The sequence below is a fragment of the Geobacillus sp. CCR genome, from assembly GCF_052906625.1.
Genome location: NZ_JBREBQ010000010.1, coordinates 1 through 56,511 on the forward strand (window position 1 = coordinate 1; position 56,511 = coordinate 56,511).

55 protein-coding genes, 2 pseudogenes and 1 riboswitch (1 of these 58 only partly in view) are annotated in these 56,511 nt (G+C 52.9%); of the genes and pseudogenes, 28 read left to right on the forward strand and 29 right to left on the reverse strand.

All coding sequences use genetic code 11. The features are described 5' to 3' along the window. Positions 1-146: 146 nt before the first annotated feature. The 9 genes from ACVBDQ_RS06915 to ACVBDQ_RS06955 form a co-directional block, all read right to left on the reverse strand. Positions 147-1,304, reverse strand: a complete 1,158-nt coding sequence (locus ACVBDQ_RS06915; RefSeq protein WP_307895519.1) for an MFS transporter — start codon at positions 1,302-1,304, stop codon at positions 147-149. Then, a complete protein-coding gene (locus ACVBDQ_RS06920; protein ID WP_042381034.1) occupies positions 1,304-1,732 on the reverse strand; it encodes a MerR family transcriptional regulator in 429 nt (142 codons plus the stop codon). Before ACVBDQ_RS06920 ends, ACVBDQ_RS06915 begins: the two co-directional genes overlap by 1 nt. 207 nt (positions 1,733-1,939) lie before the next feature. Next, positions 1,940-2,422: a (2Fe-2S)-binding protein gene (locus ACVBDQ_RS06925; protein WP_042381036.1), complete on the reverse strand. Its 483-nt coding sequence runs from the start codon at positions 2,420-2,422 to the stop codon at positions 1,940-1,942. A gap of 21 nt (positions 2,423-2,443) precedes the next feature. Then, a complete protein-coding gene (locus tag ACVBDQ_RS06930) occupies positions 2,444-3,286 on the reverse strand; it encodes an FAD binding domain-containing protein (RefSeq protein ID WP_021321353.1) in 843 nt (280 codons plus the stop codon). After that, positions 3,273-5,600 carry a xanthine dehydrogenase family protein molybdopterin-binding subunit gene (locus ACVBDQ_RS06935; RefSeq protein ID WP_042381038.1) on the reverse strand — a complete coding sequence of 776 codons (2,328 nt, stop codon included), beginning with the start codon at positions 5,598-5,600 and terminating at the stop codon, positions 3,273-3,275. Before ACVBDQ_RS06935 ends, ACVBDQ_RS06930 begins: the two co-directional genes overlap by 14 nt. Further along, complete coding sequence (gene pucB / locus ACVBDQ_RS06940) at positions 5,587-6,225, reverse strand: xanthine dehydrogenase accessory protein PucB (RefSeq protein WP_446663120.1); 639 nt, start codon at positions 6,223-6,225, stop codon at positions 5,587-5,589. The genes ACVBDQ_RS06935 and pucB overlap by 14 nt, the downstream gene beginning before the upstream one ends. Further along, positions 6,222-7,250, reverse strand: a complete 1,029-nt coding sequence (locus ACVBDQ_RS06945; protein ID WP_011229885.1) for an XdhC family protein — start codon at positions 7,248-7,250, stop codon at positions 6,222-6,224. The genes pucB and ACVBDQ_RS06945 overlap by 4 nt, the downstream gene beginning before the upstream one ends. A gap of 209 nt (positions 7,251-7,459) precedes the next feature. Beyond that, positions 7,460-7,639, reverse strand: a complete 180-nt coding sequence (locus ACVBDQ_RS06950; RefSeq protein WP_011229886.1) for a hypothetical protein — start codon at positions 7,637-7,639, stop codon at positions 7,460-7,462. A 15-nt stretch (positions 7,640-7,654) separates the two neighbouring features. Continuing rightward, entirely contained in the window at positions 7,655-8,500 is an 846-nt protein-coding gene (locus tag ACVBDQ_RS06955; RefSeq protein WP_011229887.1) for an SPFH domain-containing protein, read from the reverse strand. A gap of 272 nt (positions 8,501-8,772) precedes the next feature. Between ACVBDQ_RS06955 and hutP the strand changes: the two genes are divergently transcribed. The 5 genes and pseudogenes from hutP to ACVBDQ_RS06980 all read left to right on the forward strand — a co-directional run bounded on the left by hutP (position 8,773) and on the right by ACVBDQ_RS06980 (position 15,455). Further along, complete coding sequence (hutP, locus tag ACVBDQ_RS06960; protein WP_011229888.1) at positions 8,773-9,219, forward strand: hut operon transcriptional regulator HutP; 447 nt, start codon at positions 8,773-8,775, stop codon at positions 9,217-9,219. Between the two features lie 119 nt (positions 9,220-9,338). Continuing rightward, entirely contained in the window at positions 9,339-10,853 is a 1,515-nt protein-coding gene (gene hutH, locus ACVBDQ_RS06965) for a histidine ammonia-lyase (RefSeq protein WP_011229889.1), read from the forward strand. 343 nt (positions 10,854-11,196) lie between these two features. Continuing rightward, entirely contained in the window at positions 11,197-11,925 is a 729-nt protein-coding gene (locus ACVBDQ_RS06970) for a TerC family protein (protein ID WP_174435186.1), read from the forward strand. Between the two features lie 23 nt (positions 11,926-11,948). Next, positions 11,949-12,881: a D-2-hydroxyacid dehydrogenase gene (locus tag ACVBDQ_RS06975; RefSeq protein WP_041467798.1), complete on the forward strand. Its 933-nt coding sequence runs from the start codon at positions 11,949-11,951 to the stop codon at positions 12,879-12,881. Positions 12,882-14,411: 1,530 nt separating this feature from the next. Continuing rightward, positions 14,412-15,455 (forward strand): annotated as a pseudogene (locus ACVBDQ_RS06980) (amidase domain-containing protein). 269 nt (positions 15,456-15,724) lie between these two features. Here the strand turns inward: ACVBDQ_RS06980 and ACVBDQ_RS06985 are convergent. The 5 genes and pseudogenes from ACVBDQ_RS06985 to ACVBDQ_RS07005 form a co-directional block, all read right to left on the reverse strand. Next, positions 15,725-16,130, reverse strand: a pseudogene (locus ACVBDQ_RS06985) (DDE-type integrase/transposase/recombinase); the annotation flags it as partial. 132 nt (positions 16,131-16,262) lie between these two features. Next, a complete protein-coding gene (locus ACVBDQ_RS06990) occupies positions 16,263-16,985 on the reverse strand; it encodes a LutC/YkgG family protein (protein WP_011229897.1) in 723 nt (240 codons plus the stop codon). Next, complete coding sequence (locus tag ACVBDQ_RS06995) at positions 16,982-18,412, reverse strand: LutB/LldF family L-lactate oxidation iron-sulfur protein (RefSeq protein WP_011229898.1); 1,431 nt, start codon at positions 18,410-18,412, stop codon at positions 16,982-16,984. Before ACVBDQ_RS06995 ends, ACVBDQ_RS06990 begins: the two co-directional genes overlap by 4 nt. Positions 18,413-18,427: 15 nt before the next feature. Beyond that, complete coding sequence (locus ACVBDQ_RS07000) at positions 18,428-19,147, reverse strand: (Fe-S)-binding protein (protein WP_011229899.1); 720 nt, start codon at positions 19,145-19,147, stop codon at positions 18,428-18,430. Between the two features lie 116 nt (positions 19,148-19,263). Continuing rightward, positions 19,264-19,989, reverse strand: a complete 726-nt coding sequence (locus ACVBDQ_RS07005; protein WP_011229900.1) for a FadR/GntR family transcriptional regulator — start codon at positions 19,987-19,989, stop codon at positions 19,264-19,266. A 461-nt stretch (positions 19,990-20,450) separates the two neighbouring features. Here ACVBDQ_RS07005 and ACVBDQ_RS07010 point away from each other — a divergent pair, with 461 nt between their 5' ends. Continuing rightward, positions 20,451-22,124: an L-lactate permease gene (locus ACVBDQ_RS07010; RefSeq protein ID WP_011229902.1), complete on the forward strand. Its 1,674-nt coding sequence runs from the start codon at positions 20,451-20,453 to the stop codon at positions 22,122-22,124. A gap of 294 nt (positions 22,125-22,418) precedes the next feature. On the opposite strand, the gene mreBH is transcribed toward ACVBDQ_RS07010, so the two are convergent. Both mreBH and ACVBDQ_RS07020 read right to left on the reverse strand, forming a co-directional pair. Then, positions 22,419-23,426 carry a rod-share determining protein MreBH gene (mreBH, locus tag ACVBDQ_RS07015; RefSeq protein WP_011229903.1) on the reverse strand — a complete coding sequence of 336 codons (1,008 nt, stop codon included), beginning with the start codon at positions 23,424-23,426 and terminating at the stop codon, positions 22,419-22,421. 308 nt (positions 23,427-23,734) lie between these two features. Continuing rightward, entirely contained in the window at positions 23,735-24,187 is a 453-nt protein-coding gene (locus ACVBDQ_RS07020; protein ID WP_011229904.1) for a C40 family peptidase, read from the reverse strand. A 344-nt stretch (positions 24,188-24,531) separates the two neighbouring features. Here ACVBDQ_RS07020 and ACVBDQ_RS07025 point away from each other — a divergent pair, with 344 nt between their 5' ends. The 6 genes from ACVBDQ_RS07025 to ACVBDQ_RS07050 all read left to right on the forward strand — a co-directional run bounded on the left by ACVBDQ_RS07025 (position 24,532) and on the right by ACVBDQ_RS07050 (position 31,074). Continuing rightward, a complete protein-coding gene (locus ACVBDQ_RS07025; RefSeq protein WP_110107431.1) occupies positions 24,532-26,988 on the forward strand; it encodes a putative bifunctional diguanylate cyclase/phosphodiesterase in 2,457 nt (818 codons plus the stop codon). 1 nt (position 26,989) lies between these two features. Beyond that, positions 26,990-27,361, forward strand: a complete 372-nt coding sequence (locus ACVBDQ_RS07030; protein WP_013522951.1) for a DnaJ family domain-containing protein — start codon at positions 26,990-26,992, stop codon at positions 27,359-27,361. A 176-nt stretch (positions 27,362-27,537) separates the two neighbouring features. Then, positions 27,538-28,107: a hypothetical protein gene (locus tag ACVBDQ_RS07035; RefSeq protein WP_025039075.1), complete on the forward strand. Its 570-nt coding sequence runs from the start codon at positions 27,538-27,540 to the stop codon at positions 28,105-28,107. A 228-nt stretch (positions 28,108-28,335) separates the two neighbouring features. Beyond that, a complete protein-coding gene (locus ACVBDQ_RS07040; RefSeq protein ID WP_446663121.1) occupies positions 28,336-28,977 on the forward strand; it encodes a precorrin-2 dehydrogenase/sirohydrochlorin ferrochelatase family protein in 642 nt (213 codons plus the stop codon). 246 nt (positions 28,978-29,223) lie between these two features. Continuing rightward, entirely contained in the window at positions 29,224-30,279 is a 1,056-nt protein-coding gene (locus tag ACVBDQ_RS07045; protein WP_011229909.1) for an RNA-guided endonuclease TnpB family protein, read from the forward strand. A 147-nt stretch (positions 30,280-30,426) separates the two neighbouring features. Beyond that, positions 30,427-31,074 carry a PhzF family phenazine biosynthesis protein gene (locus ACVBDQ_RS07050; protein ID WP_069304004.1) on the forward strand — a complete coding sequence of 216 codons (648 nt, stop codon included), beginning with the start codon at positions 30,427-30,429 and terminating at the stop codon, positions 31,072-31,074. A 182-nt stretch (positions 31,075-31,256) separates the two neighbouring features. On the opposite strand, the gene bshB2 is transcribed toward ACVBDQ_RS07050, so the two are convergent. After that, the gene (bshB2, locus tag ACVBDQ_RS07055; RefSeq protein ID WP_011229911.1) at positions 31,257-31,910 is read right to left on the reverse strand and encodes a bacillithiol biosynthesis deacetylase BshB2; all 654 of its coding nucleotides are present in this window, start codon (positions 31,908-31,910) and stop codon (positions 31,257-31,259) included. 13 nt (positions 31,911-31,923) lie between these two features. Further along, a complete protein-coding gene (locus ACVBDQ_RS07060) occupies positions 31,924-32,271 on the reverse strand; it encodes a YojF family protein (RefSeq protein ID WP_011229912.1) in 348 nt (115 codons plus the stop codon). A 165-nt stretch (positions 32,272-32,436) separates the two neighbouring features. Between ACVBDQ_RS07060 and ACVBDQ_RS07065 the strand changes: the two genes are divergently transcribed. Continuing rightward, positions 32,437-33,204: an arginase family protein gene (locus ACVBDQ_RS07065; RefSeq protein WP_011229913.1), complete on the forward strand. Its 768-nt coding sequence runs from the start codon at positions 32,437-32,439 to the stop codon at positions 33,202-33,204. A gap of 162 nt (positions 33,205-33,366) precedes the next feature. Here the strand turns inward: ACVBDQ_RS07065 and ACVBDQ_RS07070 are convergent, their stop codons facing one another. The 7 genes from ACVBDQ_RS07070 to ACVBDQ_RS07100 all read right to left on the reverse strand — a co-directional run bounded on the left by ACVBDQ_RS07070 (position 33,367) and on the right by ACVBDQ_RS07100 (position 38,771). Further along, positions 33,367-33,651, reverse strand: a complete 285-nt coding sequence (locus tag ACVBDQ_RS07070) for an acylphosphatase (protein WP_011229915.1) — start codon at positions 33,649-33,651, stop codon at positions 33,367-33,369. Positions 33,652-33,739: 88 nt separating this feature from the next. Next, a complete protein-coding gene (locus ACVBDQ_RS07075; RefSeq protein ID WP_013146355.1) occupies positions 33,740-34,486 on the reverse strand; it encodes a sirohydrochlorin chelatase in 747 nt (248 codons plus the stop codon). Between the two features lie 10 nt (positions 34,487-34,496). Next, positions 34,497-35,273, reverse strand: coding sequence for a uroporphyrinogen-III C-methyltransferase (gene cobA / locus ACVBDQ_RS07080; RefSeq protein ID WP_011229917.1), 777 nt, complete (start codon positions 35,271-35,273; stop codon positions 34,497-34,499). A 148-nt stretch (positions 35,274-35,421) separates the two neighbouring features. Next, positions 35,422-36,033, reverse strand: a complete 612-nt coding sequence (gene cysC / locus ACVBDQ_RS07085; RefSeq protein WP_011229918.1) for an adenylyl-sulfate kinase — start codon at positions 36,031-36,033, stop codon at positions 35,422-35,424. Between the two features lie 12 nt (positions 36,034-36,045). After that, on the reverse strand, positions 36,046-37,206 hold the full coding sequence (gene sat, locus ACVBDQ_RS07090; protein ID WP_011229919.1) for a sulfate adenylyltransferase: 1,161 nt from the start codon (positions 37,204-37,206) through the stop codon (positions 36,046-36,048). A gap of 273 nt (positions 37,207-37,479) precedes the next feature. Beyond that, entirely contained in the window at positions 37,480-38,187 is a 708-nt protein-coding gene (locus ACVBDQ_RS07095) for a phosphoadenylyl-sulfate reductase (protein ID WP_011229920.1), read from the reverse strand. Positions 38,188-38,312: 125 nt separating this feature from the next. Continuing rightward, positions 38,313-38,417, reverse strand: a riboswitch (SAM riboswitch). Between the two features lie 129 nt (positions 38,418-38,546). Continuing rightward, entirely contained in the window at positions 38,547-38,771 is a 225-nt protein-coding gene (locus ACVBDQ_RS07100; protein ID WP_011229922.1) for a DUF1128 domain-containing protein, read from the reverse strand. Between the two features lie 349 nt (positions 38,772-39,120). On the opposite strand from ACVBDQ_RS07100, the gene ACVBDQ_RS07105 reads away from it, so the two are divergent. After that, a complete protein-coding gene (locus tag ACVBDQ_RS07105) occupies positions 39,121-39,609 on the forward strand; it encodes a low molecular weight protein-tyrosine-phosphatase (protein WP_013146347.1) in 489 nt (162 codons plus the stop codon). 51 nt (positions 39,610-39,660) lie between these two features. Continuing rightward, positions 39,661-40,494, forward strand: coding sequence for a YihY/virulence factor BrkB family protein (locus ACVBDQ_RS07110; protein WP_011229924.1), 834 nt, complete (start codon positions 39,661-39,663; stop codon positions 40,492-40,494). A 345-nt stretch (positions 40,495-40,839) separates the two neighbouring features. On the opposite strand, the gene ACVBDQ_RS07115 is transcribed toward ACVBDQ_RS07110, so the two are convergent. Both ACVBDQ_RS07115 and ACVBDQ_RS07120 read right to left on the reverse strand, forming a co-directional pair. Beyond that, on the reverse strand, positions 40,840-40,986 hold the full coding sequence (locus ACVBDQ_RS07115; protein ID WP_011229925.1) for a BH0509 family protein: 147 nt from the start codon (positions 40,984-40,986) through the stop codon (positions 40,840-40,842). A 124-nt stretch (positions 40,987-41,110) separates the two neighbouring features. Beyond that, positions 41,111-42,244 (reverse strand): MFS transporter, encoded by a 1,134-nt coding sequence (locus tag ACVBDQ_RS07120; RefSeq protein ID WP_011229926.1) that lies wholly within the window; start codon positions 42,242-42,244, stop codon positions 41,111-41,113. Positions 42,245-42,390: 146 nt separating this feature from the next. On the opposite strand from ACVBDQ_RS07120, the gene cax reads away from it, so the two are divergent. Then, positions 42,391-43,443: a calcium/proton exchanger gene (gene cax, locus ACVBDQ_RS07125; RefSeq protein WP_011229927.1), complete on the forward strand. Its 1,053-nt coding sequence runs from the start codon at positions 42,391-42,393 to the stop codon at positions 43,441-43,443. Between the two features lie 151 nt (positions 43,444-43,594). After that, a complete protein-coding gene (locus ACVBDQ_RS07130) occupies positions 43,595-44,383 on the forward strand; it encodes a YfkD famly protein (RefSeq protein WP_011229928.1) in 789 nt (262 codons plus the stop codon). 29 nt (positions 44,384-44,412) lie between these two features. Here the strand turns inward: ACVBDQ_RS07130 and yfkAB are convergent, their stop codons facing one another. Beyond that, positions 44,413-45,537 carry a radical SAM/CxCxxxxC motif protein YfkAB gene (gene yfkAB / locus ACVBDQ_RS07135; RefSeq protein WP_011229929.1) on the reverse strand — a complete coding sequence of 375 codons (1,125 nt, stop codon included), beginning with the start codon at positions 45,535-45,537 and terminating at the stop codon, positions 44,413-44,415. Positions 45,538-45,766: 229 nt separating this feature from the next. On the opposite strand from yfkAB, the gene ACVBDQ_RS07140 reads away from it, so the two are divergent. The 10 genes from ACVBDQ_RS07140 (at position 45,767) to ACVBDQ_RS07185 (ending at position 54,838) form a co-directional block, all read left to right on the forward strand. Beyond that, the gene (locus ACVBDQ_RS07140) at positions 45,767-47,314 is read left to right on the forward strand and encodes a fumarate hydratase (RefSeq protein ID WP_011229930.1); all 1,548 of its coding nucleotides are present in this window, start codon (positions 45,767-45,769) and stop codon (positions 47,312-47,314) included. A 182-nt stretch (positions 47,315-47,496) separates the two neighbouring features. Then, positions 47,497-48,288: a delta-lactam-biosynthetic de-N-acetylase gene (gene pdaA / locus ACVBDQ_RS07145; RefSeq protein ID WP_047757539.1), complete on the forward strand. Its 792-nt coding sequence runs from the start codon at positions 47,497-47,499 to the stop codon at positions 48,286-48,288. Positions 48,289-48,466: 178 nt separating this feature from the next. Then, the gene (locus tag ACVBDQ_RS07150; protein ID WP_014194896.1) at positions 48,467-49,333 is read left to right on the forward strand and encodes a DNA-3-methyladenine glycosylase family protein; all 867 of its coding nucleotides are present in this window, start codon (positions 48,467-48,469) and stop codon (positions 49,331-49,333) included. Then, entirely contained in the window at positions 49,330-50,733 is a 1,404-nt protein-coding gene (rlmD, locus tag ACVBDQ_RS07155) for a 23S rRNA (uracil(1939)-C(5))-methyltransferase RlmD (protein WP_020279474.1), read from the forward strand. Before ACVBDQ_RS07150 ends, rlmD begins: the two co-directional genes overlap by 4 nt. Positions 50,734-50,895: 162 nt before the next feature. Beyond that, positions 50,896-51,084, forward strand: a complete 189-nt coding sequence (locus ACVBDQ_RS07160) for a hypothetical protein (RefSeq protein ID WP_352512494.1) — start codon at positions 50,896-50,898, stop codon at positions 51,082-51,084. 291 nt (positions 51,085-51,375) lie between these two features. After that, positions 51,376-51,735 (forward strand): lmo0954 family membrane protein, encoded by a 360-nt coding sequence (locus ACVBDQ_RS07165; RefSeq protein WP_011229934.1) that lies wholly within the window; start codon positions 51,376-51,378, stop codon positions 51,733-51,735. Between the two features lie 27 nt (positions 51,736-51,762). Continuing rightward, positions 51,763-52,386, forward strand: a complete 624-nt coding sequence (locus ACVBDQ_RS07170) for a PspA/IM30 family protein (RefSeq protein WP_011229935.1) — start codon at positions 51,763-51,765, stop codon at positions 52,384-52,386. Positions 52,387-52,450: 64 nt separating this feature from the next. Further along, positions 52,451-53,182, forward strand: a complete 732-nt coding sequence (gene liaF, locus ACVBDQ_RS07175) for a cell wall-active antibiotics response protein LiaF (RefSeq protein ID WP_020279776.1) — start codon at positions 52,451-52,453, stop codon at positions 53,180-53,182. Then, positions 53,179-54,213, forward strand: a complete 1,035-nt coding sequence (locus ACVBDQ_RS07180; protein WP_047757541.1) for a sensor histidine kinase — start codon at positions 53,179-53,181, stop codon at positions 54,211-54,213. The genes liaF and ACVBDQ_RS07180 overlap by 4 nt, the downstream gene beginning before the upstream one ends. Further along, positions 54,206-54,838 (forward strand): response regulator transcription factor, encoded by a 633-nt coding sequence (locus ACVBDQ_RS07185; RefSeq protein WP_013146334.1) that lies wholly within the window; start codon positions 54,206-54,208, stop codon positions 54,836-54,838. Before ACVBDQ_RS07180 ends, ACVBDQ_RS07185 begins: the two co-directional genes overlap by 8 nt. 192 nt (positions 54,839-55,030) lie before the next feature. On the opposite strand, the gene ACVBDQ_RS07190 is transcribed toward ACVBDQ_RS07185, so the two are convergent. Further along, complete coding sequence (locus ACVBDQ_RS07190; RefSeq protein ID WP_020279779.1) at positions 55,031-55,531, reverse strand: hypothetical protein; 501 nt, start codon at positions 55,529-55,531, stop codon at positions 55,031-55,033. Between the two features lie 193 nt (positions 55,532-55,724). Between ACVBDQ_RS07190 and ACVBDQ_RS07195 the strand changes: the two genes are divergently transcribed. After that, on the forward strand, positions 55,725-56,511 hold the 5' portion of the coding sequence (locus ACVBDQ_RS07195; RefSeq protein ID WP_446663122.1) for a protein adenylyltransferase SelO. Its footprint extends 671 nt past the window's final position; the window shows 787 of its 1,458 coding nt (coding positions 1-787); the start codon lies at positions 55,725-55,727; its stop codon lies off the right edge, out of view.

Genomic DNA, 56,511 nt, shown 5'->3' on the forward strand with positions numbered 1-56,511 from the left:
CCAAGGGCTGAAGAGTCTTTATCAACGATATGAATCTCTGCGTCAGACTTAATGGAACCGCCGTATACCGAACGGTACGTACGGTGGTGTGAGAGGACGAGGGTTAGTCACCCTCTCCTACTCGATTTTGTCCGCAACGGTTGCTTTTATACAGTTTTCGTTGCCGATGGCTCCCGTTTGCGCCAGGCAAGGAAAAGGAATGCAACAAGCGACAGCGCCATGGCGATCATAAACGGCGCCTTTGCGGAAACGGCATGACCGATGACGCCAGATAGCACTGGAGCGATGGCCGACCCCATCCAGCGAACGAAGTTGTACATGCCGGAAGTGACGCCGCGTTCATACGGCGATGTTTCCATCACATAGCCTGTAAACAAGGCGTTGTTTAAGCCGGATACAAGGCCCGACAAAATGATAAGGACGATCATGAACCATGTTTGTTCAGCGACCGCTAAAAGCAGCAATAAAACGGCAAACAGCAATAAGCTGTAAGGCAATATTTGTTTCGATTCGTATTTTGCTTCAAGCCGGTGGGCCAACGCTGCCGATCCGTAGGCGAGGCAAAGCCCCCAGCCGAAAAAGACAAGACCGATTTGAATCGCCGATAACTTCATGACCAGAGGCGAATAGGCCAAAACAACGAAAAAGCCGTAATAATAAAGCATCCCGCCGATCGCCCCTTTTAAAAACGGCGGAAAGGCGAGCAGATGACGCATTTCCTGCCATCCGACTGCTTTTTTCGGTTTTCCTTTGTTTGGATCATACACAAAAAATGCGACAAGCAAAAAGGCGATAAAAATGAGTACGCTTGTGCCGATAAACGGGTAGCGCCATGAATGTTGGCCCAGCAGTCCACCGATGAGCGGACCGCCGGCCATGCCGAGGCCGATCGCCGCCTCATACAAGCCGACAGCGGTGCTTGCCTGCGGTGTCAAAGCGATTAACAGTGTCATAGCCGTTGCAAAAAAGGTGGCATTGCCAAGCCCCCAACCGGCGCGGAAGATCGACAGTTGTGGAATGTCGGCGGCGAAACCGCACAATAATGAGAAAATCGTGACAAGGCCAAGTCCGATCACCATCATTTGTTTATCACCAACGCGGCTGACGACAAGGCCAACGGGAATCATCATGACCGCCATCGTAAAAATATAGGCGGTAAACAACATTTCCACTTGCCAGTGGGTCGCGCCGATGCTTTCGGCGATGACCGGCAAAATCGGATCGACGACCCCGATGCCCATAAACGCCAAAAAGGCGGCGGCAACGGTAATCCAGCGCGCCCGTGTTTGTTTTCTTTCCTCCACTATTCCTCTCTCCTCTCTTTTAGGATGGCGTCTATTCGCTCCGCCATTTGGTTCAGTTCTTGTTTAAGTGCTGTCATCTTCTTCATTTTGTCATCAAGCATGGCGATTTGTTGGTGCAGACCGGCGGCCATTTGTTCGAGTTCACGCCGCTGCTCGCTGCTGGCGGCGGCTTGGCGATATTCCGCTCGATGCGTCTCAATTTTTTCTTTCAACGTTAAAAAGTGATGCAGCTCCTGCAGCGAAAAACCGAGCACTTCACGGGCAGCGATAATGTTTTTCAGTTGTTCAATGTCGTCCGCTGTATACAGGCGCGTTCCTTTTTCGCTCCGCGCTGGCGGTTTGATCAGCCCAATTTCTTCATAATAGCGGATCGTCCGTTTCGTTAAACCGGTCGCTTTGGCGACGTCGTCAATTTTGAATCGCTCCATCAAGGCCCCTCGCTTTACTGTGATCGTGATACATCGTTTCTCATACAATTATAACATTAACGTTAACGTTATATTTTGTCAATGCTCCATTGTCATAAAGAGGAAAAAAGAGATCAATGCCATGCTTTTTGAGATGCAACGAAAGTATACGGCTAAAAGGAAAGAGGATATCCCCGCTCTCCTTGGTAGGGATATCCTCTGATCCGGTTATGAAGATTTTTCCGTTTCGTTCCTCCTTAGCACTTCTTTGACTGCTGCTTCAATTTCTTGATAGCTTGTGCAGCGGCAAATATTGGACTCCAGCCATTCTTGAATCGTCGCTTGATCCGCGCCCGGATGCCGCTCGATGAGTGCGTGGGCGTTCATAATGAATCCAGGAGTGCAATAGCCGCACTGAAAGGCGAAGTGGCGGACGAAGGCGTGCTGAATGGGGGCATCATCAAGCCCTTCGATCGTGGTGATTTCTTTGCCGACTGTCTCAATCGCGAGCATCATGCACGATTTGATTGGCGTGCCGTCGACTAAGACGGTGCAGGCGCCGCAGTCGCCGTTCAAACAGCCTGGCTTGGCCCCGGTCAGCCCCAGCCCATCGCGCAAAACAAACAGCAGCGTTTCGGCTTGGCGAGTGACGATCGATCTTCGTTCTCCATTAACGTGCAGCACAAGCTCCCGCTTTGTCGTTTCCTCCATGTCCGCATGCTCACCTCCTGTTTAGACGGTTTCTCCGTCTCCGAGCTCACGAAGCATATCTTCAAGCAGCTGGGCGGCCACGAACAGCCGGTAGTCTGCTGAGCCTTCAATATCGTGCAAAATCGGGCGCGGGAAGGCGTCAACCGCTGCTTGGATTCGTTCACCAACTGGGCGGTTCCGGTCGTTGAGGTGCGCCTCAACGTCAGCCGAGCGAAACGGAAACGGGCAGATGCCGCTTAGGGCAACGCGAACCGTCCCGTCTTTTTTCAGCGCTGCAATCGTCACAAGCGGGTAACCGACTTCCCCTTGCTTGCGGCGCTTGCGGTGGAAATGGGGCAGGGTGGCGGTGGCACGGTCAACCTTGAACTGGACGACAAATTCACCGCGGCCAAGCTGCAGCTGTTGATGAAACAAGTCAAGGAAGCGGCATTGCCTGATGCCGTATGGTCCGGCGATGATGACATCCGCCTCGGCGACGAATAGCGGCAGTGCGGTCTCACGGTAAAAAATTTGTCCGCAGATGTTGCCGCCGAGCGTAATTTGGTTGCGCGCTGTCCGGTCGGCGACTTCTCGCGCCGCTTTTGTCAATAACGGGAACGGATTTGCTTCTTCGAGCTCGCCGAGGGAGAGCGCCGCTCCGAGCACGAGAGAACCATTGTCGACATCAAGCGACCGACATTCAGGGATCGATTTTATGTCAATGACGGCCGCGGTGCGGACAAGGTTCAACCGAGACAACGTGATGATTTCCGTGCCGCCGCTGTAGTAGAGCGGTCGTTTTCCATCCCGCTCGAGCGCCGCAAACAGCGCTGTCGCTTCGGCGATCGACTGCGGCCGGTAGTAGGCAAAGTCAAACGGAACCATAGGAGTCCCCTTTCTGTGTCCGCCAAATGAGTTCAGGCACAAGCGGCAGTTCATTGAGCGGCACGCCGGCAGCGAGAGACAAGGCGTTTGCCAAGGCGGCGGGCATGCCGATCAAGCCATGTTCGCCGATGCCGCGAGCGCCGTATGGGGCATCGATTTGCGGCGTTTCGACAAACTCAACGATGTACTCTGGATGTTCGCCGAAGCGAATCGGCCGGTATGTGCGCAACTGTGGGTTTAACACGCGCTGTTCGTTGTCAAAAAGAAACCCTTCGCGGCTGGCAAAGCTTAGCCCCATGCTCATCGCCCCCATCGCTTGGCCAAGCGCTGCCTTTGGGTTGAGCACTTTGCCGGCATCAATGACCGCATACGCTTTGACAATGCGATACGTGTAGTCGCGGCGGTTGAACTCAATTTCCACTCCCTCGGCGCATACGCCCCATTCCGGTCCCGGTTTGCCGGCGCCGGTCTCCGGGTCAAGCGGGGTCAAGTGGCGCAAAATGTAGTGGCCGCGCCCGATCACTTGCCCGCCGATGGCGTTGCCGTTCGGAAACTTGTAGCCATAGGCGATGTCTTTGATCGGAAGAAAGATGGCCGGGTCATCGCGCAAAAAGACGCGCCCGAATCCGACTTCCAAATCGTCCGGCGAGGCCCGCAAGACGCAGGCGGCGATGTCTTTTAACTGACGGATGGCGTCGTCGGCAGCGGCAAGCGCCGCACGTCCGGCCATAAACGTCCCGCGGCTGGCGACTGTTTTCCAATGTTCCGGCGTCGTTTGCGTATCAATATCCATTTTGACATGGACACAATCGACGTCCATCTTCAGCCGTTCAGCAACGATTTGCGCGAGCACCGTTTTCGTTCCGGTTCCGATTTCGACGACGCCGGAGATGACGTTGACGCTGCCGTCGGAGTTGAACGTTAAGATGACGCCCGAGCTAGCATCTGTGTCGATCGTCGATGTTTTCCAGCCGCTGCTGATTCCCTTTGCTCTTACCGTATAAGCGTCCACTTCGACGCGCTGCCACTCGTCCCAGCGCATCAGCTCGCGCAACCGGTCGAGGCAGGCTGATATGTTGCCGACGTTGCTTTTTGTGAGCCGCACTTGCGTCGGGGTCGTATGCCCCGGGCGGATGGCATTTTTGCGCCGCACCTCCCATGGGTCAAGTTGAAGCGTTCGTGCCAATTCATCGATGGCCCGCTCGACGGCAAATGCCTGTTCGCAATGGCCAAAACTGCGAAACGGCGTCGCGTACGGGCGATTCGTATAGACGCACAATGAATCACAAAAGACGTTTTCGACATGGTACGGGCCGGTGCAATCGACGGCTGCGGCGCGGCTGACATCGATCGCCTTGTCGGAATAAGCCCCGCCGTCAAATAGAAACAAGATTTCCATGGCCTTGAGCAAGCCCTCTTTTGTCGCGCCGATTTTGACGGTTGCCTCCAAACCGATATGGACGGGCGAAGTGACCATGTCATGCTCGCGGCTGTTCCAGACGCTCACTTTTCGGCCGCCGACCGCTTTGGAGGCAAGGTAGGCAAGCAACTCAAGCTGGACGGGCGCTTTTCCTCCGTAGGCGCCGCCGACAAGCGGCGTATGGACGATGACTTTGCCGGTTTCTTCGCCAAAATACGTATGAAGCAACTTCTTGATCATAAACGGTGACTGTGAGGAGGCGGAAATATGGATCGTGCCGTCCGGCCAAATTTCTGCCGTGGCGCAGCGTGTTTCCATCGCGATATGATCGGAAGGGGCGAACGATACGCTTGTTTCGACGATGACGTCGCTTTCAGCAAACCCTTGTTCAATGTTGCCTTTTCGGATTTTCGTCCGGTGGGCGACGTTTGTCCCTGGCTCAGGATGAGTCGTTTTGTTTTTTTCATAGCGGTCGAGATGTTCATGCAATAATGGAGCGCCTTCTTTCAACGCCTCGCGCGGCGAGCCGACGGCTGGAAGCGGTTCGTAAACGACGCGGACGAGGCGGGCCGCTTGTTCGGCTTGCGCGAGCGTATCGGCTACGACGACGGCGACGACTTCGCCATAGTAGCGCACTTTGTCGACGGCGATCGGCGGACGATCGCGCATGTCTTCACCGGTGAGCGGAAGCCCTTCGCCGGTCAGGACGGCACGGACGCCGGGGGCGGCGAGCGCTTGGCGTTTTTCGACGGCGACGATGCGCGCATGGGCGTATGGACTAGTGACGAGTACAGCATGCAACATGCCTGGTTCTTTAAAATCGTTCGTATACTTCGCTCGACCGGTCACCTTATCCCACGCTTCTTTGCGGATGATGCTTTTACCGACAGCCACGGGGGCGTCCCTCCTTTTCTTCTCGATCCATGACGGCACGCTTATAATCGTCTATCGTGTCAATGTCGATGCCGATCGTCTCATCGCCTTCATACAAGAGACCGCGCCAACGCGGATGGTGAAACAGTGTGCGCCCCCCGGCATCGCCCCTTAGAGCAAGCAAGGCAGGGAACGTTTGTTTCCCAAAAATGACTGGGGGCATCGGCGTGCCGAAGCGGGTGAAGGCGACGTAATCAGGACGGTGGCGGCGGTAAAGGTCGGTAAGCGCATTGATTACGTCCGCAGTGACAAATGGTTGGTCCGCCAACAATACGACAGCGGCGTCCGCCCCGCTAGCGAGCGATTCCCGCAAGCCGCAGGCAAGCGAATGCGCCTGCCCACGGCAATGGTCAGCGCAACGGGTGAAGCGGCAGTTTTCATGATTCCGAAGCTCGTCTGGAAGCCACGCGAGCGCATCGTCCGGAGGAACGACGACGATGACGGGCGAAAGGCGGGAACGAAGCGCCGCTTTCAGGCCGGCGGTGCCAAGCGTCCCATCCCCCCATGGCAGGGCGCGTTTATCGGCCCCCATCCGCCGGCTTTGTCCGGCCGCTAAATAAATGGCGGCGATCGTGATGTCCTTCATTGGGCAGCCTCCGCTCCATGCCTGCGCAACACGCTGATCAGCTCGGCGGTGATGCTGATGGCGATTTCATGTGGGCTGCGCGCGCCGATGGACAGCCCAACCGGCGAACGGACAAACGGCGGGGCGGAGCCGGAAGGAAAGAGGCGGTCGGTGCGCCGCCGCGGGCCGAGCACGCCAAGGTAGGCGAGCGGTTTGTCAGCCAGCAGCGAGACGAGTTCGCGGTCGCGTTCAAATTGGTGGGTCATCACGATGACAAAATCGCGTTCATTCAAATGGAGCATTGGCACCGTTTCATGCGGAAAGCCAACCACCCATTCATCAGCGTCGGACACATGGGATGGATGGCAAAACGCTGGACGCCAATCGCTTACGGTGACGGAGAACCCGGCGGCTTTGGCGGCTGAGACGAGCGGCGGGGCGTCCGGACCGGCGCCGAATACGACAAGGCGCGGTTTTGGCCAAAAGTGCTGAACGTAAAATGTTTCCCCGTCCACTTCGTACAAACCGCTTCGCCCTTGATAAAACGGCGTTTTGTGAAGCCATTCGCGCCATTCCCGATGCGGCGTCCGACGGCAACCGCCGAATTGTTCGCCTGTTTCGCTTTGGAAAAACGGCCGCTCGTCTGGATACATGATGCTTCGGACCATCAGTACATGTTCGCCGCGGTCAAGGCAACGCTTGAGCGCCAGCCAATCGAGTTTTGCGTCGCTTGTGACCGGCTCGAGCCAAATGTGGACGAGGCCGTTGCAACCAGCACCCTGCCCCCACGACCAATCATCCTCAGTCCGCAAGTCAAACGAAACAGCGGCTGCCTGGCGGTTCGCCAATACCTCACGCGCGTAAGCTGCCGCTGCTTCTTCCAGGCAGCCGCCGCTCAGCAGCCCGACTGTTTCTCCGTTGGCGCCAATCCACATGCACGTCCCTTCTTTTTGGTAGGCTGAGCCTTCCACACTGATGATGATGGCTAACACACCGTCGCCCGGCGCGGCGGCGATCGCCTCGAGCACAGCATGGTAACTCTCCATGGCTCATCCTCCTTTCGCATTGCGCCAAAGGCGGCTGAGCTGTTGAAAGCGCGGTGGGACGGACGATCCATAAGATTTCGTAATGGTTGTAAGCGGCGGCAGCGGGTGGGCCATCAGGTCGTCCCCCTTTCGAAAAAGAGCTCTGCTATCATTATATTTCGGCAACAAATGCCCATGACTGAAAAACAAAAGAAGCCAGCCGTCATTGGCTAGCTTCCTTGTTGTTGATCCGTTTTTCCCTTCCCGAGCCGTCCCGCCCGCTTTGCCGCCTCCCGCAGCAAATACTCGATCTGGGCGTTGACGCTGCGAAACTCATCTTGCGCCCATTGCTCTAGTATGGCGTACAGGTCATAATCAATGCGCAAAGGGAATGATTTTTTCTTTGCCATCGCACTCCACAACCATCAGTATAGACTGCCGGTATTGATCACCGGCTGGGCGGCGCGTTCGGAGACGATCGCCACCATCAAGTTGTTCACCATTGCGGCTTTTCGTTCATCATCTAACTCTAAAACGTTTTCTTTGTCAAGCTGTTCGATCGCCATGCGCGCCATCGAGACGGCGCCTTCGACGATCTTTTTCCGGGCGGCCAAAATGGCGGCGGCTTGCTGGCGTTGGAGCATGGCGCCTGCGATTTCCGGCGAGTAGGCCAAATGGGTGAGGCGCGCTTCCATCACGTCGACTCCGGCAATGCGCAGCCGTTCTTGCAATTCTTGGGCAAGCTCATCGGAAATGACATCCGCATTGCCGCGCAGCGTGATCTCGTTGTCGTCTTCAAACGTGTCGTATGGATATTTCGTTGCGACATGGCGGATGGCCGCTTCGCTTTGAATCTCAACAAATTGTTCATAATCATCAACGTCAAACACCGCCTTGGCTGAATCGATGACGCGAAAGACGACGACGGCGGCGATTTCAATTGGATTGCCTTGAACATCGTTCACTTTCAGCTTCTTGCTCGTGAAGTTGCGCACGCGCAGCGATACTTTCTTGCGAACGGTGAGCGGCACGGTGAAAAACAGCCCGCTGTCGCGAATCGTGCCAAAGTAGCGGCCGAAAAAAATGATCACTTTTGCTTGATTCGGCTGAACGATCGTGATGCCAGTCGCCAAGAAGGCGGCAAGGGCGAAGCAGAAAACGGCCAATAAGAGCTGCGCTTGAATGAGGCTGACAAAACCAGCCAGAACGAAAAGGGCGACGCATCCGATGCCGATAAATCCATCTATGCGCCATGCTTTTTGTTCTCTCATACCTATCCCCCTAATAGTGTCGATTTGATATTTATATGATATCATATAATCAAAAAATGGAAACAGGGATTGATCATGTTAAGACGAGAAGAGGGATTCGCCCATAGCTCGCCACGAGGCAGATGTTTCTAACTATTTTCCATCCAGAAGCATAAAGGGCGATCGTTCAGCCTGTTACTGTTTTAATGAACTAAAAAATGGAAATTCATCATTGACATCGCATTCATTGTCATCATACAATAGAAAAAAAGACCAATAGGTGTGTAGAAGCCATGGAACCAAGACAAGCGCGCATCGGCCGGCTGGCGCTTTTGCTGGCGATGCTTGACGAAGGAGAGGAAGAAGCGGCCCTCGGCCAGCTCGAGGCGCTCGCTTGGCGCTATTGTCAAGGGCGGGTCGGGGCGATGGAACCGCAAAAAATCGTCGCGGCAATTGAGACGGCGGCGAAACGGCATGGAGTGGTTGACGGTGGCTTGTACCGTGAGATGCACGCCTTATACCATGCGATTTTAGAGGCAGTGCATGGCGTGACGAGAGGGCAGGTAGAGCTAGGAGATTTGTTGAGAACCGCTGGCCTTCGTTTCGCCGTGGTGCGCGGTATGCCATATGAACAGCCGAACGAAGGGGAATGGATCGCCGTTGCGTTGTACGGGACGATCGGCGCTCCGGTGCGCGGGCTCGAGCACGAGGCGGCCGGGCTCGGAATCAATCATATATAAGACGGTAAGTGCCTAGAGCAATAAGTCATGAGGAGGCGAACGCTGCCATATGGCAGGGCGCCTCCTTTTTTGTTTGCCCAGGCGTTCGATTGAGAAACCAAACGAAGGGAGATGGAATGATGATCGTATTGACCGGGCATACATTGACGATCGATGAGGTAAGACGTGTTGTCTATGAACGGGAGCGGGTGGCGGCCGATGAGGAAAGCATGAGGGCTGTCGAGAAAAGCCGCGCGGCAGTGGAACAAGCGATCTCCAATGGACGGACGATCTATGGCGTGAATACGGGTTTTGGCAAACTCGCCGATGTGCGCATTGAAGGAAGCGACCTTGAACAGCTGCAAATCAATCTTCTTCGCTCGCACGCTTGTGCCGTCGGCGAGCCATTTGCCGAAGATGTCGTGAGGGCGATGCTTCTTTTGCGGGCGAATGCGTTGTTGAAAGGGTATTCCGGCGTGCGTCCGGCGGTCATTGAGCAGTTGCTCGCATTTTTGAACACCGGCATCCATCCGATCGTGCCGCAGCAAGGTTCCCTCGGCGCCAGCGGCGATTTAGCGCCGCTCGCCCATTTGGCGCTGGCGTTTGCCGGCGAGGGAGAGGCGATGTACCAAGGGCGGCGGATGCCTGCCGCCCAAGCGCTTTCACAAGCGGGGATTTCACCGCTTTCCCTTCAGGAAAAAGAAGGGCTGGCGCTTATTAACGGCACGCAGGTGATGACGGCCGTCGGAGCCCTTGCTTACTTAGAGGCGGAACAACTGGCGTATGACAGTGAATGGATCGCGGCGCTGACGATTGAGGCGCTTTATGGCATTGTGGACGCGTTTGACGCACGCATCCACGCAGCCCGCGGGTTTCAGGAGCAGGTGGAGGTGGCGGAACGGCTGCGCCGCTATTTAGCTGGCAGCCAACTCACAACAAGGCAAGGGGAGCGGCGCGTGCAAGATGCGTACTCCATCCGCTGCCTCCCGCAAGTGCACGGAGCGTCGCTTAGGGCGCTTCGTTATGTGAAGGAAACGCTTGAAATCGAAATGAACGCTGCTACGGACAATCCGCTTATTTTTGCGGACGGGACGGCGCTCTCTGGCGGCAACTTTCATGGCCAACCCGTTGCGATCGCCATGGATTTGTTGAAAATCGCGGTGGCGGAGCTGGCCAACATCAGCGAACGCCGCATCGAACGGCTTGTCAATCCGCAGCTTAGCGAAGGCTTGCCGCCATTTTTAAGCCCACAGCCCGGCTTGCAGTCTGGGGCAATGATTATGCAATATGTCGCCGCTTCGCTCGTGTCGGAAAACAAGACGCTCGCTCACCCAGCCAGCGTCGATTCGATTCCGTCTTCAGCGAACCAAGAGGATCACGTCAGCATGGGAACGACCGCCGCCCGCCATGCGTACATGATCGTGCAAAACGCAAGAAAAGTGCTGGCGATTGAGCTCATTTGCGCTTTGCAGGCTGTCGAAGCGCGCGGCATCGAGCGAATGGCCCCGTCAACGAGGCAGTTTTACCATAAGGCGCGCCGCATTGTTTCCTCCATTACAGCTGACCGCGTCTTTTCTGATGACATTGAAGCGGTGGCGGCGTGGTTGAGCGAAAGGGCAAACCATCACTTTCTCCGCGATGAAGCGAAAGCTTAGAAGTCTAGTGAGAAAGAGCCAGGAAGTTGTGGGGTTGCAAGGTTTTTTAACTTGAGAAATACTGTTGGAGGACAGCATTTCCCCTTGAATCACCAGCTTTTTCAAGAAGGGCAAAGCATAGTGGGCGTAGAGGCGTGAGAGCGTTCAAGGATAGGTGTTTGAAAAAATGGTAGTTATATAGACCTTTTCCGCTAGAGATAGGGAAGCAGTCATCAGTGAAGATGGTTTGCTTCCCTAACTTTTTCTACGGAGTTCGGACGATGCAGTGAGCCTTCCCCATAATTGGTTAGGACGAGAGCATTGACAGTCTATTCCATTGTTGTCCCCCAGTCGAATTTGCAGTATGATGAAGAAGAGAGACAAAGGGGAAAGGGTGGGTATATCATTGACAATTTCTGCCGCGGCGCTGTTGGCGTTATGGAAGATTATTGCGATTGATATCATTTTGTCTGGGGATAATGCGGTCGTCATTGCGATGGCGACGCGGCGGCTGCCGAAAGACCAGCGAAACAAAGCGATTTTTTGGGGAACAGCGGGGGCGGTGTTGCTGCGCATCTTGTTTGCAGCCATCATTGTCTTTTTACTGAACATCCCGTTCGTTCACTTCGTTGGCGGATTGCTGCTTGTATGGATCGCCTATAAAGTGCTTGTCGAACGGGAAGAGGAAGCGAACGTACAATCATCAGACCGGTTGTTGAAGGCGATTGCGACGATTATCATTGCCGATGCAGTGATGAGCCTTGATAACGTTGTTGCTGTGGCCGGGGCGGCCGAAGGGCATCTTGGCATGCTGGCGCTCGGGGTAGCCATCAGCATTCCGATTATGATTTTCGGCTCCAAAGCGATCGTCCGGGTGATGGAACAACATCGATGGATCGCGTACGTTGGCTCCGGCATTTTGGCGTGGACGGCCGGAAAGATGATGGCGGGGGATGAAGGGGTGCTGCATTGGTTTCACCTTTCTTATGGCCCGTTCGTCTACGCGGTTGCCGCCGGCGTGGCGATTTTGGTCGTGTCAGCTGGCTATATCACGAATAAAAAGGCCGAGCGTGAAGAAGGGACGTTGATTTGAGCGGTTGGGGGTGGTGTGATGCCATGAACATCCAACGCATTCTCGTGACGGGAAGGCTTTATGCCGAGCTTGCCGCCCTTCTCCCGAACAAGCGGCCGGATAAAGAGTTTCGCTTTGTGGCGGAAGAAGAATTGACGGCCAATGATTTCGCCTGGGCGGATGCGTACGTCGGCTTTCGTCCGGCCGGGCCGTTTTCGCTCGCCAATTTGCGCTGGGTGCATTCGCTCGGCGCGGGCGTTGACGCGTTTTTGTGGAAGCGGGAATGGAAGAAGAACGTGTTGCTGACGCGGACGATCGGGTCATTTGGCGAGCAGATCGCCGAATATTGCCTCAGCTACTTATTGCGCGACGCCCAATGTCATGACGTGTATGCATGGTATCAAGAACAGCGGCAGTGGAAGCCGCTCGCTCCGAAACGGCTTGGTGAACAGCGGATTGTCATTTATGGGACGGGTGAGATCGGCCGGCGCATCGCGGAAACGCTTCGTCTGTTCGGCGTTTCGCCGATCGGCGTATCGCGAAGCGGCCGAGACACGCCGCCGTTTTCGGCTGTTTGCCGCCATGAAGAGGCGGGGGAAGCGCTTGCTTGCGCTGATTGGGTGATCGCTGCGCTTCCGCTGACAGAGGAAACGCATCATCTCTTTGACGAGACGTTTTTTGCCTGTTTGCACAACGCGGGCTTTATCAATGTTGGGCGTGGGGCGACGGTTGATGAGACGGCGCTTATCGGCGCCTTGGAAAACCGAAATGTCCGCCTGGCGGTGCTCGATGTGTTCGAAGAAGAGCCGCTGCCGCCGCACTCGCCGCTTTGGGTTCATCCGAATGTCATCATTACCCCTCATATCGCGGCGCTGACATCAGTTGACGCCGCCGCCCATAGCGTTTTAGACACGCTCCGTTGCATCGAAACCGGCGAACCGCTTGCCAATGCGGTCGATGTGAGCCGGCAATATTGAAGGAAAAAGATGTCTCCAAAACACAATGGGACGCCTCTTTTCTATGGCATCATTGTGAAAGGAAGAAGGAATGTTAGAAATCCTGTTGAAATTTACAGAAAAAGCCGTCTGAAAGCCCACGGTTTCAATCGTGGGATGAAAGACGGCATTGCTCGGCAATCCCTTAAGAGGATGGCTTCGAGCCACCATTTTTCTCTTTAGGTGTGGAATCTTAAAAGAAAAGGGGGCGAAGCCATGCCCACGATCACACTCAGGCTGGGGAGGCACAACCCAGCGAAGAGTGTCGTCTGGTTCGATAGAGCGGGCCAACTGCTTCGCTTGGACGGCGATGTCGTTCGGATAGAGAATGCGGTTCGTTTTGAGCATGGCGATGACGTGAAATCCTTTTTTATATAGATGCAACGAAAGCGTTTAACATATCCTTAACGGAAAAGCGGCTTGTCTATTTTTGACTGTCGAAGGCAAGCCTGTAGCTTGCCTTCGTCACGCCTTAGCGTGACGGAAGACCGAACAACGACCCGCTTCACAGACCCATACATGGGTCTGGAAGCGGCGTTGTTCGGTCACCCGACAGTCGATCCAATGACCGGTAAAAGCTATAAATGTTAAAGCTTTAAATTGCATCTATATAGACAAGCTTTCACGAGCGCCTGCGATGGATACTACGAGTCCATCAGCACATAAACGGGACGGCGTACATCCCATTTTGTTTCGATGTCAATTTATGTTGGCGAATTTGCTCATCTACAGTTAATTAGTGAGAAAAAGACAGTAATCACGAACATGGATCGGTTAATGGTTTTTTGAAACAGCACTTGGGTTGCGGCGATTATACGGGGTGTGCAACAACATTTGTTTAATCGCTTGATCAGGTTCGATTTCTTTGAATCATTTCGAAAAAAGAAATGTAGATGATGTTTTATGAAAAAAGGGGTGTTGCAACAGCAACAAGAAAAAGGCATGACTAATCCAAATCATTATAAGGTAGGTGGCATTTTACTTTTATGAAACTTAGATTTTCTGAAAAAAGTGGAATATTCATGAAGGTTCTCTTGTTAGTTATTTCATGGTTTATTATTTTATTCAGCTTGATGATTCAAAATTCTGATGCGTTCATTTATTGGTTTAATCCAAGCGTAGTATCAATTAATGATGAAAGGTATTTTTATACTTTAGTTCCTACCTTTCTCAATATCCTACTTTTATTTTTCCAAATTAAGTTTTTGGGGGTTAGAGAGAGAAAAACAACTATCCACAAAATCTTGTTTGTTACGCTTATCATTAATAGTATATTGTTTTTATATTATGTTATTTACCAATTTTTCTGGTAAATCGAAAATTATTGGCGCGTTAACACAACATGTACATGGTAAGCGAGGTGTTTTCTTAATCCGTCAATCATGTATGATTTGCTGATTTTTTTCTATGGGTGCAAGTAAGACATGATCTGAGATAGTCAAGTACAACTTTTGGTGAATAGCCCAATTAAATTATAATTACCAATATATTGAAAGAATCATAAAAGATTATATGGATCGACAATATTCTTCGCTACAAGATTCTAAAGTGAGTAATTTTGATGATATAGTAGCTGATAAATATTTATTAGACATTTTAAAGGAAACAATTCAATACAAAATCGATTTTTATAGTGAAATCAACAAAAAAGTACTAGGCTATAAATTAAGCATATCAAATATTGAGACTAAACTTGAGAATGGGAGAATTGTGGCGCATATCTTATCAAATACAGAGCTTACTTTTCAAAAAGATGAATTTGAACCATATACTTATCTTGAAGAAATAGAACATATCATAGTCATAGAAAATATCAAAGATGCTTGGAAAATCACTAAGGATATCTATGATGAACTTGGCGCTCCCAACGAGTCTGCCATTAATGACCTAAACTATAATAAGAATTTTTATGATATGTTCAAGAAGAACAAAATTCCTGTAAAAGAAAAAGCTAAACTCTCAAAAAAGCTACAAGACTCAATATCTCAATATTCTGTAGATGAAACGCAAAATAGAACAAGTTTAGCGTCGACTCAAATGTTTTATTCGACAGCTATCGAATCGACATCTCTCGACAAAGCTGTTGAGTATGCTAGAAAATGGGCCTTATCCTACAATCCGGAATATAAAAAGTATGATAATGATTGTACAAATTTTGTTTCACAGATCTTATACGCTGCTGGATTCAAAACAGATTCTACATAGAAACCTTATACGAACGCTTGGATACAAGTAGAGGCATTTCATGATTATCTTGTTGACAAAAAAGGTTTCAACAGTTATGAGTATAGTTCAGGAGATGAGGCTGGCAATGCGGCTAATAATGCAACAGTTGGTGATGTAATACAGTTCTATAATATCACAAAACTTCGATATTCTCACACCGTATATGCAACTAAGAGGGTATGGAGATCAGAGCGAGGAACTTATGACATTCTTTATTGTGGACATTCAAGTGCAAGACTTGATTATAGTTTAATTGATGCATTTGAGTCAAGCAGTTATTATACAAGATTAAGAGTGATTAAGATTTATTATGGACCACTTATTGCATAAGACAGGGTAGCGTCAAAAGTTTGATGAAAACTCCACACATGCCATCCCATGGAGCATCGTGAGGCATCCTGGGAGCCGGATTCGCCCTTGACCAACACCCGCCAAAGGTGAGAAAGCGTCGTCAAGGGCGGCGGGGACAAAAAAGAGGGCATAGGAAAGCCGCCCTTGCCCTTGCCGCATTTTCCCCTTGGCGGTGTTCGGTTGGTCAAGGGTTCGCTTCGCCGAATCCGGCAGGAGTTCTGTTCAACGGGCTCCAGCGAACAAAAAAGTCAGGGCGCCTCTTGTTGGAGAAATGCTTGTGCCATGGCGATCCGTTTCGTCCACCGGGTTGGCACAGGCGGAAGATCCGCCAGTTCCGGGATGACGACCGGCACCCGGCCTTCGAGCGCGCTGTGTGGGCGCAGGAAGTTGAAATACGCCACAAACAGTGTGACAAAAAAGGACACCGAGCCTTCTTCCGCCCCAAATCCGTGAGTCGATCAGCAGCTGCCTTGAAACGTCCGATTGAATCGCTCAATGTGGTTTTGAGTGGACGGAACTCCTCGGACACCGGATCCTCGTTGGTCAGCCGATCACTTGGCGGACATCGAACAGGATCCCGTGCTGGGCAAAGAAGTGCTGCACCAGCAGGTAAAGGGGATTGTCGTCGACGACAAACGACAAGTCGTCTAGGATGGCCGGCAGCTATTGGACCGCGTTTGCCTCATTAAAAGCCGGCGAACCGCTTGACAATGCGGTCGATGTGAGCCGGCAATATTGACGAAAAACGGTGCCCTATGATCGAGAATGGGCACCGTTTCGTTTTGGTCAACGGTCGGTGACGACGATATACGCCGCTTTCATCGGCCCGTGGACGCCGACGACCAAGTTCATTTCAATGTCGGCCGAGTTGCTCGGGCCGGTGATGAAGTTGATGCACGACGGGACGAGCCCGCCTTTTTCGATTTGCTCGTGAATGACCGCCGCCGCTTGCGTCATGCGCGGCACGACCGTGCTTTTCGGGACGATGGCGATATATGTTTTCGGCAAAAAGTGAATGGCCCGCCCTTGTTCATTGCGCGAAAACAACACGACTGTCCCTGATTCCGCGAGCGTGATGTCGCTGAAGGCGATGCCGACGTTCGCCTGCTCGGCGGCGTCAATGTTTTGGCGTCCAAGCGCCGGATTCCAAATATGGACGGTCGTTTGTTCCGCGGGCCATTCGTCGCGAAGCAAGGCGGACAGCCCGTACTCGGCAAAGCGCGGGTCATCCGGCACGATGACCGGACCGCCGCCATAGGCGGCCACTTGCCGCCTCAGCGCGCCGGCCAGTTCGGCGCTTGTCGTCTCGATGTAATCGGTATGGATCAATCCGCATTGTTTTTGCAGCACGTTCAGCAAGTCGTCTTGGCTATAGCCAGCCAAGACTTTCCATTGCGGCTGATTGCTCCATTGCGGCCGGGAGACGCCGGACAGGCGGGGAGCTCTCCCGAGGCGATGGGCGATGTGTTCTAAAAACGCGTCACGGTTGTGAATAGCACCACGCGTCATGACGGATTCCCTCCTTTTTGGCGTGTTTGGAACCAGTCACGGAACCGTTCTTTGCTCGGCGCCGGAAATTCGCGGCTTTCCGTCCATGCTTTCAGCGGGCCGGGGCCTTTTGTGATGCGCCCGTCTTCGGCAAACGGGGCGAAGGCGCTTGGTGCCAACTTCGTGCCGAACCGGTACAATGACGGTGAGGCGGTCCCGAGGCGGAACGCTTTCATCGCCAGTTTTTCTGCGACCGGCGCTTTTCCTTCCCGCTCGACGATGATTTGGCGATGCTTGATGAGCAGCTCGTGAAGCGGGATTTTCACCGGGCACGCCTCGGTACAGGCGGCGCACAGCGAGGAGGCGTACGGAAGCTCCTTGTAGTCGTCGTAGCCGCCCAACAGCGGCGACAAGACCGCGCCGATCGGGCCGGAGTAAATGGAACCGTACGAATGGCCGCCGATATGGCGGTAGACCGGGCAGACGTTGACGCAAGCCGCGCAGCGGATGCACTGCAGCACCGGTTGAAACTCCGTGCCTAAAATTGATGAACGCCCGTTGTCGACGATGACGAGATGGAATTCTTCCGGACCGTCGACGTCGCCTTCATCGCGCGGACCGGTGAGAACGGTGATGTAGCTCGTCAATTTTTGTCCGACGGCGCTGCGTGTCAACATGCTGACGAGAACTTCCATCTCCTCAAACGTCGGCACGATCCGCTCCATCCCCATGACGGTAATTTGCGTTTTCGGCAATGCGGTCACCAAATCGGCGTTGCCTTCGTTCGTCACAAGCGTGATCGATCCCGATTCAGCGATGGCGAAATTGCAGCCGGTGATGCCGATGTCAGCCGTCAAATAGTCGCGCCGCAGCATTTCACGGGCGTGGCGCGCAAGCTCAACGGGGTCGGACGATTTCGTATAGCCCAGCTTCCGTTGAAAGACATCGCGGATTTGCTCTTTGTTTTTATGGAGCGCCGGACCGACGATATGCGACGGCGGGTCATGGTCGTCAATCTGCAAAATGTACTCACCGAGGTCGGTTTCGACCACTTGACAGCCGATGGCCTCAAGCACCGGATTTAAGTTGATTTCTTCTGTCACCATTGATTTCGATTTGACGATTTTTTTCGCTTGCTTTTCCAAAGCGACGCGGCGGATGTATTCGTTCGCCTCTTCGGCTGTTTGGGCGAAAAAGACGTGGCCGCCCCGTTTGGCAACGTTTTCACTGAGCTGCATTAAATAAAAGTCCAAGTTTTCGAGCGTATGCTTGCGGATTTGTTCAGCAAGCGACCGCCACTCTTCCCAATGGCCGAGCTCTTCGATGACGCCAAGCCGCCGCACATAGCCGCGGTCTTGCATGCCAGCGACCGCCCCGCGCATAAAGTCGTTGTCCAAGTTCTCTCGGACCCGTTTCCAAAACGGCCCGTTTTCGATTTTCATCGGCATGTTCGCTTCCCTCCTTTAGTTGCGCGCATTCAACACTTCGGCAATATGCATGACGCGGATCGGCTTGCCGAGCCGCGCGATGCGTCCACCGATGTTTAGTAAACAGCCGCAGTCAGCGCCGATTAAATAGTCTGCTTCCGCTTCTTCGATATGCCCGATCTTTTCATCGACCATTTGTTCGGAAATCGGCCCCATTTTGACAGAAAATGTGCCGCCAAATCCGCAGCACTGGTGGGCGTTCGGCAGCGGAACAAGCTCGAGTCCCTTGACATGTTCTAATAGGCGGAGCGGTGCGTCTTTCACGCCAAGGAGCCTTGTCATATGGCAAGACGTATGGTACGTCGCCCGCCCGTGAAGCGAGGCGCCGACATCTTCGACTTTCAGGACGTCAACGAGAAATTGGGTCAGCTCGTACGTTTTCGCTGCGAGCCGTTTCGCCTCCGCTTCCCATTCCGGGTCGCCGTGGAAAATGTGCGGATATTCCTTTAACATCGCCGCGCATGAGCCGGATGGGGTGACGACATAGTCGGCATCGGCGAACGCGCGCATCATCTGTTTCATTGCCTCTTTCGCCTCTTTGACATAACCGCTGTTATACGCCGGCTGTCCGCAGCACGTTTGCGCCTCTGGAAAATCAACCTTGCAACCGAGCCGTTCGAGCAGTTCGACGGTCGCTTTGCCGACCTCCGTATAAAAGAGATCGATGAGGCAGGTGACGAATAACGAGACTTTCATCGGTTCTCCCTCCCGTGTACCGAGCTTAATGAACGGGTCATCTGATGACTATATGTCTATTATAAAATGTTTTTTTCAGATTCGTAGCCCTTTTTTGAAAAAAAGAAAAAACGCACTCAGTCGGGTTGTTGAGTGCGAATGTAGCGGCGCAGCACGTTTTCGACATTGGTCAAATGCTCCAGCATGCGCGTCCGGGCGGCGTCCGGATTTTGGTCGCGAATGGCTTCAAAAATAGCTTGGTGTTCGGCAAGCAGCTTTTCGGTTGTCGTTTGTTTCGAAAACAGCCATATGCGGCGCGTCTCCCGCATCGTTTCGACGATCATGCCGGAAACGCTGTTCATAATGCTTACAAGCATCGGATTTTGCGACGCCGCCGCAATCGCCATATGGAAGGCCAAATCCGCTTTTTCGCCAAGCTCATCGCTGCCGATCCCTTCTTTCATTTGGCGAAGCGCTTCTGTCATCGCATCGAGGTCTCGGTCTGTCCGCTTGGCGGCAGCGAGCGAGGCGGCGCCTGCCTCAAGCAGCTTGCGCACTTCAAGCAAATGCCAAATATCTTCCTTGTTCATCAAGACAGCAATGGATAGCGGAAACGTCATCATCGTCGGGTCAAACTCGCGCACATACGTTCCTTCTCCTTGTTTGAGCTCGATCAGCCCCATCGCTTTCAACGCAGTGAGCGCTTCGCGAATGGCGGCCCGTCCGACTTGAAACTGTTCGGCCAGCTGCTGAACGGAATCGAGTTTATCACCAGGTTTTAGCTCTCCGTTTTTAATCATATCAAAAATGGCTTCGGCCACTTCTTCGTAAATTTTTTTTGTTTTAATCCGTTTAAACGCCAATGGATCCACCTCAAATACGATTAAAGTAGCTTTCCGGTTGTGAAGAAGGAAATCTCCTGCACTGTCTATTATGATACAGCATCATGGATCGAGACAAGCGCTTTTTGTTGCTTGCGGCCGAGGGCGTCAGCGGTTTGGGGAAGCCAACGTGATTCCATCGCGCATGGCGAAGTGTGAAAGGGACGGGATGGGTCGTAGTCAACATCGTCAAGAAACTTCGACCGTACCGACAAGCAGGATGGTCATCCCGTTCTCTGTCAACATCGGCGTGGGGAAACACAATGGATGGAAAGTTCAAAAAAATACAAAAACAACTATTGTCTTTTGCTGAAAACGCTTTTATAATTTGAGACAGACGGCGTTCTTATCCGGTCATCTGATGACTGGAGGAGACGATCAAGGGGACGGATGACCGTTCGTGAACGCCGCCAAGTCGGGCACAAAGGGGAGGAGAAAACCGCATGTGGAAGCAAGATTTTACACCAATCGCCGACCAGCTTTGGTTATCGGCGATTGTCGCACTCATTCCGATTTTATATTTCTTTTGGGCGTTGGCCGTCAAGCGGATGAAAGGGCATGTTGCGGGGCTGACGACGTTGCTGCTTGCTGTTGTGTTGGCTGTAATCGCTTACAGAATGCCGGCTGGAAAAGCGGTTATGTCAGTGACGCAAGGCGCGGTGTACGGATTGTTGCCGATCGGCTGGATCATCATCACCTCTGTCTTTTTATACAAGCTGACGGTGAAAACAGGCCACTTTGACATTATCCGCAATTCGGTTGTCTCGCTCACCGAAGACCGCCGGCTGCAAGCGTTGCTGATTGCCTTTTCGTTTGGCGCCTTTTTGGAAGGGGCAGCTGGGTTTGGCGCGCCAGTGGCGATTTCAGCGGCGCTTCTTGCGGGGTTGGGGTTCAACCCGCTGTATGCCGCGGGCATTTGCTTGATCGCCAACACAGCGCCAGTGGCATTCGGGGCGGTCGGGATTCCAATCATTTCGATGGAAGGACCGACTGGCGTGCCGGCGATGGAAATCTCAAAAATGGTTGGGCGGCAGTTGCCGTTTTTATCAGTGTTCATCCCGTTCTATCTCGTGCTCATTATGGCCGGGTGGAAAAAGACGATGGAAGTGTTGCCGGCCATTATCGTTTCCGGTGTTTCGTTTGCGCTGACGCAATATTTCACCTCGAACTTTTTAGGACCGGAGCTGCCGGACATTTTGTCCTCGCTCGTTTCGATCGTCGCGTTGGCTGTCTTTTTGAAATATTGGAAGCCGAAAAGCACATTCCGCTTTGCAACGGAGTCGGAAGTGGCGGCCGCTGGGCAAGTTGCTCGCGCGACGCAACGCGGCGGGGAAGTATTCCGCGCTTGGTCGCCGTTTCTCGTGCTGACGGCTTTGATCTCGCTGTGGGGCATCCCGCAAGTGAAGGCGGCGCTCACCGGCCATTATGAAGGGACAAACGGCTTGTTGAAGTTGGTCAACGCTATCGGCGTCCACTTGACGTTTATGCCGCCTGTGCCGGGGCTCAACAACCAAATTTTGAACCCAAGTGGCCAGCCGATCGCTGCGGTGTATAAGCTTGAGCTGCTCGGCGCGGCTGGGACGGCGATTTTGCTGGCGGCGGTCGTCACAAAGTTCATCATCGGCATCTCGTGGAAAGAGTGGGCGCGTACGTTTGTGGAAACGCTTAACGAATTGAAATTCCCGATCATCACGATCGCTTCGGTTGTCGGCTTTGCCTATATCGCCAACTCGTCAGGCATGAGCACGACGCTTGGAATGGCGTTGGCCAAAACAGGCCCGTTGTTCCCGTTCTTCTCGCCGATTTTAGGATGGCTCGGCGTGTTTATCACCGGTTCCGACACGTCGTCGAACTTGTTGTTCGGCAACCTGCAAAAAGTGACGGCGACATCGATTGGCATGGATCCGGTGCTGGCGTTGGCGGCCAACTCATCAGGCGGCGTCGTCGGGAAAATGATTTCGCCGCAATCGATCGCTGTCGCCTGTGCGGCCGTCGGTTTGACCGGCAAAGAATCCGACTTGTTCCGCTTCACGATCAAACATAGCGTGTTCTTAATCATCTTGATTGGCGTTCTCGTTTACTTGCAATCGACGGTATTGTCGTGGATGATTCCATAACGGCCACAAAGGGGGACGAGTATTGTCGATTTGTTGATCGAAGCGGTCGAAGGAGCACAGGCGGCAAAGGAGGAAGAGCGAATTCGGAAAACGTCATAACGCGGCAGTCTGGCGTTTTTGCCGAATGTCGGTTGTTTGAAGCAAAAAAGAAGGTGTCCCGAAAGCAGCGGGACACCTTTTCCATTATGACTTGTTTGGGGAAAACGACTGTTTGGATGTTGCATTAGTCTTTTAAGGTGGCGCGGCGATGCCGATTCGAGGCGTGCCAAATGTCCAGCGGGCGCCCAGCAGAGGCTAAAGTGCTGCGCTGAGCTGTTTCGGCATTGCCCGCAGCGCTTTCCCAGTTCCGATCGCAACGGCTTCAGACGGATTGGGAGCGACATGCACCGGTACGTGCAGCTCGGCGCCAAGCCATTGCTCAATGCCGTGAAGCAAGGCGCCTCCACCGGTGAGCACCACGCCGTGGTCAATGATGTCCCCGCTCAATTCCGCCGGGCATTCTTCAAGAACGGCGCGAATGGCTTCGGCAATTTGCAGAAGCGATTCTTTCAGGGCATGCTGCACTTCGGCGGGATCAAGAGAAATGGCTTTAAGAAATCCGGTGACCACATCGCGGCCATGAATCGTCATTCCTTGTGTCAAAGACGTCCCGGGAGTGCTGCCGATTTCGATTTTCACTTGTTCAGCGGTTTGTTCGCCGATTAGCAAATTGTAGCGCTGGCGAACATATTGAATGATATCTTCATCGAGCCGATTGCCGCCGATGCGGAGCGAGCGGCAGGCGACGACGCCGCCCAACGAGATGATCGCCGCTTCCGTTTTGCCGGCTCCAAGATGAACGACGACGTTGGCGACCGGCTCGCTGACCGGCAAGTCTGCGCCGATGGCGGCAGCGACCGGCTCTTCAATAAAATGGATGTGCTTCGCCCCGCAATGTTGGGCGATTTCATAAAACGAGCGGCGTTCGACCGAGGTGGCGTGAAACGGAACGCTCATCACGACGCTCGGCTTTTTGAAGGCGAGGCCGAGCGGGTTACCGACTTGCTTGAATACTTGCTGCAACAGCATTTTGGCGCGCTCAAAATCGGCAATAACGCCGTTTTGCAGCGGGTAGGTGACTTCGATGTGGGCTGGGGCTTTGCCGATCATCTGCTTTGCTTGTTGGCCGATCGCCATCAGCTTGCCTGTATGGCGGTTGTAGGCGACCGCAGCCGGTTCGTCAAACACAATCCCTTTTGTTTGGCTGAACAGCCGAACGTTCATTGTGCCTAAATCGATGCCTAGCTCTGAAGAAGCGAACAACGGAAACACCTCCTTTGGCCGAAGCGAAGGAACGAACAACCAATCGCCATCTATACTATTCGGCAGAGATCGGTCATTTATGTCTGCTAGGATCATTCGCCGTGCATAAAAATTTTTTGATCTCATGTATAAAAAACGAAAAGGGAGGAAATGAATAATAGCGTAACGTTTTCCAAGTATTCCCCCGATCCCCTATGAAATATAGCATTGGGCTCTCCGGTTTTGGAGGGCCGCTTTTTTTTGCATAATAAAAACCCCCTGTCTATTAAGCGGACTTAATATGACAGAGAGCTTTTCCGACGGAGCTGTTACAGCCGTTTGGCTCCGATATACTTCGTTTTCCAGTAGCTGCTGTTTAAACTGTCGATTTTCACGCCACGGGAAACGGCATGGATGACTTGATTGTTGCCGATGTAAATAGCCACGTGGGAGACGCCTTTCGTCTGTTTGGAAGTGTCGAAAAACACTAAATCCCCTGGCTGTAATTGGGACTTATGTACGTATGTACCTTTTTTGTACATTTCTCGAGAGGTGCGAGGCAAGGTGACGCCAACTTTTTTATGGGTATAGTAGACAAATCCTGAGCAGTCAAATCCTTTTGGCGTCGTCCCGCCATATCGGTAAGGAGTGCCGATCAGCTTTTTCGCTTCGATGATGAGCCGTGCTTTGTTGGCGGCTGCATCTGAATTGGAAGTGCTTACAAAGAAGGAGGAAAATAGAACGATCATGGATACGAACAGGAGAGAATACCATTTTTTCATTTCCCCTAACCCCCGACAAAATCTTTTCCGATTCGACGTATCTCAACTAGAGTATAGCAGAGGAAACTAGACTTGTTTTTTACAGTTGGATTAAATAATGTTACAGCGCCGTTACAAATATAGCACCTCGTCCTAAAGGCTTATACCAATAGATAGATATTTTCGTTTCGGCCGACCTGGCTTTATGGCCGTAAGCGTGGAAATGGTGTTTCATACCCGAGTCCTATGGCCGACAGATGAATGTCGTAAGCTGTCGAACAAATAGGAACGGTGGAGGGAGGCAGTGCGAAGAATGGCCGTCTTATAATGAAAGCAAAGCGTCGAAGAATCGATGACGGTGATGGATGATGTCGAACCAACTTGAATATATCTTGTATATCTTTGGCCTTTTTTTGACGGTCGGCGGTGTCTATGTATACGGCCATTGGATGGCAAAACGGCATTGGGGGGATGCGCCATGGCTGGCGGCGCCGAGACTGACTGCTGTGTTTGCCACCGTTTCCCTGCTTTTTTTAGGGGCAGGAATGATCTATATCCATTATGCTGAAAAACAAGAACATCGTGAATATGAGGAAGCCGCAAAGCAAATCGCCGGCATGATTGCCGGCGATTTGGCCGCCATGGGGCACGAACGGCTCGATGAAAGGGCGGAACATTTGCCTGCGTATCACATGGTGATGGCGGTGCTGGAGCGTTGGCAACATTATGGCCGCGTGTTGAGTGTGTATACGTTAAAAAAGAATGAACGCGGTGAGCTATATTTCGTTGCAGCGCCAGCGACGGACTACAATTGGAACGGCCGCATTGACGGTGAAAAGGAACAAGCTGTTCCACCTGGGGCGGTTTACCGCCGCCATTTTCCAGAGATCGAAGAGGCGTTCCACGGCCGGTTTGCGATGGAACAGCATCCGACAACAGATGAATGGGGAAGAAGCATCAGCGCGTTTATGCCGATTCGTCAACCGGACGGGACAGTGGATGCGGTTGTTGGCATCGATTTTGATGCCAAAACGTATGAGAAACATTTGCAGCAAGGGCGGAAACAGGCGATGTGGACGATGATGGCCATGTTTTTGGCGACGGCGGTTGCCTATTTGCTCGCTTTGCATCAACAAATGGAACGGAAGGCGTTGGCTGTCTATCAAAAAACGCTTGCATCCAACGAGCATCGGCTGCGGCGGCTGGCGGAAATGACGATGGAAGGGCTGATCGTCTATGCGCATGGGAAAGTCGTTGAGGTCAATGAAGCGGCGTGCCGTTTGCTTGGCTATTCAGAAAGCGAGCTGATTCATTTGCCGATCGGGGAGTTAGTCGTTGATGGATCCATGAAACTGAATCGTCCGCATGAGGAACCGGAGCGCTTTGAAATCGAGCTGCGCCGAAAAGACGGCACCGCATTTCCAGCGGAAATCGTCCGGCGCCGCTACGATTATGAGGGGGAAAAAGTGACGGTGGCCGCCGTCCGCGATTTGACGGAACAAAAACAAAACGAAGAGCGGATGCGTTATATCGCCAATCATGATGAACTGACTGGGCTGCCGAACAAGGAGGCGATGTATAAAGCGGTGGAGCGCTGCCTTGTTGAGGCGAAACAGCATCGCCATGAAGCGGCAGTCATATTCTTAGAAGTGAGTGGGATGAAAACGATCAACGATTTTTATGGCTACGCAGTCGGGGACGAAGTGCTCCTCCATTTGGCGCAAGAATGGAAAGAAAAGCAAGGAATGATCGTCGGGCGCTGGAGCGGGAATGAGTTCATCGCATTGGTGCCAAACAGCACACATCAAAAGGCTGAAGAAATGGCGAAACAGCTCATTGAGGCGGCGGACGAACCGATTGTCGTCAATGGGATGGAATTGTATGTGACCGTGAACATCGGCATCAGCGTCTACCCAAAAGATGGGGAGGATGCAAAAACGTTGATTCGCAAGGCGGATATTGCCCGCTACGAGGCGCGAAAAAAAGCGGCGAGCGATTTTCTCTTTTTCACGGAGCCGATGGCGATTCGTCTCAATGAAAAGATGGCGATGGAACGCGACTTGCGGCGTGCGCTTGAAAATGAGGAATTTGAATTGTACTATCAGCCGCAAATTCGGCTTCACGACCGGCAAGTGATCGGCATGGAGGCGTTGATTCGCTGGCGCCATCCGGAAAAAGGGATGGTTTCGCCGTCATTGTTTATCCCGGTTGCCGAACAGACCGGCATGATCATCCCGATCAATGAATGGGTCATCCGCACGGCTTGTGAGCAGACGAAGCAACTGCTTGATCGTTTTCCTGACTTGTCTGTTTCCATCAACTTATCGCCATATGAATTTGAAAGCCGCCGATTTGTGGATAAACTCGCCCGCCTGCTCGCCGACGCCGGGCTGCCGCCGCACCATTTAGATCTGGAAATTACGGAGCGGATGACCATGGATACAGAACGTGCGCTTGATATTCTCTCGAAACTGAAGGGGCTTGGTGTGACGATCAGCATGGATGATTTCGGCACTGGTTACAGTTCGCTCAGCTACTTGACGGATTTGCCGATCGATCGGCTGAAGATCGACCGTTCGTTCGTTCAGCATATTCAAGGAAAAAAAGATGTCATCTTGCCGGCGATCATCCGACTCGGGCATAATATAGGTGTAAAGGTGCTGGCTGAAGGGGTCGAAACGGAGACCGAAGCGGCTTATTTGCAAGGAAAACGGTGCGACGAGGCGCAAGGCTATTATTTTTCCCCGCCGCTTCCGTATGACGAGCTCGTCCGGTTCTTAAACGGGCAGCGCGTGAGGCGGCAGGCGCAGGAGCTGACGTAACATGGACGGATTTTGGCGCATCGCCGAGGAGAAAATTCGCGAAGCGATGAAAAACGGCGAGTTCGACAACTTGCCCGGCTTCGGCAAACCGCTTGAGATTGAAGACCTTTCCCGCATTCCAGAGGAGCTGCGGCTCGGGTATTTGTTGCTGAAAAACGCCGGCTATGTGAGGGAAGAAGCGGAGCTGCGCAAAGAGCTTTTGACGCTCGAGGACTTGCTTCGTTGCTGCGAGGATGATGAGGAAAAACGGGAGCTGGAGAAAAAGAGGACGGAAAAACAGCTTCGTTTGGCCGAATTGATGAAAAAGCGGGGGCAGACGAATTCGAAGGCGCTGCGCGACTACGGGCGGCGCATTGAGGAAAAATTTCGCTGAATGCCAAGAAGGGGAGATTCGCTGAAAAGCCAATCTTCCCATTTTTTATGCAAAAATGGCCAAAAAATGGGGAAAATAAGGGAGGACGATGAATGAAAGAAAGGAGGGAACGGGGGCATTCTCTTGATGGAAGAAATAGCAAGAACATCTCTAGACAAAAAAGGAGTGATGAAATCGTGAAAAACGTATGGTTAGCTTTTTTCACCGCCCTTGTGCTGACGATGCCGTCGACGGTGGCTGCTGCTGGCCAGAGCGGCGAAGCCGTTGATGTCCATATGCCGGCCGGCCATATGTGGAAGCACAGGGCGCTTGATGAGCAAAAGTGGATGGAAATGGTGCAAACGTACACGCCAGAGCAGATCGGTGAATGGAAAAAAGTGCTGGAGGAACGGAAAACGCTGCGCCAGCAGTTGGATGACGAAAAGGTGAAACGAGTGATCAAGGCACATTGCAAGCAAATGAAAAAAGAACGAGAAGCGGCGCTTGATCGACTCATCGACCAGCTTGCTGACAAAAAAATCACGAAAGAACAGTTCAAGCAAGAGCTGAAACAGTTACATAAAAAGAAACGCTGGATGACGAAAGAAGAAAAACAGCGGCTCCATATGCTTCATGAACAAACAAGACAGGCGATGGAGAATAACGACAAGGAAGCGATGGCCAAACTGTTGCCGCAATGGCTCGATCATATGAAAAAGGAGAACGAGCGGTTGGCAAAATGGCTTCAGGAAGTCAAAGAAGGATGATATGATGATATAATGAAAAAAAGGCCGTGTGACGCACGGCTTCTTTTTTATCTCAACATCGCCTCCGTCGCGCCGAGCGGATGGCCAGGTGTTTGATCCACGATTCCTTCACCGCTTGGACGAACAGGAAAGGGACGGCGGTGTTCAAATGTTCCCATCGCCAAAAGTTGACGGAGGGAATTCGTGCATTTTAGCATAAAGTGATTTCGTGGCGGGGAGGAAGAGGCAATGGGATACCCGGTCATTCTTCATTTGCGCGGCCGTCGGGCGGTCGTTGTCGGCGGCGGGAAGGTGGCGGCAAGGAAAATTCATGGATTGTTAGAGGCAGGGGCGGAAATCGTGATGATTGCGCCTGAAGCGGAGCCGGAGCTTCAAGCGTTGGCCGCGGGGGGGATGATCGTTTGGAAGAAAAAGCGGTTTGACCCAGACGATTTGGCGGAGGCCTTTTTGGTGATTGCCGCGACGAATGATCGCAAGGTGAATGAAGCGGTGACGCAAGCAGCATCATCCGGCCAACTCGTAAATGTCGTGGATGATCCGGAGCGGTGTGATTTTCACGTTCCCGCTGTCATCCGCCGCGGTCCGCTCACAATTGCCGTGTCGACCGGGGGGGCAAGTCCGGCGGTTGCCCGCCGCATTCGCCGCGAGCTTGAGGAGAAGTATGGCGAAGAGTACAGGCCGTATCTTGAGTTTTTGCAGCGGGCCCGCGGCATCGTATTGCGCGAAGTGGAGGACGCTGAGGGACGGAAGCGGCTGTTTCAGGCGCTCGCTGCCGACTCGTTCCGGCAAAGTGGGCGCTGGGAGAAGGAGTTTACCCGTTTGTTGGCGAAAGAAAAAGAGCGAAACAAGGAAGGAGAAAGAGGGCGATGAGCATCCCGATATACATTGTTGATGCGTTTACAGAAAAAGCCGTCTGAAAGCCACGGTTTCAATCGTGGGATGAAAGACGGCATGACTCGGTAATCCTTTAAGAGGATCGCTTAGAGCCACCATTTTTCTGTTTTATTGTGGCAGTATAATCATTAAACGGATACAATCTATCATATGGAACAAGAAGATCGAAGAACGAAAACAACTGAACGCATGTGGACTCTCAAAAGAAAAGGGGGTGAATCCATGCCTACGATTACGCTAAGACTGGAGCTGCACAACCCAACGAAAGTGAAACAGGGCATGTATGAACGGATGACAGAAGTGAATACCGCGTTTGCCAATTGGCTGTTGAATCATCCCGAGCTGAATCAAGCGACGAGCAAAATTTTTAAGGAGTTTTCGTCGCAGCGGTTTCCTTCCGCCGTCGTGAATCAGACGATTCGAGAAGTGAAGGCCCAAAAGAAAAAACAAAAGGCAAAGAAGTTCCGAACATTCTGGTGCTGCTTTAACAATCAAAACGTAAAGGTGGAAAAGAAAGGAGTGTTCTACACGGTTTCCTTCCCCACGCTGGAGAAGCGAATTGGCGTGCCAGTGGTTACGCGCTCCTATCAAGAAGCGTGGCTGAATCGGCTGCTCAATGGAACCGTCAAACAAGGGGCTGCCAAGCTCTACAAAAAGAGAAAGAAATGGTACTTGGCGATCGCGATCACCTTTGACGTGAAGCCGCAGCACGAAACAAAGGTGATGGGGGTTGACCTTGGGCTTCGCTATATCGCCGTGGCCAGCGTGGGAACGAAATCGTGGTTTTTCAAAGGGAACCAATGCGCCTTTGTACGTCGACGATATGCGGCTTTGCGGCGAAGGCTGGGTCAAGCCAAGAAGCTTCAGATGATTCGCAAAATCGGCCGCAAAGAGTCCCGCTGGATGAAGGATCAAAATCACAAAATCAGCCGTCAAATCGTCCGTTTTGCCGTCGCCAACGGTGTTGGCGTGATTCGGATGGAAGCGTTGACGGGGATTCGCAAGCGGGCAACATCGGCCAAAGAAGCGGGGCGAAGCCTTCATGCTTGGGCGTTCCACCAACTGCAAACGATGATCGCCTATAAGGCGGAAATGGCGGGCATTCGCGTTGAGTGGGTGAATCCAACCTACACGAGCCAAACGTGTAAATGTGGTCATCGAGAGAAAGCGAACCGAAACGGCATCCGCTTCCGATGCCAAAGGTGTGGATACACTCTCCACGCCGACTTGAATGGCGCCATCAACATCGCCAAAGCGATTTCGGGCTTCGCCTCCTAACCTAGCGCACTGGTCACAGGTGCGCCGCCCATCGGGGTACACTCTAACCCGATGGGACGGGGTGATGACACACCCCTAAACTTGGGCGTTGTCCGAACCAGAAATGGATGAGGACGCAAACGACCCAAGAATCCCACGGCTTTAGCCGTGTGGAGTGTCAACCCTAAAGCAGAGGTTGATTTGTGCGGCCATGCAACTTTGGCGAGTGCCCATGTGCTGTGGGAGCGAGGGGAACACCGCCGAGATGAAGCGATTGCCTTTTTCACGAACAGCGGAGTATTGACGGCTATAAACAACGATGGTTGGATTCGGCTCGATTTTCCGAACGAAACGCCAGTGCGGGTTGAGTCGCCTCCTGCTGCGCTTGTTGGTGCCTTGCCAGCTGAACCGCTGTTTATCGGGCGCAACCGGTTCGATTATTTGGTGGAAATCGGCTCAGAACAGGAGGTGCGCAGACTGACCCCGGATTTCCGCCTGCTTCAAGAAGTAGATGCGCGCGGCATCATTGTGACAAGCCGTTCAGCGGCAGAAGAAGTGGATTTTGTATCGCGGTCCTTTTTTCCAGCTCTCGGTGTGCCGGAAGACCCGGTTACCGGCTCCGCCCACTGTTGCCTCGGGCCGTATTGGGCGGACAAGCTTGGGAAAACGACGTTAGTCGGCTACCAAGCTTCAGCCCGCGGCGGCATTGTGCGGGTGATGGTGGCAGGCGAGAGGGTTCAGCTCGAAGGAAAAGCCGTCACCGTGCTGAAAGGGGATCTGGCCGCCGAGGCCGCTTTCGGATTGCAACCCATCTGAAACATTCCAGCGGAAACAATGCCTGTTCCGGATCCGGTTGGGCGGGCTGGTGTTTTCTTCACTGCCTATGCCAACGAAAAAGGCGCCCAAGCCTCACGTGAAAGGCGGGCTTCCTTTTTTCGGCGGCGGGCCGGCCGTGCCGGTTCAGCCAGCTTGGAGGTGCGGCCGGCGCCTGTATACGTTTAGTCATCCCACCGATACGTCCAAAACCGTTCTGTTTTGAGCCAAGCAAGTGCATCGCCGCGTTTGGATGCCGCTTGCATCAGTCCTTCGGTTTGCGAACGGTGGGCGCGAATGGCGGCCAGCTTCGTATCGATCACCGAGCTGACATCGCGCACGACATCCGGCTGGCCAAGGTCTTGTTCGCAGTTTTTCGCAAACGCAACGCAATGGACGGTTGGCCGTTCTTCTTTCGGCCAGCGCTTTAAGGCGCGGATGACAGCGGCTCCACACGCATCATGGTCGGGGTGGACGCTGTAGCCGGGGTAAAACGTAATGACAAGCGATGGATTCGTTTCTGCCACGATGGCGGCGATCTGGTCAGCCAGCTCTTCTTCATCCTCAAACTCGACCGTCTTGTCGCGATAGCCGAGCAGGCGCAAATCATGAATGCCAAGAATGCGGCATGCTTCCTCCAGTTCTTGCTTGCGGATGTGTGGAAGCGTTTCGCGGTTGGCAAACGGAGGCACGCCCATATTGCGCCCCATTTCTCCGAGCGTCAAGCAAGCGTACGTCACCGGCGTGCCGTTTTGCGCATGCTCGGCAATCGTTCCCGACACACCGAACGCTTCATCGTCCGGGTGGGGAAAAACAACGAGCACATGTCGTTCGTTCAACGGAACTCCCTCCTTACACAAACGGTTCGTTGCTCAGTTCGAGAGCCACGGCCAATTTCCCTTGATCATCATGGCCTGCTAGCAGCAACTGTCCTTTTTCTGTCCATTCCCAATGGGTCAGCCCTTCGGCGTACACCCAGCCAAGATCAAGCTTCAGTCCGACGCGATATGGCCCGGGGCCGGTGATCTTGCCGCGGGTGAAGCGGATGCAGGCATTGCGGATGTAGGCGCCGACGGAATAAAAACCTTCGTTATGATGGGAGGCGTATGCTCCGTTCGTCGTTTCCAAATGAATATATACGTCGCGATTGGCAAAACGATTCAGCGCCTCTTGTACAGCTGCCGTGTCGATCGGTTGCAAGCGGCTCCCTCCTTGCTGTTTGTTTTTCTATTATTGTACATGACCGAGGCGTGTGAGCGGAAATATTTCGACTCCTATTGTATAATAAAAAAAGAGACACATCTTGGACTCATCCGCACCTACAAAGCGTTGAATGCTGATTCAACGAAAGAAGGGTGATGATCGATGGGGGTTCAAGGCAATGGTGTCACGATACTGAATTTTGACGGCGTGTACCGACCGCAAAAGCGGCTGTTTCAGTTTCCGCACGAATGGGTCGATCTTGCCGACGTGCCGGAGACGAATTTGTATTGCAGCGAAGCGGCGCTTGCTGAAATTGAGCGGCGGCTTGAGCGGCGGCGGAAGCGCGGGGCGGTGCTGATCGGCAGCGGCAACTATCATTATGTCACGTATTTATTGCTTAAAGAAATCAACGAACCGTTTACGCTTGTGCTTTTTGACCGCCATACGGATGCTGAAGGAGGGGATGATGTCATTTCGTGCGGCTCATGGGTCTCCTATGCACTTAAGCATCCGCGGTTGCAAAAAGTCGTTATCGTTGGCCCAACTGCTTCTTCGCATCAACTCCGTTTATCTCCGAACATGACTGTTCTTCCATTTGATGATCATGATGAATGGCCAAAAGCGCTCATCGAGGCCATCCCGACCGGAAGCATCTATATCAGCATCGATAAAGACGCTCTTCGCCGCGAAGACGCGGTCACGAACTGGGATCAAGGAGTGATTCCGCTATCCCAGCTGCTCGCCTGCCTGCGGTTGCTTTTATTCCATAAAAAAGTGCTCGGCGTGGACATATGCGGCGAATACCCGCCCTCCGCTGTCGACATGTTCGACCCGCTTTGTCGCGAAGCGCGGGGAAAAAATGAGCAGGCGAACATGGCCATCTTGGAGACATATTTCCACTATGCGGCGCCGCATTTGCGGCCGGCGTGAGCGGCGAGAAGCGCGGGAAAGGCAGAACCGCTTTTGGTTTGGCGATCAGAAAAGCAAGGAAGACGCTGTCCCTTCGGATTTTGGCCATCGGGCCGGCAGAAGCGCCGGCCCGATGGCCGAAAAAGCCGGGAAGGCCGCTGCTTGAGGGGATGAGCCTAGTTGTCAAAAGCCGCTCCCGTACATAATGCGAAATTGTTTTTCATCGGAGCGGACATCGCGCGGCTCGATGTGCATGCGGGCGACTTTGGCAAACATCGTTCCGGCTTCAATGGTGTCCAAAAAGAGTTGAAGGGCGCTTTCATTCCCCTGAACTTCCATTTCCACTGTTCCGTCATCATTGTTTTTCACCCAACCGGTCAGCTGCCGTTTTAGCGCTTCGTGTTGGACGAAGTATCGAAACCCGACGCCTTGCACGCGCCCTTCCACGATGACATGAACTCTTTTCACGCCGATGAGTCCTCCTTCATCACGGTTGTTCTGCTTCCATCATATAATAGATGAGGCGGAAAATACATGAAAAAAGGAGCTTGATGGTTCAAGCTCCTTTTTTTACGGATGATAGCGATAATACTTGTTGTTGAATGAGCAGCACAAGCCGCGGGTGATCGCCTAGGTAAGAGCATAAATGCCACTGCTTGTCGGAAACAGAGAACCCCTGCAACTTCCGTTCGATCGTTTTCATTAAGACGCCGGTAAACAATAAGTACGGGACGACAAACACACGCCGATACGCCGATGCGTGGGCCCGTTCGAGCCCTTCATCAAGCGTCGGGCGGATGGCAGCGAGAAAACAAACGTCCACGTGCGGCACGTTCGTTTTTTCTTTTAAAAGCGCAGCGATGGCGGACATGTCGCGCTTCGTGTCTGGATCACTGCTGCCGCGGCCGACAAGAAGGATCATCGATTCACCGTCAAGCGGTGCGGACTGTTCGCTGATGCGGTCGATCATGATGTCGATCATTGCTTCATGGACGCCGAACGGAGCGCCACAGAGGATATCAACGGACGGATGGCGCCGTCTCGCGATGTCCAATGCTGCTGGAATATCGTGTTTGGCATGCCCTGCAGAAAGAAGGAGAAGCGGAACGACGATGACGCGTGTCGCCCCTTGGGCGACACAACGGTCAACGCCGGTGACAATGTCCGGTTCCGCGAGCTCGACAAAGCATAGCTCTTGAATCGGAATATCGATGGCCCTCCGGCACTGTTCGACGAAACGCGCCGCTTCATGGCGCGCGGCGGCAATGCGGCTGCCGTGGCTGACATATAAAACAGCTTCCATCGCCATCGCCTCACGATGTTGCGCCAGCGGCTGCGGATGACGCAAGCAACGGCTCAAACCATTGAATGTTGGCGCGCAGCCGGACGACGTCTCCGATCATGATCATGCTCGGATTTTGGATGTTTTCCTTGGCGGCGATTCCGGCGATCGTCGCGAGCGTGCCGGTGACGGTGCGTTGAGCAGTTGTCGTTCCCCATTCGATGACCGCCGCCGGCGTCTCCGGCGCTTTGCCGTATTTCATCAGCTGGCCGCAAATGTATGGCAAGTGATGAACCCCCATGTAAATGGCGATCGTATCGATGCCTTTGGCGAGGCTTTCCCATTTGATCTCGTCACGACTTCCGTCGCGCCGATGCCCGGTGACAAAGGCGACGCTTGAGCTGAACGCGCGATGGGTGACAGGGATGCCGGCATAAGCCGCCGCCGCGATGGCGGAGGTGATGCCGGGAACGATCTCAAATTCGATCCCATGTTTGGCCAGCGCCTCGGCCTCTTCGCCGCCGCGCCCGAACACGAACGGATCGCCGCCCTTTAAGCGGACGACCGTTTTTCCTTTTTTGGCATGCCAGACGAGCGCATGGTTGATCGTTTCCTGCTGCATGGCATGAAAGCCGGGCAGCTTGCCGCAAAAGATGAGTTCGGCGTCCGGCTTGGCATATGAAAGCAACTCTTCATTGATGAGACGGTCGTACAAAATGACATCCGCTTGCTGGATGCATTTTAATCCTTTGACGGTAATGAGTTCCGGGTCGCCGGGGCCGGCGCCGACAAGATATACTTTGCCCATCGTTGTTTCAGCCCCTTCGTGCATGATTCAGCCAGCCGCTGGAAAGCGGCATGGATGCTCGGCTGCTTTTATTGTAAATGGTCTGCCTTGGGATGAAAACGACCTTGTCAAATGACCTCCCGTTCTTTTTTGGCAGAGGACGGGGGAATCAGTCTGTTTTCGCGGCCGGGATCATTCCTCGCTCGCGCAGGTAGGCGAGCACTTGCTCGGCACATTCGTCAACCGAATAACGGTGTGTTTCGATCGTCAGCTCCGGTGCTTCCGGCGCTTCGTACGGCGAGTCGATGCCCGTAAATTCACGGATTTCCCCGCGGCGAGCTTTTTGATACAGCCCTTTCGGATCGCGCTTTTCGCATTCTTCAAGCGGGCAGTTGACGTAAATTTCGATAAACTCGTCTTCTTCGACTAAGCGGCGGACGAGCGCCCGGTCTTCGGCAAACGGCGAGATGAACGCCGTCAGCACAAACTGGCCGCTGTCGACAAACAGCTTTGCCACTTCGCCGATGCGGCGGATGTTTTCCGTCCGGTCGGCGGCGGAAAAGCCGAGATCTTTATTGAGCCCGTGCCGGATGTTGTCGCCGTCTAAGACATAATTCTGAATGCCGAGCTCAAACAGTCGTCTGGAGACAGCGTTGGCCACCGTCGATTTGCCGGAGCCGGACAGCCCGGTGAACCAAAGGATGGCGCTATGATGGCCGTTGCGCTTGCGACGATCTTCTTTTGTGACCGATGTGTGATGCCAAACGATGTTCGTGCTCATCGCGATCCTCCTTTAGCGCGCTGACGGGGCGACCGTTTCGCGTTCTTGCAGCCCTTTGATCAAGACGGCTGCCACTTCCGGGCGGCTGAACGTGCTCGGCGGCACTTGGCCGTTGCGCAGCATTTCACGAACTTTCGTGCCGGAAAGGACGACATGGTATTTCGCGTCATGCGGACACGTTTTTGTCGATGCCATCCCTTCGCATTTCGTGCAGTAAAAGCTATGTTCGAAAAAGAGCGGCGTAATGCCAAGCTCTTCAGCCGTAAAGTTCAAGAAGATTTTTTGCGCATCATACGTACCGTAATAATTGCCGACACCAGCGTGGTCGCGGCCGACGATGAAGTGCGTGCAGCCGAAATTTTTGCGCACCATCGCGTGGAAAATGGCTTCACGCGGACCGGCATAGCGCATCGCAGCTTGGAAGACGCCGAGGAAAACGCGGTCTTTCGGGTAATAGTTTTCCAGCAGCACTTGATAGCTTTCCATCCGGATGTCAGCCGGAATATCGTCCGCTTTCGTTTCGCCGACGAGTGGGTTTAAAAACAAGCCATCAACGATCTCGAGCGCGCATTTTTGAATGTATTCATGGGCGCGGTGAACCGGATTGCGCGTTTGGAAGCCGACAACGGTGTTCCAGCCAAACTCAGCAAACTTTTTCCGCGTTTCTGCTGGATCAAAATAAAACGAGGCGAATTGGCCTTTGTCGGTCCGTTTGACAAGCGTAATCTCCCCGCCGACATACACATCCGGTTTTTCAAACAGTTTGCGCACGCCTGGGTGAGCAAGTTCATCCGTTTTATAAACGAGCTTCGCTTCTTTCGTTTTGTCTGGGCGGTAAATGTCAGCGATCTCAATGACGCCGTAGACGTCGCCACGATAAACGAGTTTCGCCTTATCGCCGACGGCGAGCTCTTTCGCTTTTTCTTCTGTTACCGCGAGCGTGATCGGAATGCTCCAGACGGTGCCGTCAGACAGACGCATTGTTTCAACAACCGCGTCGTAATCCGTTTTCGTTAAAAAACCAGTGAGAGGGCTGTAGGCGCCCGTTCCGATCAGCTCCAAGTCGCTCAGTTCGGCTTTGGAGAGCTCGATCGTTTTGGTCGCCTCATCAAGCGGATAGTCCGGATTCCAACGATTGATCAATGTGCCGCCATGCGGGATGCTTACGCTCATGTTCATAACCTCCTAGATTGATAGATGTTGTGAAATGCCGCTGCCATGTTCATGAGGCAAGCGTTCTTTTTTCAGGCTAATGACGCCAAGCAGACGCTCAAGATGGCGATGACCGTATAGACGTCGCTGTCAAACAGCAGCTTGACGATTCGGAATGGCGTCCGATTCATCAGCGACGCCTATCGAGGCCGCCGCGCCGCTCGCCTCGATGTTCATGGCGAAGAAAAAGGATGCGATCAAAGCAATGGCAAGGAGCATATCGTTTTTCTCTCCTTAAGCGAGATGGAGACCGCATTCCGTCTTTCCTTGGCCGGCCCAGCGCCCGGAGCGCAAGTCGTTCGGATCTGTAGCCGGAGCGGTGCACGGGGCGCAACCGATGCTCGGGTAGCCGCGGTCGTGGAGCACATTGTACGGGAGATGGCGTTTGTACACGTAATTCCATACGTCTTTCCACGTCCAGTGAATGAGCGGACAGACTTTAATAGAACGGAACTTGTCGTCTTTGTTAATGTACTCGACATGCCGCCGCGTCGGCGATTGCTCGCGGCGCAAGCCGGAAATCCACGCCGTCACCCCGGTCAGCACCTCGCGCAGCGGAATGACTTTGCGCAGCTCACAGCATTTGTTCGGGTCGCGTTTCCATAACTCGTCGCCAAACTGCGCCTTCTGTTCTTCCAACGTCAAGCGCGGCTGCTTCATCACGATGCGAAGCGACGGATATTTTTCTTTCACTTTCGCGATCGTATCGTACGTCTCTGGAAAATGCAGGCCGGTATCCAAAAAGACGATTTCGGCGTCCGGTTTGACTTGGGAGATGAGATCAATCAGCACAATCCCCTCGATGCCGAAGCTGCACGCGTATACGATCTCATCGCCGTATTCGCGATACGCCCAAGCAAGGACGTCAAGCGCCCCTTTTGTTTCATTATCGGACGGAAAAGACGGTTTTTCCGCCTTTTCCCACTGATCATACGTGAGCATCGGTTTCTCCTCCTCACAAAATCAAAGAAAATCCACGTAATTAGTCGGATATATAGCGGCCAAACGGCAATTCGGCGGCGAAAATCCTTCCTTGCATGAATCAGAAAGAGCGGGAGAAAGGGTGCCCCTTATTTTACTAAAGATCTTCTTTAGCTGGAATTGGCACTTTGCTATAGGCGGCAGGTTGACGGAGTTCATTGAGCCAATTCCTCCCTCACTCCCGAGCAACGTATGCAACGCATGTCATTTAATTGATTAAAATTTTAGCACAATTGACGATAATGTCAATCATAGTTTTTCGATAGGAATTGTTTTTATACGAAACAGCTGCATTGCCTGCCTAGCAGCAGATGGGAGCGTTATTTTTTGCGCAGGCTTCCGAGCTCTTCGACAATCGCCTGCATTTCGCTTGGGCTGAACGTCTCGCGTTTCATCACCATCTCGTAAATGTCTCTCAACTCATCGTACCATTCCTCGGAAAAATGGGACGGCTTGATGGCATCCAAGTTCAGCACTTTCAACTTTTGCTTCAACTGTTCGATCATGTAGGCGACGTTTTCCGCCGACCGTTTTGATAAATCCATTCGTTTACTCCTTTCATGGCAAGTTACTATGTATTGTACCATAGGTGCAGGAAGAATGGGGAGAGATTGCCTGGCTTGCTTTTCTGATGAAAAACGGATGATGTGGTAAAATGTAGGTGCACATGCATAGTGCCAGTCTAAAAGGTTGGTGAAACACCTCGTTTTCTTCAAAATGGTTGTCGTGAACGCGCACAAAAGTTGTTGGCCCATTCGCACACGCTCCCCCGCTGGAGTTGTTTTTTCGTTACATCCCCGTCCTTCTAGGGACAAAAAGGGCTAGATGAAAAGAAATGAAGGAAAACTAACGGTGGAAAGCACCGTGGACATAGAGAGAGGGGTGGCTGTTTGGATGATTAAAGTGCTGTTTGTTTGTCTTGGAAACATTTGTCGCTCGCCGATGGCGGAAGCGGTCTTCCGTCATTTGGTGAAAGAGCGGGGGCTTGACGGTCTGATTGCCGTTGATTCGGCGGGAACAGGCAGCTGGCATGTCGGTGAGCCGCCGCATGTGGGGACAAGAAGGGTTTTGACTGAAAATAAGATCGACTACTCCGGCATCCGCGCCCGGCAAGTGAATCATCGTGACTTGGAAGAATTTGATTACATCATCGCCATGGACGCAGCCAACTTGAACGATTTGCGCCGATTGGCTGGCTCCCGTTCGAAAGCGGTGCTCGCCCGGTTGCTTGACTTTGTTCCCGACCGGGAAAAAGACGATGTGCCTGATCCGTATTATACCGGGAATTTTGCCGAAGTGTATCGCCTCGTCCGCTCAGGGTGCGAGCATTTGCTTGAGAGGATCATCCGCGACCATCGACTTGGTGTGGAGGAAACAAAATGACTTTGAGGGCGGCGCACCCGTCTAGGGAAAAACGGGGAAGGAGGGCAGCCGATGGTCGTAAATTTGGCGTTCATCCGTGAGTTGGCCCGCCGTTTTACGGAAGATGAAATCCCGCGTTTGTCGGCGGAATTGGCGTATTACTTTCTTCTGTCGCTCTTTCCGTTTTTGTTGTTTTTAATGACGCTGTTGGCGTATTTGCCGATTCCGCATGAAGATGTGCTTGCGCTCGTGCGGCAATACGCCCCGAAAGAGGCGCTTCACCTCATCGAGACGAACGTTTATCGTCTCATGAATGAGCAAAATGGGGGATTGTTGTCGTTTAGCATCATCGCAGCTATTTGGTCAGCGTCTAATGGCATGAGTGCCATTATGAGGGCATTCAACCGCGCTTATGATGTGCAAGAAGACCGGCCGTTTTGGATCGTACGCGGGCTGTCGATTGTGTTGACGCTCGGCATGATCGTTGTCATCATCGTTGCCCTCGTGCTTCCGGTCTTCGGGCGGATAATCGGGCTGTTTTTGTTCTCTGCTCTCGGGTTGTCGCAACAGTTTTTGGAGGTTTGGAACGCGTTTCGTTGGGTGACGAGTTCGCTGTTATTGTTTGCTGTCTTTACTGCCCTTTATTATTTCGCGCCGAACAAACAGCTTCGCTGCGTCAACGTCGTGCGCGGCGCGCTGTTTGCCACCGCCGGCTGGATTGCGGCGTCGCTGGCGTTCGCGTATTATGTCAACAACTTTGCCGATTACACGGCGATGTATGGCAGCCTTGGCGGGATGATCGTGTTGATGGTTTGGTTTTATTTGTCCGGCATGATTCTTGTCTTGGGCGGGGAACTCAACGCCATGTTTGACTGTGAGCGCGAAGGGAAAAGACGGCAGCGTTAGCGTGCATAAACGGTGCCGAGGCGGGATATCGTAACAATGCAGGGGATCTTGGCATAGGGGGGATCAAGATGACGAAACATACGAAAAAAGACGGGGGCACGAAGCAAAAAGGAAAAAACAGACCAAAGCATAAGACGAGTGGCAGTGCCAACGGCCAAAACGGCTATCATTGAAAGAAGCTGCCTCAAAAGGTGGTTCTTCGTTCAACATAGCACAACATATTGTAATATTGTGCCCCGGCGGTCGTTTTATGTGTATAGATGGAAATCAAAAAAAGGTGCCCTTCCCTTTTTGGAGGGCACCTTTCCTTTCATGCAAACACAGGCGCATCGAGCCGCCGCCGCTTTATTCAACGATTTCTTCGTGATGGTGGTAATAGCGCTCATAAATGTATTCAATTTCTGCATCGGTCATATAGGCGAGTTCCTCGCGCGACAATCCCCGCACTTTTTCGATAAACTCGATCATATTTTTCCGTTCCGTTCTGCTCATGATCGCCACTCCTTTATACTGTTTTAAAACAGAAACTTGATATCTTGGTTTTATTATATAACAGAGGGAACAAAATGGTCAACGATTTTTTTGAAAAAAATAAAAAATAAAAAACAAAAAACGGTCAAGCCGCTGTTTCCTGTTCCCGGCGGCTGACGAGGCAAATGGCCGGAACGAGGAGGACAGCGCTGACCGCAAGGAAAAAGGCGCGAGCAGAGAGATCAACCACGCTGCCGGCAAGCGGCGGGCCCGTCATGCTGCCGAGACTGTATAGCATCCCGCACAACAAATTGCCGGCGGGAAGCAGCTCTTTCGGCAACAGGTCGGTCATATAGGCGATGCCGAGCGAGAAGAGCGAGCCGGTAAACATGCCAGCGGTGAACAAACAAGCAGCCAACCCAACCGTGGACGCACCGACAGTGAGGGCAATCAAAAAACAACCGGCGCCGGCCAAGAGTGCACCGGTGATGATCTCGCGCCGCCCGAACCGGTCGCTGAGCGCTCCGAGCGGAAGCTGAAAGATGATGCCCCCAAGCGAGAAGCATGGCAAGATGAAGGCGATCTGCTCAGCGCTCATCCGTTCACGCAAGGCGTACAGCGGGAAGATGGAATGGACAGCCGCTTCTAAAAAACCGTAGGCAAACGGCAACAAAAGCGCTGGCCATGCCTGTTTCCAAGCGCCAATAAACCGACCGGCCGCCGACGAAGAACGTTCAAGCGGCTTTGGTTTTTCGTTCGGCAGCCAAAAGACGCCGATCCAACCGGCGAAACTAAGGAGAGCAGCTAAATAAAACGGAAGCGCCTTCTCGACCGAAGCGAGTGAAGCCAACAGCGGGCCGATGGTGAAGCCGAGGCCGAACGCCCACCCATACAGCGACAATCGCCGTCCGCGTTCAGTCGGCAGCGAAAAGTCCGTAATCCACGTTTGTGTCGCAAAATGAAGCATATGATCGCCGATGCCGATGGCAAAGCGAAGAACAAGCCAAAAGAAAAGAGAAGGAAAAAGTGGAAAAAGAATAAGCGAACATATTACAATGAAACCACCAAGGAGAATGAGGAGCCGATAGCCATAGCGTCTCAGCGGCCGTTCCAAAAATGGCGAAATGGTCAAGACACCGATATACAGGGCGGCGGCGTGCGCCCCGTTAACGGACGAAGAGACGCCGTTTTCATCAAGAAGCATCGCCAAAAGCGGCAGCAACATCCCTTGCGACAGACCGGAGACGGCGACAATCCCGGTTAAGATGGCAAAACGCATCGTGCATCCCCATTTCAGTTGAAATCGCCGGCTGATCAAACAAGCGAGGCCGGATGTTTCCCAGGGCGAATGAATGCCCTTATCCATCGTACATAGAAACGGCGGTCAATGCAACGAAAACAATCAAGAGGAAAGGTGGAAGAGAAATGAACAAGGTGTTTGCTTGGATGACATGGATCGGCGTGCCGGTGTCGGTCATCGGCGGGTTTCTTCATTGGCCGACTGTCTTGATGTTTGTGCTGTACTGTTTGACGATCATTGCGCTCGCCAGCTATATGGGGCGAGCGACGGAAAGCTTGGCGATCGTCGCCGGACCGCGCATTGGCGGGCTGTTGAACGCGACGTTTGGCAACGCGGTCGAGCTGATCATTTCCATTTTTGCCTTGCAGGCTGGACTCGTTGACGTCGTGCTCGCTTCCTTAACTGGTTCGGTGCTCGGGAACTTGCTTTTGGTGGCTGGGCTATCGTTTTTTGTCGGCGGACTAAAATATAAGCGGCAAGAATTCAACATTTATGATGCTCGTCATAATGCCGGGCTGCTGACTTTTGCTATCTTCATCGCTTTTGTCATTCCGGAAGTGTTTACCATGCATATGAATCACAGCGAACAAGTCGCGTTGAGCGTTGGCATTTCGATCATCATGATCTTGCTTTACGCCGCTGCCCTTTATTTCCGGCTTGTCACCCATCGCGGCGTATATCAGCATAAATCAGAAGAAGTGGAAGAACATGAAGAGCCCGAATGGGGCAAAGGGAAAGCGACCGCCATTTTGGCGCTGGCGACGGTTGCGGTCGCCTATTTATCGGAACGGCTCGTTCATACGTTTGAAACGGTCGCCGAGTCATTCGGCTGGAGCGAGCTGTTTATCGGGATCATCATCGTGGCCATCGTCGGCAATGCGGCGGAGCACGCTTCCGCGGTGATTATGGCGTACAAAAACAAAATGAATGTCGCGGTGGAAATTGCCGTCGGCTCGACATTGCAAATCGCCATGTTCGTTGCGCCGGTGCTTGTGCTCGTTTCGCTTTTGTTTCCGGAAAAAATGCCGCTTGTCTTTTCACTTCCTGAGCTGGTGGCGATGGCTGCTTCCGTCCTTTTGATGATCGTGCTGTCAAATGATGGTGATACGAACTGGTTTGAAGGAGCAACATTGCTCGCTGCCTATACGATCATGGGCATCGGTTTTTACTTGCTGTAAGTGACTGCATCCGGGTATTCGCCGTCCGGGTGTTTTTTTGCGGGTGCGGGAAGTGGGGCGCCAAACGGGGAAAATTTTCGCCGCCGCGGATAAACGGCGCATTTTGAAAGAAACTAACAGTGAATAACGTGGGAAGAAAGGAGTGAAGACGATGAAAAAGTGGGCTGTTTCGCTGTTCGTGAGCGTGCTTCTTCTTTATGCGGCGGCGTTTTCGGCGCTGGCGGCTGCCGGCAAACCGGCGCCCGGTGCGGTGATTGATATATCGAAAGAAAATACGTATCCGAACCCGACGCAAGATTTGCCGCATTTGGAACCGAGCTCGTTTACAAAACAGCTGTTAAGATCGGCGAATGTGAAAATTGAGAATCCCGAATTGATCCATCTCTTTAATGAATCTTCGGCGACCGACACGCCATGGGCCGTTGGCTATCGAGCGACGATTTATTTAGGCCAATGGCCGCTCAATTACCAGTCGATCGAAACGTCGACGAACTGGGAATATCAAAAGGTCAACACGAATTTCCTTGATAACCGCGGCGGCGATACGGCGCAAAAGTTGTACTATAAACAAGAAATGCAAAAATACGTCCGCGGCGGGTTGACGGTGAAAGTGCCGAATGAAGACGCGGTTAAGCGGATGATGTTAAACAAAGCGATGGAAAAGACGAACTTGCCGCTCTCTTTCAGCACGGTTGTCGGCCTTGGCACGAAAAAAGACCAACCGTACAACGTACCGGCGAAAAAAATAGGTTATTTGTACGCGTACGCTCCGGCGGTGAATGAAAAAGGGAAAGTAACATACGGGGAAGTGTACGTCGTGCTCAAAGGAAACAAAAAGAAAATTGTCGTCAAAAACGTGACGACAAGAGGGGTTGGGGCGTGGATTCCGGTGCAGGATCGCCTGTACATGTCATATGTGGTGAGTGAACAGCCAAGATAAAACGTCAAGGAAAAGCTCCTTGACGTTTTTTATCGGCCAATGCGCGCGGACCGCTTCGTAAAATCGACGCCGCGGTAATACGTCTGCTTCACAAGGACGTTCGGTCCGAGGCAGCGTGCCGACGGGCAGTGGCAAAGAAGCTCCCTAGCAAGCTTTGAGCGCCGCCATTTGTCATACACGTCTGGCAGCGAATCGTGAATGATGTTGCCAAGCGGCGGTTCATCACCGAAATCGGTGACGATGACATCGCCGGTGAAAATATTGACATTGAGCCGTGAACGTCCGTCTGGATCGTTGCGCACGGTGACGTTTTTGCTTTCATACAGCCGCTTCAATAGGCGCACATCTTCTTCGTTGTCGCTGCACGGGTAAAACGGCAGCGTGCCAAACAGCATCCAGACGTTTTCGTCGCGAATGTCAAGCAAATGGTGAATCGCTTCGCGCAATTCGTCCAAGCTCAACGTCTCCAAAGCGCTGGCAAAATCGCTCGGATACATCGGATGGATTTCATGGCGCCGGCAGCCCATTGCCTCGACAACTTGGCGGTGGATCGTTTCCAAGTGGCGGACGGTTCGTTTGTTTAACATCGTTTCCGCCGATACCATCACGCCGGCATTTGCCAGCGCTTTTGCATTGTCAAGCATGCGCTGGAAGTATTTCTCGCGTTGGGCGCGCGTCGGCTTCCGCTCCATCATGGCAAAACCACCTTCGACAAAGTCGTCGATCGTCCCCCAGTTGTGCGAGATATGGAGCACATCCAAATACGGAATGACTGGTTCATAGCGAGACAAATCCAACGTCAAGTTCGAATTGAGCTGCGTCCGCACCCCGCGCTCGTGCGCGTAGCGGAGAAGGGGAACGACGTATTGTTCGACGGATTTTAATGACAGCATCGGCTCGCCGCCGGTGATGCTTAATGACCGCAAATGCGGAATTTCCTCGAGCCGGCGGAGCAACATATCAAGCGGCAGCGCCTCGGGATCTTTCATTGTCAACGTATAGCCAACAGCACAATGCTCACAGCGCATATTGCAAAGCGTCGTTGTGGTAAACTCAATATTCGTCAGTTGTAGTTTTCCATATTCTTCAATATCGACGTACGCTTCCCAAGGGTCATACGCCGGTGTAATGGCTGGCATGGTGGATGAGCGCATGGTCTTCTCCTCTTTCCATTCAAAGTCCCAACGTTCATTATCGGCAACAGTCACTCCGCTTGTCAATCGTTTTGGCCGCTGATCCTCTATCCCATTCCTATGAGGCGGGCGGGGGACTGATGAGACAGAAAAGAAAGATTTTTTCCATAACCGAGAAAAAGCAGTATAATAGAAGAAGATGAGACAACTGCCAATAGGGCGATCCAAAAGGAAAGGGCGTGGAATCAGCATGGAAAAATTCCAGCAAAGCATGTATGACTTGATCGTTGAGACATCAACGAAGCTGCCGAAGGACGTTCGCCGAGCGATCGCTCGAGCGAAAGTGCGCGAAAACGCCGGCACGCGGGCGGCCATGGCGCTCGATACGATCGTCGAGAACATTCAAATGGCGGACGAAAACGTGTCGCCGATCTGTCAGGACACCGGCTTGCCGACGTTTAAAATCAAAGTGCCGGTCGGCGTGAATCAAATCGAAATGAAAAAAGCGATCCGCGCCGCCATTGTCGAAGCGACGAAAAACGGCAAGCTGCGTCCGAACTCGGTCGACTCGCTCACCGGCAAAAACAGCGGCGACAACTTAGGGGAAGGCGTGCCGGTCATCAAATTTGAACAATGGGAAAACGATTACATTGACGTTCGCCTTATTTTAAAAGGCGGCGGTTGTGAAAACAAAAACATTCAATACAGCCTTCCGTGTGAACTCGAGGGGCTCGGCCGCGCCGGCCGCGACCTTGACGGCATCCGCAAATGCATTTTGCATGCGGTGTACCAAGCGCAAGGGCAAGGATGCAGCGCCGGCTTTATCGGCGTCGGCATCGGCGGCGACCGCTCATCGGGCTATGAGTTGGCGAAAGAGCAGCTGTTCCGTCCGGTCGATGATGTCAATCCGATTGAAGAATTGCGCCAACTCGAAGAATACATTATGGAAAACGCCAACAAACTTGGCATCGGCACGATGGGCTTTGGCGGCGAATCGACGCTGCTTGGCTGTAAAATCGGCGTTATGCACCGCATCCCGGCGAGCTTCTTCGTTTCGGTCGCCTACAACTGCTGGGCGTTTCGGCGCATGGGCGTGAAAATCGACCCGGCGACCGGTGAGATCATCGAATGGCTGTACCAAGACGGCGAAGACGTCGATTTTGCAAAAGAGTTGGAAAAAGCGGAAGCAGCCGCGGCGCTTGAACAAGGCGACACACGCGTCATCGACCTTGTTCCGCCGCTGTCGGAAGAACAAGTGCGCCAGCTTCGCGTCGGCGACGTCGTCCGCATCAGCGGCGTCATTTACACCGGCCGCGATGCCATTCATAAATATTTGATGGACCATGACGCGCCGGTCGACTTGAACGGGCAAATCATTTATCATTGCGGCCCGGTCATGTTAAAAGATGAAGAAGGCCGCTGGCACGCCAAAGCTGCCGGCCCGACGACAAGCATCCGTGAAGAGCCGTACCAAGGCGACATCATGAAAAAATTCGGTGTCCGCGCTGTCATCGGCAAAGGCGGCATGGGCGCGAAGACGCTGCAAGCGTTAAAAGAACACGGCGGCGTGTATTTGAACGCGATCGGCGGCGCGGCGCAATATTACGCCGATTGCATCAAATCCGTGGAAGGCGTTGATTTGCTGGAGTTTGGCATCCCCGAAGCGATGTGGCATTTGCGCGTCGAAAACTTCACTGCTGTTGTCACGATGGATTCGCACGGCAACAGCTTGCATGAAGATGTGGAAAAATCGTCGCTTGAAAAGCTGGCTCAGTTCAAAGAGCCGGTGTTCAAGTAAGAAGGAGAGCTGAATTTCAAGCACATGGCTATTGGTATTCAAACAAGCTGATCCCGTTTTCTTCTCTGTCCCCAAAGCGTTTGCTTTTGGGGCCTTTTTTTGCAAAAAATGGCGCGCGTAAAGCGGTCAGGGGTGAAAACAATAAGAAAGAGGAAAAGATGGCGGCCAAGGAGGAACTAGGCATGAGATGGCTCATTTCTCTCGTTTTAGCGCTCGCGCTTTTTCCCGCCCCTGCTTTTGCCATAAGCAATGCGCCGATCCATTGGGGATTTAAGAGAAGCGAAAACCACGAGCCCCCATCGGCGGGAAAAGAGCTCGATGAACTGCTCGCCAAATATGACGCCTTTTATTTAGGCGACACGAGCGAAAAAACGATCTATTTAACATTTGACAACGGGTATGAAAACGGCTATACGGCGCAAATTTTGGACGTGTTAAAGGAAAAACATGTGCCAGCCGCCTTTTTTGTCACTGGTCATTATTTGCAAACAGCGCCCGATTTAGTCAAACGGATGGCGGCGGAAGGGCATATCATCGGCAACCATTCATGGCACCATCCCGATTTGACGGCGGCAAGCGAAGAGCGGTTCCGTGAAGAGCTGGAAAAAGTAAAAGAAAAGACCGAGGAATTGACCGGGCAAAAAGGGATGGCGTACCTTCGCCCGCCGCGCGGCATTTTCAGCGAACGGACGTTATCTCTCGCCCGCGACCTTGGCTATTATCACGTCTTTTGGTCGCTTGCGTTCGTCGACTGGCAAACTGACCGCCAGCGCGGCTGGCAATATGCTTACGACCAAATCATGAAACAAATCCATCCGGGGGCGATTTTGCTGTTGCATTCCGTGTCCAAAGACAATGCCGAAGCGCTGCCGAAGGTGATCGACGACTTGCGCAAACAAGGGTATACGTTTGCCAGCTTAGATGAGTTGATGGTGAAAAAGATGGGCCTCCATCCGCGGCTGTTTCGCCCATAAGCCGCTTTCATCACTTGAGCGCAAAAGTGGTACGAAACGTTGTGTGTTGGACCATTCGAAAACCCGCCTCGTTCTGTCAACCGAACCATATGCCGCTGCCTCGTCCTGCCAACAAGTTGGTTCGACGGGGCGTTTTTCGTTATAATAGGGGCACGGACAAATGAGAAAGGTGAGAACGATGTGGAAGCAAACGATTACCGTGCCCGCGCCGTACGATTTTGCGCATGCGTTGGAGCGATTGGCGCTCGATCCGCTGCTGGCGGTTGATCTAGAGCGGCAGCGCGTCACCGTGCCGCTTCATCTCGATGACGTAAAGGTGCCTGTCGTGGTGGAAAGCATCGGCGCGAAAGACGCCCCGCGCTTTATCGTGTCGGGGCCGCATCCCGAGCGGCAACAGGAGATCATCGAACGGATTTCTCATCTGTTTCAATGGCGGACGCCCCTTGCCTCGGTGCACGGCTACTTTCAGGCGACCGAGCTGGCGCCGCTGTTTGCCCGTTATGAGGGGCTGCCGTTGGTGCTTGATTTTGATTTGTATTTTTGCCTCGTCAAATGTTTGATCCACCAACAGCTTCATCTCAAAGTCGGCTATCGGCTCACAGAGCGGTTTGTGAAAACGTTCGGCGAGGAGCGGGACGGCGTTTGGTTTTACCCGCGCCCAGAAGAGATCGCGGCCCGCTCGTACGAGGACTTGCGCGCCTTGCAGCTGAGCGGGCGGAAAGCCGAATATATCGTCAATGTGTCGCGCCTCATTGCCGAGGGGAAGCTGCGGCTTGATGAACTCGAGCAGATGGAAGACGGCGAGGTGATGGAGAGGCTGACCGCCGTGCGCGGCATCGGTCCGTGGACCGTGCAAAATTTCCTCCTCTTCGGCCTCGGCCGCCCAAACGTCTTCCCGCCGGCGGATATCGGTTTGCAGCGGGCGGTCGAAAAATGGTTCGGGCTTCCGAAGCGGCCGACCACAAAAGAGATGGCGGCGCTTGGCGAACGATGGAAGCCGTACGCCAGCTATGCGGCGCTTTATTTATGGCGAAGCATTGAATGAGAGGGACCGATATGGCAAAGCAACAAATGAACATCAAAATCAAAAAAGGCGAGCAATTTCCCGTGACGATTCAACGGATCGGCATTAACGGCGAAGGGGTCGGTTATTTCCAAAAACAAGTCGTCTTCGTCCCCGGCGCCTTGCCGGGTGAAGAAGTCATCGTTGAGGCGACGGACATCCACCCAACCTACGCCGAGGCGAAAATCAAGCGCATCCGCAAGCGCTCGCCAAACCGCATCAAGCCGCCCTGTCCGCTCTATGACCAGTGCGGCGGCTGCCAGTTGCAGCACTTGGCGTACGAGGCGCAGCTCGAGGCGAAGCGCGACATTGTCATCCAGGCGCTCCGCCGCCATGCCCGGCGCCTCGATGTCGACAAGCTTGACATCCGCCCGACGATCGGCATGGACAACCCGTGGCATTACCGAAACAAAAGCCAGTTTCAAGTTGGAATGAAGGAAGGGAAGGTGCTCGCCGGCCTGTACGGCCTCAACTCCCACCGGCTCATCGATTTATCGGAATGCCGCGTCCAGCATCCGCAAACGACGCGCGTCACGAACATCGTGAAAACGATTTTGCAAGACTTGCACATCCCGATTTACAACGAGCGGACAAGAATGGGCGTCGTGCGGACGATCGTCGCCCGCGTCGGCTTTCATACCGGCGACATCCAGCTTGTGCTTGTGACAGCGACAAAAGACATTCCGCGCAAAGAGCTGTTGATCGAGGAAATCCGCCGCCGTCTTCCAGAAGTGAAATCGATCGTGCAAAACATCAACGGCGAAAAAACGTCGCTTATTTTCGGCGACGAGACAGAAGTGCTCGCCGGCGACGAATACATTCAAGAAACGCTCGGCGATTTGTCGTTTGAACTGTCGGCGCGCGCCTTTTTCCAGCTCAACCCGTTGCAGACGGTGAAATTGTACGACGAAGTGAAAAAAGCGGCCGCCCTCACCGGAACGGAGCGGATCGTTGACGCTTACTGCGGCGTCGGCACGATCGGTTTGTGGCTTGCTCGCGATGCCAAAGAAGTGCGCGGCATGGACACGATTCCGGAAGCGATCGAAGACGCGCAAAACAACGCCAAAAAGCATGGGTTCACCAACACGCACTATGTCGTCGGCAAAGCCGAATATTGGCTGCCAAAATGGGTGAACGAAGGCTGGAAGCCGGACGTCATCATCGTCGACCCGCCCCGCGTCGGCTGCGACCGGGCGTTGCTTGAAACGATTCTCCACGTCCGCCCGAAAACAGTCGTCTACGTCTCATGCAACCCGTCCAGCCTCGCCCGCGATCTCGATGCCTTGGCTGCACAATATCGCGTCGACTACATCCAACCGGTGGACATGTTTCCGCACACGGCGCATGTGGAAGCGGTGGCGAAATTAACGCTGCAATTTTGACACTCCACACGTCTTCAGCCGTGTGGAGTGTCAATGGAAAATGAAATCGGGTTCTTCCACTCCTTTTTGGGAGAAAGAAGAGAGGGAGAAAAAGTGGGGGAACCCTTGGAAAAGCAAGGAAAAAAGATCGAAATGAGAGAAAAATGAATTAAGCCAGAGGCAATAAAATATCTGTTCGTGACACACTTCCATCCTGATCATGCCGGCATGGTAGAAAACATTAAGAAATTCGGAACTTCCTTTATTTTGTTTGAACATACAGATGTCCATGAGCAATTTTTGCTCTCCCTCCATCATGAAAATGGCAACTCAAGGAGCGCACATTCTCATAGAAAACCAGAGCAAGGCTGAGCGCGCATTTTTCAATCATGGCCATGATGTGGAGGAGGGTCATGCCATCAAGTGAAACGTTTGCCTCACCTATTGCATCAACAAGAAATTCCTTCTAACAGGGCTCGCCGTTAGAAGGGATTTTTTTATTTGGAAAAATAAGACGCTGGCCGCTTCGAATTCAGCAAAAGGGAAGCTGAGGCATTATATCTTAGCAAAAATACGCCTCGAGTCGTAGACAAAATATATCTTTGGAACATGATGGGATTCGGGTTGTCTGCGGTACGATGGAAGACGAAAGGAGGCGAAAGGATGGCAAAAAAGATCGGGCTGTTCGTTGCCGGCGCGGTGGCGTTGCTTGTGCTGCTGTTTCATCTTGGGCCGCTTGTCGGGTTGGCAATCACGCTGGCGGTGCTGTACTATGCGTTCAAGAAATGTTTGAAAGCCCCGTCGACGTTCGGGAAAATCGTGTGGGCATTGATTGGCTGTGCAGCGTTAGTTGTCAGCGCTTCGAATGTGCCAGCGCTCATCGCGCTTGTCGCGGCGTATGTGTTGTATGTCGTGTATAAAAAATGGAATGGAGTGAAAGACGAGCGCGTCGTTCCAGAAGCAGACGACCCGTTTGTCAACTTTGAAAAACAATGGGCGGAGCTGCAAAAGCATTATTCATGAAATCAATGGAAAAGGAGCGAATCGATGATGAGTGTGTTCTCACGTTTGAAAACGATCATTGAAGCCGATCTCCATGAATGGCTTGACGAAAAAGAAAAGAAAAACCCGATCGCGCTTCTCAATCACTATTTGCGCCAATGTGAACAGGAAGTCGAGCGGGTGCGGCAGCTGCTCGAGCGCCAATATGTGCTGAAAGAGCAATTTGCCCGCGAACATCGCGAAGCCGAACAGATGGTGGAAAAACGAAGCAAGCAGGCGGAGGTGGCGGCGCAAGCCGGGGAAATGGAGCTGGCCGAATTTGCGCGGCGCGAACAAGCGCAATACGCGGAGCGGGCGGCCCGCTTAAAACAGCTGCTCGAGCAAGCGAGCCGTGAGCTGTTTGAGTTAGAAGCGAAATATGAAGAAATGAAGCATAAGCTGAAAGATATGCAAATGCGGCGCATGGAGCTGATGGGGCGGGAGAATGCGGCTCGGGCGCACTACCGCATCCATCGGGTGGTCAACGGGGACGCCGGCCCGGCGTTGGCGGCGTTTGCTGATGCGGAAGTCTACCTTGACCGCCTTGAGCGGCAAGTTCGTTCCGATTATTACCGAAGCACGATCGATGCGCGCATCGCTCAGCTGGAAAAGCAGTTGCAGGAAGGAAAATAACCGGATATGCTAAAGGCGTACATGGTTACGCCTTTTTCATTTTGGACAACAGGGGGCTCCCCACATGCTTGATCAACGGAAGAAAACTGACTATGTCAGTTGGGTTGTTTTGGTGACACTGCTCCTTTTTGCAATCGAAATTTCGTTTTTTCGCCCGGGCGTGCTGTTTTCGTTAAGTATATCGGTCTGTTTGATTTATGTTGGAAGGAAAAAATGGCATCGGCGGAAAGGAAAATGGCTGTTTTGGCTTGGCTGCATCATGTTGGCCATTCATGTCTTAACGATGATGGCCGCTCGTTTTGTCATGGTCGCGCTGTTGGGTTATGCCCTTTGGCAATTGTTTCAGTCGAAGCGGCATCCGACGGTGATCCGCCCGACTATGGCTGAGAACTCGTATGGGGGAGAGGAAATCGTGCGCCGTCAACCACTGTTTCAAAATGTATGGGTTGGCCGGCAAGCGACCCCAGAACGGGTGTATGAGTGGAATGATGTCAATATCCAAACGGGGATCGGGGATACGGTCATTGATGTCAGCTATACTGTGCTTCCGAAAGGGGAAGCGGTCATTATCGTGAGAGGGTTGATCGGCAACATTCGAATTCTCGTTCCGTACGAAATTGAAACACGGCTCGTTCATTCCGCCATTTTTGGTGTTGCCTCGCTGTTTGGCAAGGAACAGGAGAAAATGTTCAACGAGACGCTCATTTATCAAACTTCTTCGTATGATCAAGCGGAGCAAAAGCTAAAAATCGTCACCTCGATGATCATTGGCAATGTCGAGGTGACACGCGTATGAGCCGACCGATGCTCGCTTCTGTTTTGCTTGCGCTTGCGCTTGCTGTGGCGTTGCTCATTTCCTTTCTCTATTTCCTTCCGCCTGGAATGTGGTCGTCTTTGTGGGATCAAACTGTGATGGGGTTGCCGTTTTTGTTGTTTGTGTTCGCTGTAAGCCTGTGTATGGGGATTGCTGTTGGACTTATGCTTGATTCCTTCTTTCGCCAGCAATGGCAAGCGGTTGTGCAGGCGCTTCGGCACATTGAACAAGGAGAGATGGGGGAGTTGCATCGGGAAGAGCCGCCGCCGGAACTGCAAGAGCTTTGGCGGCAAATCGTGAAGCTGCAAGCGCAATGGCGCGCGCAAACGAAACGCGTGCAAAAGTTAGCGGCGGAAAAGGCCGAACAGGAAGAACGGCTCGTTGAACGCATTCTTTCCGAAGAACGCACGCGGCTGGCGCGGGAACTGCATGATTCCGTAAGCCAACAATTGTTCGCCGCTTCGATGATGATGTCAGCCGTTATGGAAACGATGCCGCCGGATGATGAACGGCAGCGCAAACAATTGGCCATGGTCGAGCAAATGATTCACCAGTCGCAATTGGAAATGCGGGCGCTGCTTCTGCACTTGCGGCCGGTGCAGCTGAAAGGCAAATCGCTTCAAGAAGGGATGACCGAACTGCTCACGGAATTGGCGGGCAAAGTGCCGCTCGAGATGAAATGGAACATCGAAGACGTTCCGCTCGATAAAGGGGTGGAAGATCATCTGTTTCGCATTTTGCAAGAGTCGCTTTCCAACACGCTGCGCCATGCGAAAGCGAAGTCGTTGGAAGTATTGCTCATCGAACGGGACGGGTTTGCCATTTTGCGCGTCACCGACGATGGCGTTGGCTTTGATGTGGAACGTTCGAAAAGCGGCTCGTACGGGTTGCAGCACATGTATGAGCGGGCGGCGGAAATCGGTGGGATGTTGAAAATTGTCAGCTTAAAAGGTCAAGGAACGAGGTTGGAAGTGAAAGTGCCGCTTTTGCACAGGGGGGATGACCGTGATTAAGGTACTGCTTGTCGATGATCATGAAATGGTGCGACTTGGCGTGTCGGCGTATTTATCCGCCCAACCAGATATGGAGGTGATTGGCGAGGCGGAAGATGGTAAAAAAGGGGTGGAGCTCGCCCTCCAGTTGCGTCCGGATGTCATTTTAATGGACCTCGTGATGGAACCGATGGACGGCATTGCGGCGACGCGCGAAATCATCGGCGCGTGGCCGGAGGCGAAAATCATTGTCGTGACGAGTTTTTTGGATGATGAAAACGTGTTTGCCGCGCTTGAAGCAGGGGCGACGAGCTATTTATTGAAAACATCGAAAGCGAGCGAAATTGCCGACGCCATTCGCGCCACGTTCCACGGGCAATCGGTGTTCGAACCGGAAGTGGCCGGAAAAGTGATGCGAAACTATCGGAAACAAGAAGAGCGCCTGCCGCATGAGCAGCTCACGAGCCGGGAGATGGAAGTGCTTTTGTTGATGGCGCAAGGGAAAACGAATCAAGAAATGGCCGATGAATTGTTCATTTCACTTAAAACGGTGAAAGTGCATGTAAGCAACATCCTCGCCAAACTCGGCGTCCAAGACCGGACGCAAGCGGTCATTTACGCGTTTCGGCATGGCTTGGTGAAATGAGGAGCGTGTGAGTGGCACAAGCGCTATGCATTGAGAGTATGCTATGTCGAACGCGATTCATTTTTTGATAGGGAGTAGGTGTTCTGTGAACACCAAAACCGCTCCGTTTCATCAAGATGAACATGGAAGATGAAACGGAAGCGGTTTTTGACGTGCGGTGGACAGGGAAAATGGCTGGCTAACTGAGAGGAGTTACGCTTGCTTGGTCAGTTGGCGAAGTTTTCGGTCGTGGTGGAGCACTTTTGTTGTCAACACTTCGACCGAGGCTTGAGTATCTGTTAATTCTTCTTCAAGGTGGTCGATTCGTTCGTTCAGTTGTCTGTTCATCTGTTGCATTTCCTCACGAAGGGAGTCGATTTTGGCCTCAAGCCGAGTCTCAACAGCGTGGATTTCTGCCCGAAGCTGTTGCCCCATTTCTTGCATCTCGCTGCGGAGTTGTTGTCCCATTTCTTGCATCTCGTTGCGGAGCTGTTGTCCCATCTCTTGCATTTCATTGCGGAGCTGTTGTCCCATCTCTTGCATTTCACTGCGGAGTCGTTGCTCCATTGTTTGCATTTCATGGTGAAGTCGCTGTTCCATCGTTTGCATTTCATGATGCAGTCGTTGCTCCATTTCCTGCATTTTCGAGCTAATTTTGTCAGAATGCTGTTCGAGCGCTTGAAGCACCGCTTGAATGATTGTTTTCTCTTCCACTTTTTCTCACCTCCTCACAGGTATTATACAAAGAAACGGGGCGAGAAAGAAAGAGAAAATATGGTGGTTTTCGTCGAACGTTGACGGTTCGGTTTTTGGTTTAGGATCGCGCGTTTTCGGTTTATCATGCCGCCCGCTTTGCCGTACAATAAACTCATATAAAAAGGCTGTTTTGGCCGCAAAGGAGATGACGATGTTGGACGCAGGATGGAAGTTCGACAACAGTTATGCAAGGCTGCCAGAGCGCTTTTTCGGCAAAGTCCTCCCCACGCCGGTGCGCGCGCCGAAGCTTGCGGTGCTCAATCGTTCGTTGGCAGTCAAGCTTGGGTTGAATGAGGAAGCGTTGCGAAGTGAAGATGGGGTGGCTGTGTTCGGTGGAAACCAAATTCCAGGCGGAGCTGAGCCGCTGGCGCAGGCGTATGCAGGGCATCAGTTCGGTTATTTTACGATGCTTGGCGACGGACGGGCGGTGTTGCTGGGCGAGCACGTCACCCCAAGCGGGGAGCGGGTGGACATCCAGCTGAAAGGCTCGGGCCGGACGCCGTATTCGCGCGGCGGCGATGGGCGGGCGGCGCTTGGGCCGATGCTGAGGGAGTACATTGTGAGCGAGGCGATGCACGCGCTTGGCATCCCGACAACGCGAAGTCTTGCGGTCGTCACAACGGGAGAGACCATTATGCGCGAAACGGAATTGCCTGGGGCGGTGTTGACCCGTGTCGCCTCGAGCCATCTGCGCGTCGGGACGTTTCAATACGCGGCGCAATGGGGGACGATAGAGGAGTTGCGCGCTCTGGCCGATTATGCGCTCTGGCGCCATTTTCCTGGCTTTGAGGAAGCTGAGAACCGCTATTTGTTTTTGCTTGAACAAGTGATCGAACGCCAAGCGGAACTGATCGCGAAATGGCAGCTTGTCGGCTTTGTCCACGGGGTGATGAACACGGACAATATGACGATCAGCGGGGAAACGATCGACTATGGGC

What these genes read in the sequence shown, in the direction of transcription:
- ACVBDQ_RS06920 (WP_042381034.1), bottom strand. Translation starts at nt 1,732, where the DNA reads ATGGAGCGATTCAAAATTGACGACGTCGCCAAAGCGACCGGTTTAACG.
- ACVBDQ_RS06925 (WP_042381036.1), bottom strand. Translation starts at nt 2,422, where the DNA reads ATGGAGGAAACGACAAAGCGGGAGCTTGTGCTGCACGTTAATGGAGAA.
- ACVBDQ_RS06930 (WP_021321353.1), bottom strand. Translation starts at nt 3,286, where the DNA reads ATGGTTCCGTTTGACTTTGCCTACTACCGGCCGCAGTCGATCGCCGAA.
- pucB (WP_446663120.1), bottom strand. Translation starts at nt 6,225, where the DNA reads ATGAAGGACATCACGATCGCCGCCATTTATTTAGCGGCCGGACAAAGC.
- ACVBDQ_RS06945 (WP_011229885.1), bottom strand. Translation starts at nt 7,250, where the DNA reads ATGGAGAGTTACCATGCTGTGCTCGAGGCGATCGCCGCCGCGCCGGGC.
- ACVBDQ_RS06950 (WP_011229886.1), bottom strand. Translation starts at nt 7,639, where the DNA reads ATGGCAAAGAAAAAATCATTCCCTTTGCGCATTGATTATGACCTGTAC.
- ACVBDQ_RS06955 (WP_011229887.1), bottom strand. Translation starts at nt 8,500, where the DNA reads ATGAGAGAACAAAAAGCATGGCGCATAGATGGATTTATCGGCATCGGA.
- hutP (WP_011229888.1), top strand. Translation starts at nt 8,773, where the DNA reads ATGGAACCAAGACAAGCGCGCATCGGCCGGCTGGCGCTTTTGCTGGCG.
- hutH (WP_011229889.1), top strand. Translation starts at nt 9,339, where the DNA reads ATGATCGTATTGACCGGGCATACATTGACGATCGATGAGGTAAGACGT.
- ACVBDQ_RS06970 (WP_174435186.1), top strand. Translation starts at nt 11,197, where the DNA reads ATGATGAAGAAGAGAGACAAAGGGGAAAGGGTGGGTATATCATTGACA.
- ACVBDQ_RS06975 (WP_041467798.1), top strand. Translation starts at nt 11,949, where the DNA reads ATGAACATCCAACGCATTCTCGTGACGGGAAGGCTTTATGCCGAGCTT.
- ACVBDQ_RS06990 (WP_011229897.1), bottom strand. Translation starts at nt 16,985, where the DNA reads ATGACGCGTGGTGCTATTCACAACCGTGACGCGTTTTTAGAACACATC.
- ACVBDQ_RS06995 (WP_011229898.1), bottom strand. Translation starts at nt 18,412, where the DNA reads ATGCCGATGAAAATCGAAAACGGGCCGTTTTGGAAACGGGTCCGAGAG.
- ACVBDQ_RS07000 (WP_011229899.1), bottom strand. Translation starts at nt 19,147, where the DNA reads ATGAAAGTCTCGTTATTCGTCACCTGCCTCATCGATCTCTTTTATACG.
- ACVBDQ_RS07010 (WP_011229902.1), top strand. Translation starts at nt 20,451, where the DNA reads ATGTGGAAGCAAGATTTTACACCAATCGCCGACCAGCTTTGGTTATCG.
- ACVBDQ_RS07020 (WP_011229904.1), bottom strand. Translation starts at nt 24,187, where the DNA reads ATGAAAAAATGGTATTCTCTCCTGTTCGTATCCATGATCGTTCTATTT.
- ACVBDQ_RS07025 (WP_110107431.1), top strand. Translation starts at nt 24,532, where the DNA reads ATGATGTCGAACCAACTTGAATATATCTTGTATATCTTTGGCCTTTTT.
- ACVBDQ_RS07030 (WP_013522951.1), top strand. Translation starts at nt 26,990, where the DNA reads ATGGACGGATTTTGGCGCATCGCCGAGGAGAAAATTCGCGAAGCGATG.
- ACVBDQ_RS07040 (WP_446663121.1), top strand. Translation starts at nt 28,336, where the DNA reads ATGGGATACCCGGTCATTCTTCATTTGCGCGGCCGTCGGGCGGTCGTT.
- ACVBDQ_RS07045 (WP_011229909.1), top strand. Translation starts at nt 29,224, where the DNA reads ATGCCTACGATTACGCTAAGACTGGAGCTGCACAACCCAACGAAAGTG.
- ACVBDQ_RS07065 (WP_011229913.1), top strand. Translation starts at nt 32,437, where the DNA reads ATGGGGGTTCAAGGCAATGGTGTCACGATACTGAATTTTGACGGCGTG.
- ACVBDQ_RS07075 (WP_013146355.1), bottom strand. Translation starts at nt 34,486, where the DNA reads ATGGAAGCTGTTTTATATGTCAGCCACGGCAGCCGCATTGCCGCCGCG.
- cobA (WP_011229917.1), bottom strand. Translation starts at nt 35,273, where the DNA reads ATGGGCAAAGTATATCTTGTCGGCGCCGGCCCCGGCGACCCGGAACTC.
- cysC (WP_011229918.1), bottom strand. Translation starts at nt 36,033, where the DNA reads ATGAGCACGAACATCGTTTGGCATCACACATCGGTCACAAAAGAAGAT.
- sat (WP_011229919.1), bottom strand. Translation starts at nt 37,206, where the DNA reads ATGAGCGTAAGCATCCCGCATGGCGGCACATTGATCAATCGTTGGAAT.
- ACVBDQ_RS07095 (WP_011229920.1), bottom strand. Translation starts at nt 38,187, where the DNA reads ATGCTCACGTATGATCAGTGGGAAAAGGCGGAAAAACCGTCTTTTCCG.
- ACVBDQ_RS07100 (WP_011229922.1), bottom strand. Translation starts at nt 38,771, where the DNA reads ATGGATTTATCAAAACGGTCGGCGGAAAACGTCGCCTACATGATCGAA.
- ACVBDQ_RS07105 (WP_013146347.1), top strand. Translation starts at nt 39,121, where the DNA reads ATGATTAAAGTGCTGTTTGTTTGTCTTGGAAACATTTGTCGCTCGCCG.
- ACVBDQ_RS07110 (WP_011229924.1), top strand. Translation starts at nt 39,661, where the DNA reads ATGGTCGTAAATTTGGCGTTCATCCGTGAGTTGGCCCGCCGTTTTACG.
- ACVBDQ_RS07115 (WP_011229925.1), bottom strand. Translation starts at nt 40,986, where the DNA reads ATGAGCAGAACGGAACGGAAAAATATGATCGAGTTTATCGAAAAAGTG.
- ACVBDQ_RS07120 (WP_011229926.1), bottom strand. Translation starts at nt 42,244, where the DNA reads ATGCGTTTTGCCATCTTAACCGGGATTGTCGCCGTCTCCGGTCTGTCG.
- cax (WP_011229927.1), top strand. Translation starts at nt 42,391, where the DNA reads ATGAACAAGGTGTTTGCTTGGATGACATGGATCGGCGTGCCGGTGTCG.
- ACVBDQ_RS07130 (WP_011229928.1), top strand. Translation starts at nt 43,595, where the DNA reads ATGAAAAAGTGGGCTGTTTCGCTGTTCGTGAGCGTGCTTCTTCTTTAT.
- yfkAB (WP_011229929.1), bottom strand. Translation starts at nt 45,537, where the DNA reads ATGCGCTCATCCACCATGCCAGCCATTACACCGGCGTATGACCCTTGG.
- ACVBDQ_RS07140 (WP_011229930.1), top strand. Translation starts at nt 45,767, where the DNA reads ATGGAAAAATTCCAGCAAAGCATGTATGACTTGATCGTTGAGACATCA.
- pdaA (WP_047757539.1), top strand. Translation starts at nt 47,497, where the DNA reads ATGAGATGGCTCATTTCTCTCGTTTTAGCGCTCGCGCTTTTTCCCGCC.
- ACVBDQ_RS07150 (WP_014194896.1), top strand. Translation starts at nt 48,467, where the DNA reads ATGTGGAAGCAAACGATTACCGTGCCCGCGCCGTACGATTTTGCGCAT.
- rlmD (WP_020279474.1), top strand. Translation starts at nt 49,330, where the DNA reads ATGAGAGGGACCGATATGGCAAAGCAACAAATGAACATCAAAATCAAA.
- ACVBDQ_RS07165 (WP_011229934.1), top strand. Translation starts at nt 51,376, where the DNA reads ATGGCAAAAAAGATCGGGCTGTTCGTTGCCGGCGCGGTGGCGTTGCTT.
- ACVBDQ_RS07170 (WP_011229935.1), top strand. Translation starts at nt 51,763, where the DNA reads ATGAGTGTGTTCTCACGTTTGAAAACGATCATTGAAGCCGATCTCCAT.
- liaF (WP_020279776.1), top strand. Translation starts at nt 52,451, where the DNA reads ATGCTTGATCAACGGAAGAAAACTGACTATGTCAGTTGGGTTGTTTTG.
- ACVBDQ_RS07180 (WP_047757541.1), top strand. Translation starts at nt 53,179, where the DNA reads ATGAGCCGACCGATGCTCGCTTCTGTTTTGCTTGCGCTTGCGCTTGCT.